Genomic DNA, 57,671 nt, shown 5'->3' on the forward strand with positions numbered 1-57,671 from the left:
GGGGGGAAAGAGGGGCCTGAAAGAAGCGACACCCCCAACACCCCCCCCCCCCCCCCTCCCCCCCCCCGCCCCCCCCCCCCCCCCCCCCCCCCCTCCGGGGTGGTGTGGTCCTCGCGTGACGGGCTGAACTGGACGGCGCGCAAGCGGGTGATCCCCGAGGGCGCCCGCTCGGCGAACCTGCGCAGGGTGGTCCTGCACGACCAGCGCATCGTGGCGGTGGGCGGAGCGACCAACGACAAGGGGGTGGAGCAGCCGTTCGCGGCCGTCTCCACCGACGACGGCGTCACCTGGCGCTACTCGTGGCTGCCGGCCGGCGCGCCGGCGAGCGTGCTGGACCTGGCCGACTCCAAGGACGGCCTGGTGGCCGTCGGCTCTTACGGGCCGCCCGCCACCGGGGACAGCACGGTCTGGACGTCACCGGACGGCGGCGACTGGCAGCGGCACACGCTGACCGGTGACGGCATGACCGGTGACGGCGCTCAGTGGCTCGGCGCCATCGCCGTCATCGGCGACCGCGTCGTCGCCGTCGGCCGCTCGACCACCTACACCTCCGACCACCTGACCCTATGGCGCACCTCCTTCAGTCGCTGACCCCCACCCCGCCTCAGAGTTCATTGCAAGGACGGAAGGCATCTGGCGGAGGTGAGTGGTCGCTGGGCCGGCTGCCGGACGTGCGGGGACGGTTCGGCCGGGCGGGCTGGGCGGGGGGCTGGGGTTCGGGTTCGGGTGGGAGTACTCGCCAGGTGATCAGGACGTCCAGCAGGCCTGGGGTGAGGGAGAGCGCCGTCGTGCCGTCTGGGGTGAACCAGCCGACGGCGGAGGCGTCGTCGCCTGCTCGGGGGGTGCCCTGGCGGGCGGTCGCGAAGTAGTCGTGGATCTCGTACACCACCCCGTCCGGGCCGGGACGCTCGACGGTGCCCGCCAGGGCGCCGACGGACACCACCAGGCCCGTCTCTTCGAGCAGTTCGCGCCGCAGCGCGCGGGCGTCGGACTCGCCGGGCTCCACCCTGCCGCCGGGCAGGGACCACAGCCCTTCGCCGGGCGGCCGCCCGCGGCGGACGAGCAGCAGCCGGCCTTCGCCGTCGATCACGACCCCGCCTACGCACCTCACGCGCATGTGCCAAGATTACGCCGGGATAACGGGATGGCCCTTGACTTCTCCGCGCCGACGGAAGCACCGTGGGTAATTGTGAGAGCCCCGCCCACCTGCCCTCGGTGTTTCGGCGCGCTACGCCCGCCAAGCGCGTGGTCGAGCGCCTGGCGTTGCGGCGTGCACGGCGCCGTCCTGCCCTTCTACACCAGACGCCCCTCCAGTGAGGCGCTGCAGGTGATCAGCAGAGATTCGCGGGTGCCGTTCTGGCTGCCGTGGCCGCTGCCGCCGGGATGGCTGGTCACCGGCTTCGGTGACGCGGGGGACGAGCGCACGGGCACCCGCGCGGGGGTGGTGGCCTGCTCGGGACCCTCGGTCACCCACGGGCCCGCCGACCTGCTGATCGTCGCCGAGGAGCCTGGCATGGGCCTCGGCGCGGCGTTCGCCGGCCTCGACGGTCCCGATCCGGGGCCGGGGTTCGACGCCGGGCCGCCGAACGCCAAGGTCGAGGCGCTCGGGCATCCCACGGCGCTGTGGTGGGTCGAGGGCCTGCCCGATCGCGCCGTCTATGTCGGCGAGGCGATGGGCGACTGGCTGTGGGTCATCGCCTGGCCTGCCGAGGCGGGATGCCTGGTCGCGCTCACCCAGCTCTCGCTCCGCGACCTGCGCGAACACGACCAGCAGCTCGACCTGCCCTACGGGGCCTTCTCACCTCGCCTCGGCGAGGAGCCGTGACGCGCCGGCCGTGGTGACGGCGGCCGATCGCGGCGGCGGACCGCGAAGCGGACCGGCGGGCGAGTCCCATTCTCCGGCAATGCGTTCCCGTTAGTATCGAGACGGGCACGAGTGTTCGGTAAGGTCGTGGCCGTGACAGCGCGTATCGAGCGAGTGGTGACCGAAGGCGTCGTGACGATCGACGGCGCCGAGCACAAGGTCGAGAACAACACCTGGATCATCGGCGATGACGAGGAGGTCATCGTCATCGACCCCGCGCGCGACGCGGAGACGATCCTTTCGAGTGTGGGCGACCGCGAGATCCTCGCCGTCGTGTGCACCCACGGCCTGCCCGAGCACGTGGCCGGGGCCATCGAGGTGGCGGCGCGCGACGAGGCGGTCGTCGCGCTCAACCGCAAAGACCGCCAGCTCTGGCGTGAGACGTGGCCGGAGACCTACCCCGACATCGACATGGAGGACGAAGGCATCTTCGGCGTCGCCGATGTCGAGCTGGAGGTCATGACCACGCCCGGCGTCACGCAGGGCGGCGTCTCGCTGTACGTGGAGGCGCTCGAGGCGGTCTTCACCGGCAAGACCCTGCTGGCCGACGGGCCGGGCAAGCTCGAAGGCGAGTATCCCGCCCTGGCCGACCAGCTCACGGCGATCGGCGAGCGGCTGTTCACGCTGCCGCCCGAGACCCGGGTGCTGCCCGCCCACGGTGAGGAGACCACCATCGGCGAGCAGGAGCCGCACTTCGACGACTGGCTCGCCGGGTCGCTCACCCGCGGCGCCGACGACGATGACGAGGTCGTCGAGGGGCCGCTGGCCGACGGCACGCGCGTTTCGGGGATCAAGCTCAGTTTCGACGAGTGACGTGCTGCAACTCGGCCTTGAAGGCATGCCCCGGCGGCTGTACTCCTGCACGCCGTCGCGGCTGAACACCTGGCTCGACTGCCGGCGTCGCTACCGCTTCACCTACCTCGACCGTCCGGCGCCGCAGAAGGGCCCGCCGTGGGCGCACAACAGCGTCGGCGCCTCGGTCCACAACGCGCTGGCCGGGTGGTGGCGCGAGCCGTACGAGCGCAGAACCCCCGCCATGGCGGGGATCCTGCTCACCAAGGGCTGGATCACCGAGGGCTTCCGCGACCAGGAGCAGTCCACGCTGTGGCGCGACCGCGCGAGGGCCATGGTGTCCGGCTACACCAGCACGCTCGACCCGTCCGACGACCCGGTCGGCGTCGAGCGCACGGTCGCGACCCGCACGGCGGTGATCGCGGTGTCCGGGCGCGTCGACCGCATCGACCGGCGCGGCGACGAGCTGGTCATCGTCGACTACAAGACCGGCCGGCGCCCGCTGACCGAGGACGACGCCCGATCTTCGCTCGCGCTGGCGATCTACGCCGTGGCGTCCTCGCGCGTGCTGCACCGCTCGTGTCACAAGGTCGAGTTGCATCACGTGCCGACGGGCGAGATCGTCGCCTGGGAGCACACGGACGAGTCGCTCGGCCGTCACCTGCGCCGGGCCGAGGAGATCGCCGTAGAGGCCTCCGAGGCCGACGAGCGCTACCGGGAGTGGAAGGCCGCCGCAGCCACGACCCGACGGCCCTCCGCTGACGCGGGCGGCGCGCCGGTCGCCGTGCCGCCGGAGGTCGACGCGAGCTTCCCTCCGCGTCCGGGGCCGGTCTGCTCGTGGTGCGACTACCGGCGCCATTGCCCCGAGGGCCAGGCCGCGGGCTCCCCGCGCCAGCCGTGGGACGCCTTAGCCGACCCAGTCTGACCGCGTCCGACCCTGTCCGGCCCCGTCTGACACCTTCGCGGCCCGCGCTCTGACCTGCCCTGGCCCCCGCCTGACGGTGGCGGGGGGTCAGGAGGCGTGCGGGAGGTGTTGCTCCGCCTGGTTCCAGAAACGGGTGAGGGCGTGCGCGGTGGTCTCGGGGGCCTCGACGGCGGGCGAGTGCAGGGCGCCGGGGACCACGACGCACTCGGCGTCGAGCCGCTTGGCCATCTGGGCCTGGCTCGACGGCGACCAGCCGTCGTCGTGCTCGCCGTACAGCACCAGGGTGGGCACGCCGACCTCGTGGAGGTCCTCCACCCGGTCGGCGGCGCCCAGCACCTGCTCGGCCATCGCGAGCAGCCCGGTCGGCGAGTTGGCGAACAGCCGCCTGCGCAGGAAGGCGAGGATGTCGTCGGGGACGCCCGCGACGATGGCCTCCGGTTCGAGCCGGTGCGTCCACAGGTATTCCAGGCCCACCTCGGGCAGTTCGCGCAGCAGGACGCGGCACGCCTGCTCGCGGGGGCCGGTGATGCCGGAGGGGCCCGAGCTCATCAGCGTGTAGGAGGCCAGCTTGGTGGCCCCGCCGATGACGGCTTCGCGGGTCACCAGGCCGCCGAACGAGTGGCCGACCAGGTGGATGGGCTCGCCGCCGCCGACGACCGCGGCCACGTGGTCGATGTCGTCGCCGAGGGCCTCACAGGTGTAGGCCGCCGGATCGTCCGGTCCTTCGGTCTCGTACTGCCCGCGCATGTCGATCGCCACGACGCGGCGCCCGGCCTGGGCGAGCGTCTGGAAGATCGCGATGAAGTCCTCCTTGCTGCCGGTGTATCCGGGCACCAGCAAGGCGGGCCAGCGTTCGGGAACGCCGCTGACGGGCAGCGCCTCCAGCGCCGCGAACGTGCCCACGGGCGTCTCGATCCGCTGTTCGCGGACACCGGGGGGCAGGGTCAGGAATCGCGGCGTGCTCACGTGGCACCACGATACTGACGGTCCAGCACCGCAACACCGTCAAACGCTGTACGCCGGTTCCTTGGTTGACTTTCCACTCTCTCACCCGATCGGATGGCGGTTCACCGCGATCTGAGCGCGCCCGTCGAACGGCGGGCCGCCGCATGGGCGGCCCGCCGTTTCGTCGCTCGGACCCCGGTCTTCACATGCCGCCTGGTCAGCCCCTCCGGGGTCGCTGGTTCGACGGCCGCCGGCGCTGTTGGCGCTGCTCGGAGGCCGCGGAGGGGGCCACGTCATCGTCCGTCGCCAGGTCGGGCGAACGGAAGATGATCGAGAACGGAGAGGGCGGGATGATCCGCTCCGGCTCGGGGCGCGCGACGGGCGCCTCGGGGACGGCGGGCGCGGGCGGCGCCGGCGCTTCGAACTCCTGGACGTCGATCAGCGCCTCCTGTGCGACGGGCGACGTGGCGCCGCCGTCTTGGACGGTGGGAGCGGCGACCTCCGCGAGGGCCTCCGACAGGGCCGCCTTGTTCGCACCCCTGCGGGCGCGGCGCGTCGCCGGGACCTCGATGGCCTCGTCGACGGCCGGCGCGGCCACGATGGGCGCGGCGACGGCCGGCGCGGCCTCGGCCAGGGACGGCGCGGCCTCGCCGGCGATCGCCCTGCGGGACCTCGCGGCCCCCCGGCGCCGGGACACGGGCTCGCCGGTGACCAGGCCCTCGGCCGCGGTCGCGACCGGCTCGGGCGAGACCACCGGCTCGGGCGGGACCACCGCGGCCGGCGCCACGAGCTCGGCCGGCTCGGGGGCGAGGATGTCGCCCTCGAAGCCGGCGTCGCCGGCGATCACCGACTGGGCCGTGTCGGCCGTGTCGGTCATGTCGGTCATGTCGGTCATGCCGACCGTGTTGGTCATGTCGGCCGTCTGGCCGGCACGGGTGCGGCGGCGCTGGCGGTTGCGGGCCGGCCGCTCGCGGCGCTCGTCACGCTCACGCCGTTCGTCACGCTCACGCCGTTCGTCGCGGTCGCGGCGCTCGTCGCGGCGCGAGCGATGACGCCCGGTCTCGCCGAGGTCCTCGATCTGCTCGGCCTCCAGCCCCGCCCGCGACCGCTGCGCGCGCGGCAGCACGCCCTTGGTGCCCTCGGGGATGTGCAGGTCGGCGTAGACGTGCGGAGAGGTGGAGTAGGTCTCCACCGGCTCGGCGAAGTCGAGGCCGAGGGCGTTGTTGATGACCTTCCAGCGGGTGAGCTCCTCCCACTCGACGAAGGTCACCGCCACGCCCGTGCGCCCCGCCCGGCCGGTGCGGCCGATGCGGTGCACGTAGGTCTTCTCGTCCTGCGGGCAGTCGTAGTTGACGACGTGGGTGACGTCGTCGATGTCGATGCCGCGCGCCGCCACGTCGGTGGCGACCAGCACGTCGATCTTGCCGTTGCGGAAGGCGCGCAGCGCCTGCTCGCGCTGGCCCTGCCCGAGGTCGCCGTGCACGGCCGCCGCGGCGAAGCCGCGCTCCTTGAGCTGCTCGGACACCATGTCGCAGGCGCGCTTGGTCTCGCAGAACACCATCGTCAGCCCGTGGCCCTCGCACTGCAGCATGCGGCCGACGATCTCGATCTTGTCCATGCGGTGCGTGCGCCAGACGAACTGGGTCGTCTTGGAGACGTCCTCGCTGTCGGCGTCGGCGTTCTCGGCGCGCACGTGGGTCGGGCGCGACAGGTAGCGGCGCGACAGCTGGACGATCTCGCCCGGCATGGTCGCCGAGAACAGCATGGTCTGCCGCTCGGCGGGGACCAGCTTGATGATGCGCTCGATGTCGGGCAGGAAGCCCAGGTCGAGCATGCGGTCGGCCTCGTCCAGGACCAGCATCGAGATCTGGGCGAGGTCGAGGTGCTTCTGCTTCACCAGGTCGAGGAGGCGGCCGGGCGTGCCGACGATGACGTCAACGCCCTGCTTGAGCGCCTCGATCTGCGGTTCGTACGCGCGCCCGCCGTAGACGGTCAGGATGCGCGAGCCCAGCTTGCCCGCGGCGACCACGAGGTCTTCTGTGACCTGCAGGGCCAGCTCGCGGGTCGGCACGACGACCAGGCCGCGGGGCTTCTTGCGGTTCTTGCGGGGCTTGCCGACGCGCTGGAGCATCGCCACGCCGAAGGCGTAGGTCTTGCCGGTGCCGGTGCGCGCCTGGCCGATGACGTCCTGCCCGCTGATCGCGAGTGGAAGCGCCATCTCCTGAATGGGGAACGGGGAGATGATGCCCTCTGTTTCGAGGGCATCGGCGATCTCCGGTATGACTCCAAGGTCTCGGAACGTGGTCAGCTCGGCCTGCCTAGGTCTCCTGCGAAGGCGGGCTTCCGGGACCGCTGGCAGAAGCAAACTCGTGCCGGGTCCGCGCGGAAAAGCCAACCCTCATCTCGTCTCGGCGACCGCCGCGGCGTCTGGCGCGTGGGGGCTATCAGGCGATGATCTCCCTGAAGACATTCTGCGGTCGCACTCTTACAGGGCAGTGTACTCGATACCACAAGAGTGAGCCGATTTCTTGGTGTTCGACATCGTCAACGGCTGTGTCGCCGGCGGTTTCCCCTGCCGTGTCGCGGGAACGGACCGCGCCGCGAGCCCGTCCCGCGGCCGCGTCGCCGAGCCGCGGGCCGGGGACGCCGGAGCGGTCGGCCGGGGTCCACCGGCCCGGGCGATCCTCGTACTCTGCATCCATGAGTGATTCCCCTGCCGGTGTGGTCGATCTGCTCGGCGTTCTCGCCTACGCCGAACTGACCGCGTTCCTCAGGCTCGCCGAGGACGCCGCCACTCTCGCCCCCACGCTGACCGACCGCGCCGAGCTCAGCGATCTCGCCGCCGCCGAGTACGCCAACTTCCGGCTCGTGCGCGACCGGCTGTCCTCCCTCGGCGTGAATCCGGAGGAGGCCATGGCGCCGTTCGTCGCCGCCCTGGACGACTGGCACGCGCAGACCCGGCCGGGCGACTGGCTGGAGGCGCTGGTCAAGGCCTACGTCGGCACGGGCATCGCCTCCGACTTCTACCGTGAGGCCGCCCGGCACGTGGACGAGGACACCCGTCAGATCGTCAACGAGGCGCTGGCGGAGGAGGTCCGCTCGCAGTTCGTGGTCGAGCGGGTTCGCGCGGCGCTGGAGGGCAATCCCAAGCTCGGCGGCAGGCTCGCGCTGTGGGCGCGGCGCATGGTCGGCGAGGCGCTCAGCCAGGGCCACCGGGTGGCCGCCGCGCGCCCCGACCTCGCCCTGCTGCTGGTCTCCGCCGCCTCGGCGGAGGCGAACGGCGGCGCGTCCGCCGGCGGCGGCGATGCCGAGGCGGCCGCCGCCGGCGGGGCGAGGACCGAAACGGACGCCGACCTGGTGGAGATCGGGCGGCTGTTCGCCCGCCTCACCGAGGAGCACGGCAGGCGCATGGCGGCTCTCGGCCTGGTCCCCGGGCCCTGAACGCCGGGTTTCGGACTTCTGGCGGAACAGGTGCGGTGATCGAGGGGCGCGAAGTGCCCGCGCGGTTGTAGCGTGCGAACATGAGGGCCTCGCGCCGCTACGGCAGTTTCCTGATGAGATGTGGACCGAACCGCTGGACATCCCGGCCGGTGTTGCGAAGGGGGAGCGCCGGTTGCCCGGCGGTCAGCCACAAGGGGGACGATGTGCGGCCCGCACGCCGCCCCTGTGGCTGCTCGCTCCAGTCGCGAGAAGAGTGCGCGGGCCTGTAGGGCCCGCGACGGGGGTCTGCGAACAGGCCCCCGTCTCGCCACCCGCGCGCTTTGGGGAGCGCACTCCCCAAAGCGGCGGGGTCAGAGCGTGCCGCCGAAGCCGACAGGACGCGACTCGTCGCCGCCGATCTCGATGAAACCGAGCGCGGAGACCGGGACGATGATCCGCCGGCCCTTCACGTCGGTGATCGAGAAGACCCCGCGATCGGCGGCCAGGGAGTTGCGCAGCTCCTGTTCCACCTCTTCGGCGGACAGCTCGGTCTCGACGATGATCTCTCGGTGTACGGAGCGGATGCCGATCTTGATTTCCATCGGGCTCTCTCTCGGTGTCGGCGAAGCGGTGCTGATGCCATCGTCGCGCCTCGGCGGGCGGAACACCGGCGTCGATCGCGTCAAGCGAACAGCCGGCGGACGTCGATCGCTCGGGGCGAACAAAGCGAACCGAGCGAACAAAGCGAACTGAGCGAGCCGGGCGAACAGCGAGACGAGGGCTCAGGTGGTGCGGGGGAACCCGCCGATGCCGCGCCAGGCCAGGCGGGCCATCAGCTGCGTCGCGACGTCCTTGGGGATGGAGCCGTGGCTGGCCAGCCAGTAGCGCGCGCTCACCTCGGCCATGCCGACCAGGCCGACGCCGAGCAGGTGCGCCTCGTCGCTGGAGCAGCCGGTGTCCTCCTGGATGACCTGGCTGATCATCTCGGCGCTCTCGCGCAGAGAGCGCTCCATGCGCTGGCGCACCGGCGCGACGTTGCGCAGGTCGGACTCGAAGACCAGGCGGAAGGCCTCGCCCTGGCTGGAGACGAAGTCGAAGAACGCGCCGATGGCGGCGTGGACGCGCTGCTTGTTGTCGGTCGTGGAGGCGAGCGCCTCGCGGCAGCGGTTGGCCATGTCGTCGACGTGCAGGTCGAGTAGCGCCAGATAGAGCTCAAGCTTGCCCGGGAAGTGCTGGTAGAGCACCGGCTTGCTGACCCCGGCCCGTTCGGCGATGTCGTCCATCGCGGCCGCGTGGTAGCCGTTCTCCACGAAGACCTCTTGCGCCGCGTTGAGCAACTGTCGGCGCCGGGCCAGCCGGGGCAGGCGGGTGCCCCGGGGCTTGGCGTCCGGGGTAGCGGTCACGGGTCACTCCTTGAGGGCGGTTCACCCGCCGCGCGACGGCTGGTCGCGCGCCGGTCGGTGCTGGTCGTCGATCCGGTGCGAGGTTGACATCCTACGCGCGGCCGATCGGGATCAGCGATAGTCGTCGTCGTCCAGCTCGACGACGCGCTCCTGGTCGGCGGCGTCGGCCGGGTCGGCGTCGTAAGGGATCTCGAGCGGCCATTCGCGGCGCTCGCCGCGGGTCGTCAGGTGCTGTTCGATGGCGTCGGCCTCCGGGACCTCGGTCTGCAGCTCGTCAGCGACGTCGTCAAGGGGCTCCAGCGCGTCCAGCGGGACCTCGCGGCCGCTCAGGTCCATCTCCGACATCTTCCGTCCCTCCGTAGGCGGTGAGCGCTCCGGTGTGCGCTCCATACCCCGATGCGTCCAGACTACGGCCCCTCCCCGGCCTGGCTCCGCTCCGGCGGCGCCATGAGGTCGCCGAGTCGCGCGACGCGGTCGAGGACGTCGCCGGCGGTGAAGACCAGGTCGCCGGGACGGGCGCAGTCCTCGACCTCCTGCCAGCCGAGCGGGGTGGAGGCGGTGGGGGTGGGGTTGGCGCGCAGCGAGTAGGGGGTGACGGTGGTCTTGGCCGGGTTGTTCTGCGACCAGTCGATGAAGACCTTGCCGGGGCGGAGCTTCCTGGCCATCTGGCTGACGATCTCCTCCGGGCGTTCCTTCTCCAGCCGCTGGGCGAGGGCCTTGGCGTACTCGGAAGGGTTCTCCTCGCGTCCCTCCCATGGCACGTAGACCTGCATGCCCTTGTTCCCGCTGGTCTTGGGCCGGCCGGTGAGGCCGTCCTCCTCCAGGGCCTCGCGCAGCCGCAGCGCCACCCGGCAGCACTCGACGATCGTCGCCGGCGCGCCGGGGTCGAGGTCGAAGACCATGATGTCCGGCGGCAGCGCGCGGCCGTCCTCGTCCACCCGCCACATGGGGGTGTGGAACTCCAGCGCGGCCAGGCCGGCGAAGTACACGAGCGTGGGCAGGTCGTCGACGATGGCGTACTCGATGGTGTCGCGGTCCTTGGTGCTGCCCGGAGCGGGCAGCCGGGCCGTGCGCACCCACGCGGGGGTGTGCGCGGGGCGGTTCTTCTCGAAGAAGAACTGCCCGTCCACGCCGCCGGGGTAGCGCTTGACGGTCAGCGGGCGCCCCTTGAGATGGGCGAGCATGGCGGGCGCGACGCGGCTGTAGTAGTCGATCACCTCCGCCTTGGTGAACCCCGCCTCCGGGTACAGCACCTTGCTCAGGTTCGTGAGCGTCAGCTCCCGGTGATCGACCCTGACCCGGACCTTCTCCGCCACACCCACCACTTCCCTGAGGTTTCTTTTCCCGTGCTGACGTCGGACGCCGTTCCGGCAGATGGTGGCTTGACCGGATACGGCATTCCACACTGGGTATCTGCCCATTTAGATACTGCATTGCGCCCTTGCCGCTAGCGAACCTCAGTTCGATAGTGGCGCTGAGGTGAGGAGAGGTCATGCGTAGCATCTGGAAGGGTGCCATCTCGTTCGGTCTCGTCACGATCCCCGTGAAGCTCTATTCGGCCACCGAGCAGAAGGATGTGTCGTTCCACCAGGTGCACCGCGAGGACGCCGGGCGCATCAGGTACAAGCGGGTGTGCACGGTCGACGGCGAGGAGGTGCCGTACTCCGAGATCGCCAAGGGGTACGAACTGCCCGGCGGCGAGATGGTGGTGCTCACCGACGACGACTTCGCCGACCTGCCGCTCAGCACCTCGCGCCGCATCGACGTGCTGCAGTTCACCCCGTCCGACCAGCTTGATCCGATCTTGTTCAACAAGTCGTACTACCTGGAGCCGGAGGCCGCGGGGGTGAAGCCGTACGTCCTGCTCCGGGACGCCCTGGAGCGCACGGGGCAGGTGGCGATCGTGAAGGTCGCGCTGCGCCAGCGCGAGTCGCTGGCCGCCCTGCGCATCCGCGAGGGGGTGTTCGTCCTGGAGACCATGCTCTGGCCGGACGAGGTCCGCGAGCCCGCCTTCGACTTCGTGGACGAGGACGTCGAGGTCCGCCCGCAGGAGCTGCAGATGGCCGAGTCGCTGATCGAGACCATGGCGGGGGAGTTCGATCCGGGCGAGTACACCGACGCCTACCGCGAGGCGCTCCAGCAGGTGATCGAGGCCAAGGTGGCGGGCAAGGAGCTCGTGCGGCCCGAGGCGGCCGAGCAGGCCGGGCCGGCGGTCGACCTGATGGCGGCGCTGCGCGCCAGCGTGGACGCGGCCAAGCGCGAGCGCGAGGGGGCGGGGGAGAAGGCTCCGGCGGACAAGAGGAAGGCGGCCGCGAAGCCGGCCAGGGCGTCCGCCGGCCAGCCGGCGGAGAAAACGGAAAAGGCGGAGAAGGAGGCGAAGAAGCAGGCGCCGAAGCGCCGCGCCCGCAAGTCCGCTTGAACGGCCGGGCCGCGCCGGACGAGCACGGCCCACCGGTTTTGCGGTTATAGGTGGTAATTCGCCGGGATAAACGGCCGGTGCGGGCTTTCGCAGCGGGAAAGACCGGTGACCGGCACGAGGAGGCCCCGGAGCGTTGCGCTCCGGGGCCTCCTGTCAGGTGCTAAGCGGCCGGTCGTGCCTCCGGGCGGGGGCGCCGCCCGGAAGGCCGCCTAGGATCATCGATCAACGGTCGCCGTGGTCGTGCTTGCCGTGGTGCTTCTTGCCGTGCCAGTGGTGCTCGGGCTTCCAGTGCCTGCGGTCGTCACGGAACCAGTTGTGGTGCCCGCCGCCGTGGCTGTTGTGGCCGATGATGGCGCGGAAGAAGCGCGCCTCGACGACCTTGAAGAAGCAGTTGCGGTGGCCGCCCCCGTGGCTGTTGTGGTGACGACGGTGCTTGCTGAAGCCCTTGTGGCCCCAGCCGTCGCCGTCGTCGTCGTAGTCGCCGTAGCCGCCGTAGCCGCCGTGGTGGCCGCCGTGGTGGCCACCGCCGTAGCCGCCATGGTGGCACTGGCCGCCGCCGTAGCCGCCGCCACCGAAGCCGCCACCGAAGCCGCCGCCGAAGCCGCCGAAGCCGTCGCCGAAGCCACCGAAGTCGGTGGTGACGGCGGCGGAGGCGTTGGCGCTCGTGGCCGTGGTGGCGCTGAGGCCGACGAGGCCACCGGTCAGTGCAGCGGTGACGGTCAGCGCAGCGGCGTATTTCTTGACGTCGGGCATTACGTTTTCCCCCTTGACGCATCGGGTTGCCCAGCGGATGCATTTACTGGATTAGGAAGTAAATGCCGGGTGACTCGTTATGAGTGCTCCCAGATGTCTTATTTTCCTGGGCACCCATACGACAAACGGTGATCACTGCCTTTTGGCAGCTACTTAACCTGCCCTTATATCTTTCAGATCAATATTTCCCGATTTGTCCGATATTTCCCGTGATGCTGCGCCCTCCTCCGACCCCTCATGGCCCCCCAGCCCGGCCGCGTGAGCGTCCCGGGGCGTCCTGAGCCGGGTTATCGTCGAACCGAGGGTGAACGCGAGGGGAAGAGGGCGAGGGGGAGAGACGGTGGACGATCCGATACCGCACTGGCCAGGGGAGCTGCTGGAGGTGGGCGACCTGGCCGTTCACGTGCGCTCCACTCCCGAGGGGCCGCGCGAGAAGGCCGTGTTCGTGCACGGCCTGGCGGGTTCGGCCACCAACTGGACCGACCTGATGGGCGAGCTGAGGCACGAGGTGCGGGGATACGCCCTCGACCTGCCCGGGTCGGGCTACTCGCCCGAGCCTCCCGGCGGCGACTACTCCATCGCGGCGTACGCCGCGGCGGTCACCGCGCTGGCCGAGCGGCTCGGCGGCCCGGTCCACCTGCTCGGCAACTCCATGGGCGGCGCGGTCTCCGTACGGGTCGCGGCCACCCGCCCTGATCTGGTGCGCACGCTCACCCTCATCTCCCCCGCACTGCCCGACCTGCTTCCCCGCTACGGTCCCGCCCGCGTCGCGATGTCGGCCGCCCCCCGCCTCGGCGAGTGGGCGATGACCCGGCTGCGCTACCTGCCGCCCGAGCGGCGCATCCGCGCGACCATGGCGATGTGCTACGCCGACGCCGGCCGGGTGCACCCCGACCGGCTTGAGGACGCCGTGGCCGAGCTGCGCCGCCGCGACGAGCTCTCCTACGCCGCCCCGGCGCTGGTGGGCTCGGCGCGCGCCCTGGTCGGCGAGTACTTCCGCCGGGGCGAGGAGAACCTCTGGCGGCTCGCCGAGCAGATCAGCGCCCCCACGCTGGTCGTCCACGGCAGGCATGACCGCCTGGTGCACCCGCGCATGGCAGCGCGCGCCGGCCGCGCGTTCTCAGACGTGCGCCTGGTGCTGCTGCCGCACGCGGCGCACGTGGCACAGATGGAGTACCCCGCGCTCGTGGCCCGCCACGTGCGCCTCCTGGTCCAGGACGGCGCACGGCCGGGGGTCGGCGGAGCGAAATACCCGAAAAACGCCCAGAACCTAGAGGATACGGCGACCGTCGGATAAGACTGCCGATTCGGGAATGCGGGGGCGACCGGGTTAGGTTGAGACAGACGGCGGGGCGCGTAGCCTGGACGGGCGAGCCGCCAATTTAGTGAATCCCCTGAAACGGGAGCGTAGAACTGTGTCGTTGCCACCGCTGGTAGAGCCGGCCGACGAGCTGACCGTTGACGAGGTGCGCCGCTACTCTCGCCACCTGATCATCCCCGATGTCGGGATGGCCGGGCAGAAGCGGCTGAAGAACGCCAAGGTGCTCTGTGTGGGCGCCGGCGGCCTCGGTTCCCCGGCCCTTATGTACCTCGCCGCCGCCGGCGTCGGCACGCTCGGCGTCGTCGACTTCGATGTCGTCGATGAGTCCAACCTTCAGCGTCAGATCATCCACGGTCAGTCGGACGTGGGACGGCTGAAGGCCGAGAGCGCCGCGGCGAGCGTGCGCGAGATCAACCCGCTCGTCAACGTCGTCATCCACAACGTCGCCCTCACGACCGACAACGTGATGGACATCTTCGCCGCCTACGACCTCATCGTGGACGGCACCGACAACTTCGCCACCCGCTACATGGTCAACGACGCGGCCGTGTTGCTCGGCAAGCCCTACATCTGGGGCTCGATCTACCGCTTCGACGGGCAGGCGAGCGTGTTCTGGGCCGAGTACGGGCCCTGCTACCGCTGCCTGTACCCCGAGCCGCCGCCTCCAGGCATGGTGCCCTCGTGCGCCGAGGGCGGCGTCCTCGGCGTCCTGTGCGCGTCCATCGGCTCCATCCAGGTCAACGAGGCGATCAAGCTGCTGACCGGCATCGGCGACCCGCTGGTCGGGCGTCTGATGATCTACGACGCCCTGGAGATGAAGTACCGCGACGTCAAGGTCCGCAAGGACCCCGAGTGCCCGCTGTGCGGCAAGAACCCGACGATCACCGAGCTGATCGACTACGAGGCGTTCTGCGGCACGATCTCCGACGAGGCCCAGGAGGCCGCGACCGGCTCGACGATCACCGCGCGGGAGCTCAAGGACATGCAGGACCGCGGTGAGGACATCTTCCTCATCGACGTCCGCGAGCAGAACGAGTACGAGATCGTCAACATCCCGGGCGCCGTCCTCATCCCCAAGGGCGAGTTCCTGCGGGGCACGGCCCTTGAGATGCTGCCGCAGGACAAGAAGATCGTCCTGCACTGCAAGTCCGGCGCCCGCTCGGCCGAGGCGCTGGCGGTCGTGAAGAACGCCGGCTTCTCCGACGCCGTCCACGTGGGCGGCGGCGTGCTGAGCTGGGTCAAGACGGTCGACCCCTCGCTGCCGACCTACTGACCCGACGGCGCCCCTCACCGGGCCGCCCAGGCCACGGCGGCGACCAATGAGCCTCCCGCGGCCGGCGACGACCCACGACCCGTCCTCCCTCATGGAGGACGGGTCGTGTTCTTCGGCCTCGCTTCGTTCGGCGGGCTCGCGGCGTCTTTCCGGCCTCGCCGCGCTCGGAGCACCTTGGACGTGGTCAGTCGGAGGTGAGCGAGAGGCCTGAACGGGCGACGATCTCCCGCAGGGCGGCCACGTGCGCCTCGTAGGCCCGGCGGCCGGCCGGGGACAGTTTGAGCCAGGTGCGTGGACGCTTGCCGACGTGGCCCTTGCGGATCACCACGTACCCCGCCGCCTCCAGCGCGGCGGCGTGCTTGGACATCACCGAGTCGCTGACCTCGACCTCGTCGCGGACGAAGGCGAACTCGGCCTCCTCCACCGCCGCGAGCAGCGACGTGATGCGCAGCCGGGCCGGTGCGTGGATCACCGGGTCGAGCTCGGCCATCAGCCTGCCTCGATCTTGGCCGCCATGCGCCAGGTGATCCACCGGCTGATGAGCGGGCCGGTGACCGCCATGTACGCCGTCATGGCGAGCCCGCCGTAGGTGCGCGCGTAGGGCACCCCGGCCGCGGCCAGCGGCAGGCCGATCCCTAGGGACAGGCCGATCGCCACCCACAACCACGCTATGTAGGAGATCAGCAACCTCCAGGTGAACAGGCTGCGGTGGGGGCGCTGCCTGCGGACGAACACCGCTGCGCCCACCAGGCCGCACATCACGAGCGTGAGCAGGATGAGGCTCACCACCGTCACCGGGCCGAAGGTGCCCGACTCGGTGCAGAACTGCACCGCGGTGATGTAGAGGCCGAGGCCGGTCGTGTACCAGGCGGGGAACCAGGGTCGGCCCCTGATGGCCCGGACCTGGGAGGCGCGGATCTCGCGGAGCGCGCGGGCGGCGTCCTCGGGGGTGATGTGCGCGGCGTCCTGGGGGGTGTCCATGGCATCTCCTCGCTTTCCATTCAGGAAAGTACTTTCTGCTTTCCACTCCGTCAAGTACTTTCCAATGGGGTCTATGGGGATGGAACAGGAGATGCCGCCCTGCGGGGGCGTTAAGGTCGGGCAGGTGAGTGTCGTACGTGCCTTGCCGTCCTTATTTGTGGCGTCAGCGCTCACCCTGGTCTGCGCGGTCGCCGCCGGCGTGTCCGCCGGAGCCGCCGTGACCGAGCTGACCCGCGGCCCGGACGCCGCCGAGGTCCGGCAGGCGTCGGCCGAGGAGACCGCCCGCCGCTGGCAGGCCTGGCCCGCGGGCAGGATCTTCCCGTCGACGCTGCCGTACGTCCCCGAGCAGGGCGGCAAAGAGTACGCCCGCAGGGTCGGCATCTCCTCCCGCACCGACTGCTCCGCCGCGGTGGACGCCGCGCTGCGGATGGCGCTGAAGAACGCCGGCTGCCGGGCCGTGCTCCGGGCGACCTACCTGGACGCCCTCCAAGGCGTGGTCGTGACCGTTGGCGTCGCGGCCTTCCCCGACCAGGCGTCCGCGCGCAAGGCGCGCGCCGCGTTCCCGCGGGGAGGCGTGCCCTCGCCGGGGCTGCGCGCGCTGGCCTTCCCCCAGACCGTCGCCGACCGGTTCACCGCCGCCGCCCGCCAGTCGTCCGCGCTGGCGCAGGCCGGCCCGTACCTGGTGGTCACCACGGCGGGCCAGGTCGACGGCAGGCCGGCCCGGTCGGTGGGCCGCCAGCGCTCCACGATCTTCTCCTTCACCTCCGACCTGGCCGAGGGGGTCCTGACCGCGCTGGCCACCCCCGCGCGGCCCGACTGCGCGGGAAAGGACTGGCAGTGCTGAGGGCCGCCGCCGCGTCCCTCGCGTTCCTGCTGTTCATCGCCGTCCTCACGGCCGGGCTGGTGGTCGCGCCCTGGCTCCTGGCGCCGCCCGCCGCCTCGGCCGACCAGGTGCGCGGCAGCCAGCGCCAGGTGCTGCGCACCCTCGACGTGGCCGACGCCTGGCGGGTCACGCGCGGCGCGGGCGTCCTGGTCGCGGTCCTTGACTCGGGGGTCGACCCCCGCCACCACGACCTGGCCGGCTCGGTGGTCACCGGCCCCGACCTCACCGCGGGCGCCAACCCGCGCGGCACCGCCCCCCGCCGCCTGCACGGCACGTACATGGCCTCGCTGATCGCCGGGCACGGGCACGGGCCCGGCCGCTCCGACGGGGTGATCGGCGTCGCGCCCGCCGCCCGGGTGCTGTCGGTGCGGGTCATCCTGGAGGACGACGAGCCCGGTTTCGAGACCTTCAACTCCCAGGCGCGGTACGAGAGCGTCGTCGCGCGCGGCATCCGGTACGCCGTCGACAAGGGCGCCCGGGTCATCAACATGTCGATCTCCAAGGACCGGCCGACCCGGCAGGAGCGGGCCGCCATCAGGTACGCCGTCGCCAAGGGCGTGGTGCTGGTGGCGGCGGCCGGCAACGACGGGGCCGGCCGCCGTGACGGGCCGTACTCCTACCCGGCGTCCCTGCCGGGGGTGATCTCGGTCGGGGCGGCCGACCACGGGCTGCACAAGGCGTCGTTCTCCAACCGCAACTCCCTGGTGCTGCTGGCCGCGCCCGGCGTGAACGTCTTCGGCGCGGGGCCGGGCGACCAATACTGGGTCGGGCGGGGCACCTCCCAGGCGACGGCCCTGGTCTCCGGCGTCGCCGCGCTGATCAAGGCCAGATATCCGCGGATGTCCCCCGCGCTGGTCGCCCAGGCGCTCACCACCGGCGTCACGCGCAGGCCCGCCCGCGGGTACGACCCGGGCGTGGGGTTCGGCGTGGTGAACGCGGCCCGCGCGCTCGCCGAGGCGGCCAGGCTGGCGCGCCACCGCCACACCGCCACCGGGCCCGGCGTCCAGGACGCCGACCTGCCCGTGTCCTCCGCGCCCGGCGGCGAACGCGCGCCGCTGCCCCCGGTGCGTGTGGTGCGGCGCGACACGGGAATGATCACCCTGTACGGCGGGGTCGCTCTGGCGGCCACCGCCGGGGCGGGGGTCGGCCTGGCGGCGATGATCCTGCTCCTGCGGCGCCGCCGGCGCGGCGGGCACGGCAGGCGGGTGAGGCGGACACCGGGCAACGTGAGGGAGGCGAGAGGGGCGGTGGCGGCGGGCGCCGACGTAGCATCGAAGTATGTCGCCTGAGGAGCCACGGGCGCGGCCGGTGACGCCCTGGCCCGCGCGTGCCACCGGCGCGCGCGGCGCTTCCCGGCTCCCGGGGGCCGGCGGCTCCCGCGCGGGCTCCCGGCGGTGGACGGCCGGCGCCGGTCCGGCCGGCGGGGCAGCGCGGCCGTGGAGCGGCGCCCGGGCGCGCGCCGCGAGCCTCCAGGCGGCCAGAGACCGCGCGGAGCTCGAACGCGGCATCCGCTTCCGCTCCCTGTTTCTGCTGATCATGGGGACGATCCTGGCGATCGCGGCGATCAACGTGCTGCTCGGCTCGGTGGGGCTGCTGCAGGAGACCCGCTCCCGGCCGCTCACGGTGGCCGAGCGCGCCCGCTACGCCGAGCAGGACATCGCGCGGCGCTGGCAGGCGTGGCGGGCCGACGCCGTCTTCCCCGCCCAGGTGGAGTACCTCGGCCTCGCCCGGGTACGGCAGCTCGCAAGACGCGTCGGCATCGCCCCGGAGGCCCCGTGCGCCTCCGTGGTCGACCCGCCCGTCGCCTCGGTGCTGCGCGCGCACGGCTGCCGCACCATGCTGCGGGCGACCTACGTCGACCAGACCTCGACCTTCGTGGTGACCGTGGGGGTGGCCGTGCTGGCCGATGAGGAGGCCAGGGTGGACGCCACGGCCGACCTGCCCGTGGACGACCGCGTCGGCGTGCGTCCGGTGGCCTTCTCCGGCACGGTCACGGACGGCTTCGGGGCCGCGCAGCGCCAGCGCAGCGCCTGGACCGGAGCCGGGCCCTACATCGTCTTCTCCACCGCCGGGTACGTCGACGGCCGCACCCGCGACGCCGTGCCGCCGCAGGAGATCACCCACAGCGAGCTGTGGCCGACGGCCCAGTCGGTCGCCGGGCACATCGCCCGCGGCCTCGCCGCTCCGCCCGACATCCCCCGGTGCACCCAGGGGAACGTGTGTTGAGGGCGGCCGGCGCGCTCGGCGCGGCGCTCGCGCTGGCCGGGCTGCTCGCCGGGCCGGCGGGCGCGAACGCCGCGCCGCAGGACGTGCGCGACAGGCAGCAATGGGTCCTGGACGCGATCAACGCCGAGCGGGCGTGGAAGACCACCCGCGGCGGCGGGGTGACCGTCGCGGTGATCGACAGCGTCGTCGACGCCACGACACCGGTGCTGAAGGACAAGGTCACCGTCGCGCCCGACATGCGTTCGAGCCTGTTCGACGACGAGACCGCCGTCGCCACCGGCCCGCACGGCACGGCGATGGCCTCGCTCATCGCGGGGTCGGGGCGCGACGGCGGCCTCATCGGCGTGGCGCCCGACGCGCGCATCCTGTCGGTGCCGGTGATCGACGAGAGCGAACCCGAGCAGAACCTCGTCGAGCCCGACGACGGGCTCGGGCTGCCGTCCGAGAGCCCGCTCTCGCGGGCGCTGCGGTACGCGACCGACCACGGGGCCCAGGTCGTCAGCATGTCGCTCGGCGAGTACGCCACCCAGCGGGCCGACCGCCAGGCCGTCGCGTACGCGCTGGCGCGCGGGGTGGTCCTGGTGGCGGCCGTGGGCAACGACGGCGACTCGCGGGCGGCGCAGAAGCTCGGCACCTCGTTCTGGAGCTTCCCCGCGGGCTACGCCGGGGTCATCGGCGTCGGCGCGGTCGACCGGCGCGGCAGGCCGGCCGGCTTCAGCAGCGACAACCTCTCGGTGCTGGTCGGCGCGCCGGGCGTCGGCGTGCCGGCGGCGGTCCCCGGCGGGGGTTATGTGGAGGTGGAGGGCAGCAGCGCCTCGACGGCGCTGGTCTCCGGGGTCGTCGCGCTGATAAGGGCGCGATATCCGAGCCTGCCCCCCGAATTGGTCTCCCGCGCCATCTCCTCCACCACCAAGGGAAAGCCGCGGGCCGGATATGACGACAAAGTGGGTTTCGGTGTCGTCGACGCGGCGGCCGCGCTCACCCGCGCCGGTGAACTCGCCGGCTATCGCGGCTCGCTCGCCGTCCGCGACGATCTGCATTTCGGCAATGGCACGACCGCGCCCGCGCCCACTCCGCCGGGCGCCGATCCCCTGCGGCTGTGGGTCTACGGCATCGGCGTCCTTCTCGGATTGGCAGGCTTCGGCGCCGCCGTCGTCGTGCTGACCAGACGGGCGGAACGGCAATGATCACATGTGGGCCGCGATCAGGGCGCTATTTGGCGGCCGTTCGGCGGCATTTCGGATGCGGTCTGACCGTTGTCGCCCTTTTCCGTTCCGGATAACGGTAAAGATTCGCTAAGGTTCCCTTCTCGTGGGATACGAGTTGCGCGTACAACGCGAATCGCCGCTCGCCTACGCCGAGATCACCGAGGTGACGGCGTCGGCGGACGCCGGCCTGGAACTGCGCGGAACGCAGGAGTCCGGCCAGATCTTCGCCCGTCACGGCGAGGCCGAGCACACCGTCGCTCTCTGGCAGGGCCGCCTGTTCGGCGAGCCGACCTCCGACTGGCAGGTCGCCCATCTCGCGCGCCTCGCCCAGATGCTCGGCGGCAGCCTGGTCGGCGAGGACGGCGAGGCGTACGGCATCCGCGACGGCATCGTCGAGCAGGTGAACGGGGAGGCGACCTACGAGTTCGGCAAGCTCGAAGAGCTCCTGCTCCTCGGCCCCGCGCAGTGGAGCACGTGACCGGCGATCCGACGCCCTTCGCCGAGCGGGTGCTCGACCTGGTCGAGCGCATCCCGCCGGGCAGGGTCATGTCCTACGGCGACGTCGCCGAATACCTCGCCGAGGGCGGGCCGCGACAGGTCGGCCGCGTGATGGCCACCTGGGGCGGCGGTGTGCCGTGGTGGCGGGTGGTCCGCGCCGACGGCAGGCCGGTGCAGGGGCACGAGAGCAGGTGCCTCGCACGCTGGCGCGACGAGGGCACCCCGATGCGCGGGGAAAGAGCTGATATGCGCCACGCCCGGTGGCAGGGAGATCATCAGTGATTTCCCAGTAACTCGCATTACCATTCCAGGAACGCCCCATGCGGTGAGACTGGAAAGGCGGTGCCTCCCCGATGGCCACCGGTGCCACGCCCGCGCGCAGCGGTGACATCGTCGCCGACCGGCTGCGGGCCGCCCAGGACCTCCATGACAGGGGAGATCCGCTCGACGCCGTGATCGCGGCCGTCCAGTCCGCGGGTCTCACCCGCGCCCAGCGCCGCAGGCTGCACTACGAGGCGCTCAACGGGCCGCTCGGCCTGCGTCTTGAGACGGCCGCCCGCCGGGACGCCACCCGCCTGCGCCAGGCCGTCGACCTGCTCCGCGACTACCTGTCGGGCGTCGACGCCTCCGTCAAGCGCCGTCTGCCGGTGGCGCGCCGGCTCGCCTACCACCTCATCGAGCACCGCGACCCGCGGGCCCTGGCCGAGGGGGACGAGCTCGCCGGCCTGGTCGCGGCCACCGCCGAGCCGTCCAAGCGGGTGCGCCGGGGCCTCGCCTGGTACGCCGATCTCCCGGTCAGCGCGCCGCGGTCGCTGTTCCGGCTGCGCAGGTCCGACCTCGTCCCGGTGACCGAGGTCGCCGACGTCTCCTGGCACGACGGGCGGCTGCGCGTCACCGGCCACGCCTACCTGGTCGGGCTGTCGGTGCGCAGCAAGCGCTTCAACCGGGCGACCGTGGTGCTGCGCGGCCCCCGCTGGGTGCCGCCGATCTCGGCCCGCACCCGCCGCGTCTACCGGCCGCAGGCCACCCAGGAGGCCGCCGAGCCCGGGTGCAACTACGACTGGGCCGGGTTCGCCGCCGAGATCAGGCCCTGGTCGCTGCGCTGGCGCGCGGCCATCCGCGCCGCCGTCCACGGCGCGCAGCGCATGCTCCGCGGCCGGCCGGCGGTCCCCGACACCACCACCTGGCGCGCCGACATCGTCATCTGGAGCCGGGGCGCGCGGGCCATCGGCGCGCTGCGCGGCCCGGTCATGGGCCGCACCGAGCGGCCCGCCGGCCTGTGCGTGCGCCCCGGCTGGTGGGTGCGCCCGGCGTGGACCTCCGACCGTGGGCTCCAGGTCGTGCTGCAGCCCACCCGGGCCCGGCTGACCGGGGTCACCCACGACGGCGACCAGATCGAGCTGACCGGCTTCCTGCCGGGCACCAAGGTCACCAAGGGACGGGCCAGGCTCGGCGGCCACCGCATGGCCGCCGACTTCACCCCGGCCGAGGGCGGCACGCGCTTCTCGGTCACCCTCGCCGTCCCCGCCCTGATGAAGGAGCAGGACGCCCGCAGGCTCTGGGTCGAGCCGAGGGGAGACCCCGCCGCGCCGGTCATGATGGACGACGACGCCGAGACCCGCATCGGCGTCGGCCGCCGCGAGATCACCGTGCTGCGCGACCGCCGCGACCGCGCCGTGGTCTCGGCGCACCGCGTCTGGCCGGTCATCACCTCGGCCGAGTGGGGCGACGACGGCGTGCTCACTCTGGCGGGCGCCTACCCCGACGCAGAGCCCGGCCAGCGCGACCTGGTGCTGCGCCAGCGCGTGGGCCCGACGTACCGCGTGCCGCTGGTCCGCTCGGGGGCCGAGTTCTCGGTGCGGCTCCCGCCGGGCGCCATGCCGCGGTTCGGCGGCGCGGTGGCGCTGGCGTCGGGCACCTGGAGCCTGTCGGTCGCCGGAGGCAAGGGCACCACCGCGCCGCTGCGTGTCGACCACCGCCTGCTCGACACGCTGGACGAGGGCGTCCACATCGTGGCAGGCCGCGAGTACCGCCTGGTGGCGACGCGTTTCGACGTGCCCGTCCTGGTGGCGGCCGAGCGCCGTCCCGACGACGAGAAGGGCGCCGGAGGGCTGTGGGGGCTGCGCCGGGTGCATTACCCCGCCGAGCGGCGCGGCGAGCTGCGCGACGCGACGGTGTACCTGTCGTTCGACGGCCGGTCCTACTCCGACAACGCGCGGGCGGTGTACGAGGAGCGGCTGCGCCGCGGCGACGACCGCGAGCACATCTGGGTGGTGAAGGACGGCGCGTTCGTCCCGCCCGACTCGGCCGCGCTCGGTCTCGGCCCCGGCATCGCGCCGACCGTGGTGCGCGAGGGCAGCCGCGAGCACTACTCCGCGATGGCCAGGTCGCGCCACATCGTCACCAACACGATGCTGCCCCAGTGGTTCCGCGCCCGCGAGGACCAGATCTGCGTGCAGACCTGGCACGGCACCCCGGTCAAGCGGGTCGGCGGCGACCAGCGGCACATGTCCCGCGAGCCCAGGCCGGCCGCCTGGTACCGCCAGGCCGCCGAGGTCGCCAACTGGGACCTGCTCGTCACGCAGAGCCAGTGGGCCTCCGAGGTGCTGAGCCGCGCGTTCGGGTACGGCGGTGAGATCCTCCCGTCCGGCCTGCCGCGCAACGACGTGCTCACCTCGCCCGACCGCGCCGAGCTGTCCGCGGCCGTGCGGCGCAGCCTGGGCATCCCGGCGGGCAAGCGGGTGGTGCTGTACGCGCCGACCTGGCGCGACCACGACCGCAGGAACGCCTCGGTGCGGCTCGACCTGGCCGAGGCCAGGCGGGTCCTCGGCCGCGACCACGTGCTGCTGGTGCGCGGCCACATGATGCAGGCGCCGCCGGTGGCCGCCGGGCTGATGGTCCCCGGGCCGGCGTCGCTCGTCCGGCCGGGGCCGATGACCCGGGAGTACCCCTTCGCCCTCGACGTCACGACTTATCCCGACATGGCAGACCTGTTGCTGATCGCGGACGTGCTGATCACCGACTACTCCTCGACCATGTTCGACTTCGCCGCCACCCGCCGCCCGATGATCTTCTTCGGGTACGACCTGGAGCGTTACCGCAACACCCGCGGTCTCTACCTGGACCTGCGCACCCAGGCGCCCGGACCCCTGCTGGCCGAGAGCGGCGACGTCATCGAGGCCGTGCGCCTGATCGACGCCCTCTCCGGCGACTACTCCGACCGCTACGAGGAGTTCGTCCGCACCTACGCCCCCCGCGACGACGGCAAGGCCACCGCCCGCCTCGTCGACCACGCCTTCACCCCTGCCCACCACCACGACAGGCTCCGCTGACGTCGCGGCGCCGGTCGAGACGACGGCGCGGCGACAGTTCGACCCCGTCGGGCGGGCGTTCGTCAGGCGGGGGGCGTGACCTCGGTTCTGGAGCGGACGCCGAGTTTGCGCAGCACGGTCGCGACGTGGCTCTCGACCGTGCGCCTGGACAGGAACAGCACGTCCGCGATCTCCCGGTTGGTGCGGCCCAGCGCGACGAGCCGGGCGACCTCCCGCTCGCGCTGCGACAACGCGCCCGCCCCGTTCCTGTGCGGCCGGCCGCCGCGCGAGCGCGGATGATGCACCTCCACGCCGATGTCGCGCAGCACGCGCCGGCACCGGGCGGCGTCGTGGGTGGCGCCCAGTTCGCCGAACCGCTCGGCCAGCTCGGCGAAGGCCGCGGCGGCGCCGCCGTCCCCGAGCGCGAGCCTGGCCCGCGCCTCGCCCTCGCCCGCCCGCGCCGCCGCGTACGGCTGCGGCATGGCCGTGTACGCCTGGCGGGCCGCCGCGTAGTACCCCGCCGCGTCGGCGTGCCGGCGTTCCCCGGCGGCGAGAGCGCCGCGGGCCGCGTGGAGCGCGGCGTCGGCGGCGGGCGCGATGCGGCCGGCGATGCCGCGGGCGTACTCGGCCACCAGCCCGGCGGCGCAGCCCACCCGCCCGCCCCAGGTCATCGCGGTCACGGCGGAGGGCACCAGGTAGGCGCCCCACACCCACACCCCCTTGCGGCGCAGCAGGTGCGTCGCCTGCTCGGCCTCGGCGACGGCGCGGTCCAGCGCCCCGCGCGCCAGGTGCAGCTCGATCATCCCGCCGGCCGCGGCGAGCACGATGGGGATGTACCGGGCCTCCGGCGCGTCGAGTCCTGCGCTGTGGAAGTGCCTGATGGCCTCGTCCCACTCGCCGGTGGCCAGGGCGAGCCATCCCAGCACCAGCCACAGGTCCACCACGATCAGCGGCGTCTCGGTGGCGAGCTCGCCGAGGGCGGCCGCCCGGTCGCGCAGCCCGTCCCAGCGGCCGGTCAGCCACTCTCTGCGGATGGTCGACACGTCGAGGAGGTAGGCGGGGTACTTCGCGCCGGTCTCGGCCGCCAGCCGCCGCCCCTCGCGGCCGAACCTCTCGGCGGCGGCGTAGTGGCCGAGGGTGGTCGCCGAGTCGTGCAGGTTGCAGTACGCCCGCGCGGCCTCGCGCCGGACGGCCGTGGAGGGGTCGCCGGAGGGCAGGGTCGCGGCGACGGCGAACGCGCGAGGAGAACCGATGATCATCTCCAGCGACGCCCGGTTGGCCAGGACGGCGGCGGACAGCTCGGGGTCGTCGGCGGTCGCGACGAGCGCCTCGGCGCGCTCCATCCACTCCTGGTGCTTGGCCAGCGGCTCGACGCCCCACCCGGGCATCGCCAGGCTGGCCCAGCCGCGGGCGGCCAGCGTCGGCCGGTGGCTCAGCTCGGCGCAGGCCGCCATGATCTCGGGCCGGCCGGCGGCGGTGTCGCCCGCCTGGTTGGACAGCACGACGCCCAGGCTCAGCCGGGCCTCGGCGCGCACGTCGCGGGACAGGAAGTCGTCGCGCAGCACGTGGCGCAGCAGCCGCACGACCCGCTGGTGCGACAGGCCGGTGGCCGCGAAGCGGCCCAGCATCAGCGCGAGCGGGCCCCGTTCGGGCGGGGGCAGCCCCGGGTCGTCCAGCATGCCCTCGATGACCTCGACCGCCACCGCGGTGTCGCCGAGCGCGGCGGCCTGCTGGGCGGCGGCGGTCCCGTGGCGCAGCCACGCCTCGGTGTCGCCGGCCTGCCTGGCGTGGAAGGCGAGCTGCACCATGGGCGGAGCGTCCATGGCCAGCAGCGCCGCCATCGCGCGCTCGTGCCCGGACCTGCGGTCGGGGCCGGGGATGGCGTCGTACACCGCCTGCTGGGCCAGCGCGTGGCGGAAGCCGTACCGGCCGCCCGCGTGCTCGTGCAGGACGCCGGCCCTGAGCGCCTCGCCCAGCCCGGCCGAGGTGCCGCCGACCGCCGTGATCAGCTGCTCGCCCGCGGGCAGCCGCAGCAGCGCCGCCGCCTGCACCGCGCCCACGGCCGCCGCCGACAGCCCCGCCATGCGCTCGGCCATGGCCTCGCGCAACAGCAGCGGCACCCCGACGCGGTCGAGCGCGTCGGGGTCCAGCGCGCCCGGTAAGGACCGGACGACCTCCTCCACGACGAACGGGATGCCCGCCGTCCGCTCGTGCAGCCGCGCGACGAACCGCGAGGACAGGTCGGACCGGTCGAGCAGCGCGCCGGCCAGACTGGCCACGTCGCGGACGTCCAGCGGGGCGAGCGGCACGACGACGCTGGTGGTGTCGGGCTGATGGCGGTAGGCGCGGCCGAGCGGGGAGCGGCCCGCGCCCTGGTCCTCGCGCCGGTAGGTGGCCACGAGCGCGAGCCCCGCGGGCGGCTGGTCGGCCAGGAAACGCAGCAGGTCACGGGTGCCGTCGTCGGCCCAGTGCAGGTCTTCGATGACGAGGACGGCCGGCGCGACGGCCGCCAGCAGGGCGCGGATCGCCCGGAACACCCGGTGCCGCTCGGCGCGGGGATCCTCAAGCGGGGGCGGGGACGGCGGCAGCGCGCCGGACAGCTCGGGAAGGTAGCCGCGCAGCGCCCCGGTCACCGGGTTGAGCGCGCCGGGCTCGGGGAGCCGGCCGGCGATGTCGCGCAACGCCTCGAACACCGGCCCGTACGGGAACGGCTCGCGGATCTGGTGGCAGTAGCCGAGCAGGACGGCGCGGTCGCCGGACGCCAGGCGGGCCAGGGCGGCGCGCACCAGGCGCGTCTTGCCGATGCCCGCCTCGCCCTCCACGAGCACCACGGCCGGTGGACGGGTCATCGCGTCGATCAAAGCCCGCAACTCGGAGGCGCGACCTACCAGTGCGGGCGAGGGCACGCCGCTCATCCACTGCTCCAAGGTACGGGTTTCATGACCCCCCGGGTCAGTTATCCACGTACCTTCGGTCAAGGTCAACCCTTGGGCGTAACAGGCTTGTTGCGGATGCGGTCAACCACCCCACAGGGGGTCATGCGTCATCCCCGCCACCCGTCCGCCGGGGCATACGGGAAGCCCCCGGGACCAGGTGCGGTCCCGGGGGCGGTCGTGCGGTGTGCTCGGACGGCGTGCTCAGACGGTGATGCTCCAGGAGTCCAGGTAGCCGGTGTCGATGCTGTAGTTGTCAGTGACCTCGAGAGTCCACTGGCCCGCCGCCTGCTGGCTCACGGACGCCGAGTAGGTCCGCGTGCCGTAGGACGTGCAGCTCCATCCGCCGCTGGAGTCGAGCAGGTACCAGGTGCCGCTCGGGCCGCGCAGCCAGATCTCCAGGTCCTCGGCGCAGGTGTGGGAGATGGTCACGCTGAGCTTGACGGGCGAGACGGCGCTCCCGGTCGCGGTGGAGGTGATCGAGCTGGTGATCGTCGACAGGTCGTTGATGGGGTAGTCGGTGCCGTTGGTGAACGTGCGCGAGCCCGAGGTGCCCTGCACGGTCAGCGAGTACGTCACGCTGTGGGTGGCGCCCGACCCGGTGCCGGTGACCGTCACGCTGTAGGTGCCGGCCGGTGTCGAGCCGGTGGTGGAGATGGTCAGCATCGAGGAGCCGCCCGAGGTGACCGACGCCGGGCTGAAGCTCGCGCTCGCCCCGGACGGCAGCCCGGAGGCCGTCAGCGCGACGGTCTGCGCGCTGCCCGCGGTGGTCTGCGTGGCGACGGTCGAGGTGGCCGACGCCCCCGGCGTCACCGAGCCCGCGGTCGGGCTCAGGGACAGCGAGAAGTCGTTGCTGGAGGTCGGGGTGCAGGTCGGCTCGCCGGACTGCACCGGCACGCTGACCGCGTTCCACGCCGCCTTGGTGGCCGCGCACTCGGCGCTGGTGGCGCCGTAGAGCTCGACGGCCGCCGCGAGCGAGGCCGACCGGACGTTGACGTACCGCCAGCTCGACGTCTTGCGCTGCAGGGCGCCCATGTAGATCTTGCCGGCCTTCTGGATGCCGATGCCGGTCACCGAGGAGGGGCCGCCCGAGCAGATCGGGCTGTTCGGCTTGCCGCCGCCCGGCGAGGAGCCCTCGGCCAGCAGGTAGAACCAGTGGTTCAGCGGGCCGGCCGCCCGGTGCACCTCCGTGCTCGGAATCGAGGAGGAGTAACAGTTGGGGTCGCCGACGAGAGAGGGGTTGTACATGTACCTGATCGGGCCCTGGCCGACCAGGTTGACCTCCTCGCCGACCTCGTAGTCCGGCGGGTCGTTGGGGTTGTTGGTGTAGGCCTCGGTGAGCGAGCCGAAGACGTCGCCGGTGGCCTCGTTGATGCCGCCGTTCTCGTTGCCGGAGCCGGCGCCGCCGGGTGTCGTCTGGAAGATGGCGTGGCCGAACTCGTGCGACACCACGTCGATCGGCGTGGCCTGCCGGGCGCCGTCCTGCGAGTGGCCGAAGTTGGTGACGCTGCCGTTCCAGTAGGCGTTGACGTCGTTCAGGCCCACCCGGATCGGGTAGCCGCCGCCGTTGCCGTTGATGCCGCTGCGGCCCAGCCAGTCGCGCAGCATGTCCCACTCGCGCTGGACGCCGTACAGGGCGTCCACGCAGGCGGTCTCGAGGTTCGTCCCCGAGCCGTTGCCCCAGGCGTCGTCGGTGCCGGTGTACGTCGAGCCGTTCTGGCCGCCGCAGCGCAGGCCGCTGCGGGTGGAGTCGGCCATCGAGTACGAGCTGCCCGAGCCGCTCGTGTTGATGGTGACCTGGCCGTAGTAGTAGCCGTTGCCGGTGCCCGCGCGCACGTCGTCGTAGGCGTCGGCGATCTCGCCGGTGGCGGCGTCGACGAAGACGTGCTGGATGCTCGGCTTGCCGGCGGCGATGCCGGAGACCGTCGCCTCCCACGCCAGGCGCGGCTTGTGGCCCCAGGCGAGCACGACCAGGCGCGGGGCGGCGCTGTCGTCCACCCGGTCCAGCTTGGTCTTGGCCGTCTCTGTCGCGCTCTCCGCGGTCACGGTGGGGGTCGTCTTCAGCCCGGCGGGCAGGGCGCCGGAGGCCGCCGCGGTGTCGCGTACCCGTCCGGCGGAGTCGGCGATCACGACCGCGTCGCCGCCGACGACGGGGAGTCCCTTGTAGGAGCGCGCGTAGCTGACCGAGTACAGCCCGCCGGCGCCGGGGGCCGTCGCCGTGCGCTTGTAGACCTCGTTCAGGCTCACGCGAAGGTCGTCCAGGCCGCTGGCGACGGCCTGGTCGGCGGCGGCCACGGCGCGTTGCGATGGGTCGGAGGCGGCCGCGCCGCGCTCTGACGCGACGGCGGCGGACCGGAGTTCGTTCTTGCTCCCGGGCGGAGGCTTGGCGCCCGCGGGGGTGGCGGGGGCCACCACGGCCGCGATGGCCACGCAGGCCGTGGCGGCCAGTAGTGCTCTGCGCCTCATGCGCGTTTTCCTTTCTCTGCCTCCCACCTCCGCGGTTCCGCCGATCGGGCGGGGACGCGGCGGCCGCGCCGCAGGGGAGCGCCCGGCGGCGTGACAGGTGGGATTGGGGGGTGATGAGAGAAATGAATGGCGAACCCGGCGGACGGAGCGTTGTGAAGCGGGGGGTCTGGCCGCGCCGTCCGCCGGAGGACATCTCCCACGGCGGGAGGGACGGCTAAGGCGGGAGGGGCGGGGATGTCACGTCGCGGCGCTCCTGTTCTCGCGTACCGGACCGGGAGCGAACCGGTCTGGGCGAGACGCTAAGTGGGCATGCCGAAGTTGAACATCCGTAGGTACATCCGTACATGTACGGAAAAATGAGGTGAACTCGCTATAGGGGGGCGGGCGTCGCCAACCGCGCTAACCGCGCCCGTGCGGGGCGGTCCAGTCGGTGAGAGGACCGGCCGGGACGATGCGCGACGGGTTGAGCTGCGGGTGGGTCTGGTAGTAGTGCCGCTTGATGTGGTCGAAGTCGGTCGTCCCGCCGAAGGCCGGGCGCTGGTAGAGATCGCGGGCGTAGGCCCACAGGTTCGGGTAGTCGACCAGGCGGCGCAGATTGGCCTTGAAGTGCGTGACGTACACCGCGTCGAAGCGCGCCAGCGTCACCCACAGCCGCACGTCGGCCTCGGTGAGCCGGTCGCCGAACAGGTAGCGGCCCGTGCCGAGGCGTTCCTCCAGCTCGTCCAGGGTCGCGAACAGCGCGCGCACCGCCTCGTCGTAGGCCTCCTGGCTCGTGGCGAACCCGCAGCGGTACACCCCGTTGTTGACGGTGGCGTAGACGCGGTCGTTCAGCTCGTCGATCTGCGGACGCAGGTCGACGGGGTAGAGGTCGACGCCGGGAGTGGCCCACCGGTCGAACTGCGTGCCGAGGTCGATGGAGATGTCGGGGAAGTTGTTGCTCACGATGCGCCCGCTCCGGCGGTCCCACAGCACGGGCACCGACACGTGCCCGTCGTACCCCGGGTCGCTCGCCTCGTAGGCCTCGCGCAGCAGGGTGAACCCGTTGACCGGGTCGGAGGTGTGGCCGCGCCCCTCGCGGAACGCCCAGCCGCGCCCGTCGCGGATCGGGTCGACGACCGACATCGACACGACGTCCTCCAGCCCTTTCAGCGCCCGCACGATGACGGACCGGTGCGCCCACGGGCAGGCCAGCGACACGTACAGGTGGTAGCGGCCCGGCTCGGCCGGGTGGTCGCCGCCGTCGGCGGTCACGCGGCCCCTGAAGCTGTAGGGCGGGCGGGTGAACGCGCCGGAGGGCTTGTTGGAGTTCTTGAGGCCGTAGTCCCCGTGGACGGTGAAGTCCACCGGGCTCGCGACCGCGGCTGTGCCTGTCACGGATGTGATCCTTCCTGGCCGGTGTCGGTCCTCCCGATCAGGACTACACCATCGCCGCTCGCCGCGCGTGGGGGGCTCCCCTGCGGGCGGCGCCCCGGGCGCAGGCCGGACAGCAGGCCGGCGATGACCAGCGCCGCGCCCAGGATGTCCGGCACGCTCGGCCGGCCGGTGCCGAGGATCACGCTGGAGACGATGGCGCCGATCGGCAGGAAACCGGAGAACAACCCGGCCCGGTCGGCCCCGAGACGGGGCAGCGCGTCGTACCAGCAGAAGAACGCGAACGCGGTCACCACCACCGCCAGGTAGACGAGCGCCGCAGCCTCGCCCGCCGTGGGCGCCCGCAGCGCCGCCCGGCCGTCCGCCGCCACTCCGGCGACCAGCAGCAGCGGCACCGCGGCGATCGTCGCGTACGCCGAGACGCGCACCGCGCCGAGACGCGCGAGCAGGGGGACGGCGAGCAGCGAGAACCCCACCTCGCACGCCAGCGCGCCGAGCGCCAGCAGCAGCCCGAGGAGGGTGCCCCGGCCGAGCCCGGTCGCCACCCCGGCGCCCGCCGCCACGAGCACGGCGGCCACCACGATGTGCGGCGTGGGCCGCCTGCGCTCCATCAGCGGCCCGGCCAGGGCCAGGATGATAGGCACGGTGGCGATGACCGTCCCCACGGTCGCGGGATCGGCGTGCCGGGTGGACTCGATGACGAAGACGTTGAACGCGGCCAGTCCGACGACGGCCAGCAGCACGATCAGCGCGGTCTCCTTGCGGGTCGGCCGCAGGTGGGGCAGGCCGCGCGCCCTCATGACGGCGAGCAGCACCAGCCCGCCGAGGGCGTAGCGCAGCGCCTGCCCGCCGTAGACGGGGTAGTGGTGCAGCGCCGGGGACACCGCCGTCAGCGTCCCGACGCAGAACATGGCCGTCGCGGCGCCCACCGCCCCCCGCGTCCCCCCTCGCGTCCGCCCTCGCCGTCCGGCCGCCGCCCGCGCGTTCTGCTTCCCCGCTCCCATGGCCACAGCGCTCTCCTCTACGTGATCCGTGATCGAGCCCGACGTTCGCGACCGTCCTTTGGTCCGTCAGCCTGGCAAGGGCCGAGTACGGTTAACAGGTCCAAACAGGTCCGAACCAGCAGGGCCAACGAACGCGCGTACGAGAGCCGGCCCTCTTAACCGGTTCTCCCGGCTTTCGGCGTGTCGCTTTTTCGGCGGAGAGAATGCCTCGATATCGTGACCTGTCGCCCACATCGGTGATCGGATCGGGCACCGTACCGGTCGAGTCGGCACGATCTACACCTGTGGTCTGGTGGAATAGCGTGCTGTGAGTGGTCAGGCCTACCGTCTGGTGCGGCGGGGAAGCGCGGGGCAGGCGATGCCTCCTGCTCTCGATGAGCACCAGCGGGCGGTCGTCCGCCACGAGGGCGGGCCGCTGCTCGTGCTCGCGGGCCCCGGCACCGGCAAGACCACCACGATCGTCGAGAGCGTCGTCGACCGCGTCGAGCGGCGCGGCGTCGACCCCGAGCGGGTGCTCGTCCTCACCTTCAGCCGCAAGGCCGCCGAAGAGCTGCGTGAGCGTATCACCGCGCGCATGCGCCGCACCACGAGAACCCCGCTCGCGCTCACGTTCCACAGTTACGCCTACGCGCTGTTGCGCCGTGAGGCGGTGCTCGCGGGCGACCCGCCGCCCCGCCTGCTCACCGGCCCCGAGCAACTGCTGGAGATCCGCCGGCTGCTCCACGGCGAGCTGGAGGATGGCGCCGGCCAGTGGCCGTCCGGCATGCGCGAGGCGCTCAAGACCCGCGGGTTCGCCGAAGAGCTGCGCGATTTCCTGGCCCGCGCGGCCGAACGCGGGCTCGACGGCGACGACCTGGTCGTCCTCGGCCGCGAGCACGGCAGGGCCGACTGGGTGGCGGCCGGCCGGTTCGCCTACCGGTACGCCGACCGCTTCGACCTCGACCCGACCCCCCCCCTCGACTACGCCGAGCTGATCCGCGCCGCCGCGGGCCTGCTCAACGACGTCGAGGTGCGGCGGCGCGAGCGCGCCGCCTACGACGTCGTCTTCGTGGACGAATACCAGGACACCGACCCGGCGCAGGAGTTCCTGCTCCGGCGGCTGGCCGGCGACGGCCGCGACCTGATCGCCGTCGGCGACCCCGACCAGTCCATCTACGGCTTCCGCGGCGCGGACGTGCGCGGCATCCTCGACTTCCCCGAGCGGTTCCGCACGGCCGACGGCCGCCAGGCGCCGGTCATCGCCCTGCGCGTGTGCCGCAGGAGCGGGCCCGAACTGCTGGCCGCCTCCCGCCGCGTCGCCGCTCGCCTGCCGGCTCCGCCCCCCGTCCGGCACCGCCCCGCCGAGCACCCCGGCCCGTCCGCCCCGCAGAACGCCGACGGGCACCGGGAGCTGACCTCGCCGCAGGACGCCGACCCGGGCGAGGTCCGGGTCCTTCTGGCCGACAGCGAGAGCCAGGAGGCCGCGGTGGTGGCCGACACCCTGCGCCGGGCCCACCTGCTCGAAGGGGTGCCGTGGAGCCGCATGGCCGTCCTGGTGCGCTCGGCGAGCCGCCAGGTCCCGATGCTGCGCCGCGCCCTGCTCACCGCCGGAGTGCCCGTCATGGTGGCCGGCGATGAGACGCCCCTGGTCCAGCGGCCGGGCGTGCGGCCGCTGATGACCTTGCTGCGCGTGGCGCTCCACCCGTCGGCGCTGGACGTGGCCACGGTCGAAGAGCTGCTCACCGGCCCGCTGGGCGGCACCGACGCGATCGGCGTGCGCCGCCTGCGCCGCGCCCTGAGGGCCGCGGAGCTGGCGGCGGCGGCGACGGACGACGCCACGCTGCCCCTGCCGCCGCGCTCGTCGGACGAGCTGCTGGTCGCGGCCGTACGCGACGTCCGTGAGCTGGTCCCGGTCGAGGAGCACGTCGCCGCGTGCGCACGGCGCGTCGCCAAGCTCATCGCGGTCGCGCGCGAGGCGGTCCACCGCGGCGACACCGCCGAGGAGGCGCTGTGGGCGATCTGGCAGGCGTCCGGGCTCGGTGACGCCTGGACCGAGGCCAGCCTGGCCGGCGGAGCGCGGGGAGCCCAGGCCGACCGCGACCTCGACGCGGTGGTGGCGCTGTTCGACCACGCCGCGCGGTTTGTCGACCGCCTCCCGCACGCCGGGCCCGAGGTCTTCCTCGACGACCTGTCCTCCCAGGAGATCCCCGGCGACACGCTCGCCGAGCACGCCCCCGACGGCGAGACCGTCCGCATCCTGACCGCCCACCGCTCCAAGGGCCTCGAATGGGACGTCGTGGTGGTCGCCGGCGTGCAGGAAGGCGTCTGGCCCGACCTGCGCCTGCGCGGGTCGCTCCTCGGCGTGCAGCAGATGGTCGAGATGGCCGGGGGCTCCGCGCTCGACGGCGCCGACGCGGGCGGCGCCGCCCTGGCCTCCAAGCTGCTCGCCGAGGAGCGGCGGCTGTTCTACGTGGCCGCCACCCGTGCCCGCCGCCGGCTGGTCGTCACCGCCGTCGGCGGGGAGGACACCGACGAGCGGCCTTCGCGGTTCCTCGCCGAGCTGCTGCCCGGGGCCGTCGAGAAGGCCGCCGTCGACGACCGCGCCCGCTGGCTCAGCATGTCCGCCCTGGTCGCCGACCTGCGGGCCGCCGTGTGCGATTCCACCAGGCCCGAGCCGATGCGCCGGGCGGCCGCCGGGCACCTCGCCCGCCTGGCCCGCGCGGGCGTCCCCGGTGCCCACCCTGACGAGTGGTACGCGCTCACGCCGCTGTCCGACGACCGTCCGCTGAGCTGGCCAGAGAACGTCGTGCGGGTCTCGCCGTCCGCGGTGGAGAACTTCACCAAGTGCGGGCTGCGCTGGCTGCTGGAGACGGCCGTCGGCGCCTCGGGCACCGACATGTCCCGCAGCCTCGGCAGCGTCATCCACGCCATCGCCGTCCTGGCCGTCGCCGGGCAGGAGGGCGACACCCTCGGCAAGCGGCTCGACGAGGTCTGGGACGGGCTCGACTTCGGCGGCGTGTGGTTCAACCGCAAGCAGCGCCAGGTCGCCGAGCAGATGGTCGCCCGGTTCCTCGCCTGGCACGAGCAGAACCCCCGCGAGCTCGTCGCCGTCGAGGAGGCCTTCACCGCCGAGCTGTCCGACGGCGTGCACATCCGCGGCCGGGTCGACCGCGTCGAACGCGACGGCGAGGGCCGGGCCGTGATCATCGACATCAAGACCGGCACCACCAAGCCGTCCGACCAGGAGCTCGACCGCCACCCGCAGCTCGGCGTCTACCAGCTCGCCACGCTGCTGGGCGCGTTCCAGCGTCACGGCATGACCGAGCCGGGCGGCGCCGCGCTCGTCCAGGTGGGCAAGGCCGCGGGCAAGGAGGCCAAGGAGCAGCGCCAGGGCGCGCTCGGCGACGACCCCGACCCCGGCTGGGCCAGGACGCTGGTCACCACCGTCGCCACCGGCATGGCGTCCGGGGTGTTCACCGCCAAGGTCAACGACGGCTGCCGCACCTGCGCCGCCAAGGCCAGCTGCCCCGTCAACGACGGCGGAGGCCAGGTTTGCTGACCCCGCATCCGCCCGCGGCGGCCGCGGCGGTGGACGACACCAGGCCCGCGCTGATCAGCCCCGCCGAGCTGGCGGAGAAGCTCGGCATCCCGCCACCCACGCCCGAGCAGGCCTCGGTCATCGAAGCGCCGCTGGAGCCGACCGTCGTCGTCGCCGGCGCGGGGTCGGGCAAGAGCGAGACCATGGCCGGACGGGTGGTCTGGCTGGTCGCCAATGGGCTGGTGCACCCCGAACGCGTCCTCGGCCTCACCTTCACCCGCAAGGCCGCCGCCGAGCTGGCCGCCCGCGTGCGCAAGCGGCTCACCCGCCTCGCCGAGGTCGGCCTGGCCCCGGCCGAGCTGCTGGAGGCCGAGCCCACCGTGTCGACCTACCACGCCTACGCCGCCCGGCTGGTCACCGACCACGCGCTTCGCGAGGCGATGGAGCCGACCATGCGCCTGGTCAGCCCCGCCATCTCCTGGCAGATGGCGGCCCGCGTGGTGGGACGGTACGACGGCCCGATGGACCGCGTCGACCTCGCCCCGCCCTCCGTCACGGCCGCGGTGCTCGAACTCGCCGGCGAGCTGTCCGAGCACCTGCGCACCCCCGGCGACGTCCGCGAGATCGGCCACTGGCTGGACGAGCGCTACGCCCGGCTCGCCGGCCGTCCCACGCTGCCCCAGCGCAGGCCGGTCCGCACGCAGGACGTCCGCGAGCAGTTCCTGCCCCTGGTAGAGGCGTACGAGCGGGAGAAGCGCCGGCGCGAGGTGATCGACTACGGCGACCAGATGGCGCTCGCCGCCCGCATCGCCGACCGGCACGCCGAGGTCGGCATGATCGAGCGGGGCAGGTTCTCCGTCGTCCTGCTCGACGAATACCAGGACACCAGTCACGCGCAGCTCGTCCTGCTGCGGGCGCTGTTCGGCGGCGGCCACCCGGTGACCGCCGTGGGCGACCCCTGCCAGTCGATCTACGGCTGGCGCGGCGCCTCGTCCGGCAACCTCAAGCGCTTCGTCCACGACTTCCCCACCGCCGACGGCCGGGCCGCGCCGGTGCGCAGGCTCTCGGTGAGCTTCCGCAACGGCGAGCGGGTGCTGGACGTCGCCGCGCGCGTGCAGGCGCCCCTGCGCGCGGAGGCGCGCGAGGTGCCCGTGCTCGTCCCCGGCGGCAACCGCGTCGCGCGCGGGCGGGTCGTCTGCGCCTTCCACGAGACGGCCGACGACGAGGCCGCGTGGATCGCCGACGGCGTGGCCCGCATGCTCGGCGGAGAGACCGCGCCCGACGGCCTGCCGTGGGGCGAGGGCGAGCGGGACAAACTCCGCGACAAGCTCAAGCCCGGCGGCGCGTGGGGCGGCGCGATGGCGTTGCAGCCGCAGGACGTGGCCGTCCTGGCCCGCAAACGGGCCCAGTTCCCGGCGCTGCGCCGCGCCCTGGAGGAGCGTGACATCCCGGTCGAGGTCGTCGGCCTCGGCGGCCTGCTCACCGTCCCCGAGGTGGCCGACCTCGTGGCGACGCTCCGCGTCCTGTACGAGCCGACGGCCGGCGACGCGCTCGTCCGCCTCCTCGCCGGGCCGCGCTGGCGCATCGGCCCGGCCGACCTGAAGGTCCTCGGCGACCTGGCCAGAGAGATGACCACGGCGACCCGCGGCGGCCCCGCGCCCGAGGACCCCCTCGAACAGGTCGTCACCGACATGCGCGAAGAGCGCGGCAGCCTGGTCGACGCCCTCGACGAGCTGGCCGACCGCTCCGAGTGGCTGGAGAACTTCTCCCCCCTCGCCCGCGCGCGGCTGCCGCTGCTGGCGCACGAGCTGCGTGTCCTGCGCGCGCACGCCGGGCAGCCGCTGCCCGACCTGATCGCCGAGATCGAGCGGCGGGTCGGCCTGGACGTCGAGGTGGCGGCCCGCGGCGGAGGGCCGCTGGCCGCCCGCGCCGACCTAGACGCCTTCCTCGACGCGGCGTCCCGGTTCGCCGGCGACGCAGAGGACCCCACGCTGGGAGCCTTCCTCGCCTACCTCAAGGCGGCCGAGTCGGAGGAGTTCGGCCTGGAGGCCGGGCGCATCGGCGAGACCAACAGCGTGAAGCTCATGACCGTCCACGCCTCGAAAGGGCTCGAGTGGCCGGTCGTCATCGTGCCGGGGCTCTCGCAGCTCACCACCCAGCGCGGCGGCCTGGCCAAGGGCAGCGTCTTCCCCGCGACGCCCGCGACCAACTCCCGATGGACCGAGAACCCCCGCAAGCTGCCCTATCCGCTGCGGGGCGACCAGGCCGACCTGCCCGTCCTCGAAGGGCTGGAGAAGGACGACCTGGCCGGATTCGACGAGCGCTGCCGCGAACGCGACCTGATGGAGGAGCGGCGGCTCGCCTACGTCGCCGTCACACGGGCCCACTACCTGCTGATCGCCTCCGGGTACCGCTGGGGGACGGCCGCCAGGCCGCTCGAACCCTCCGACTTCCTGCGGGAGATCCGCGACTCCTGCGGCCAGGTGGCGTACTGGGCGCCCGACATCGAGGAGGACGCAGCCAACCCCCTGCTGGCCGAGCCGGCCTCGGCCGCCTGGCCGGCCACCCCGCAGGGCGAGCGCTACGAGGCCATCCGCACCGGCGCCGACATGGTCCTCACCGCCCTGGCCTCGGCGTCCGCCTCGCATCGGCCCTCCTCCGAGCACGACGAGATGTCCGCCAGGTCCGACGAGACCTCCGCCGTGCCCGGCGGCCCGCCCGCCGCCGAACTCCCCTCTGCCGCCGTCACGGAGGACCCCCTGTGGGCCGGCACATCCACTGAGGACTCCCTGTGGGGCGACACGCCTGCGGAGGTCTCCATCTGGGACGATCCGCCGTCGGACGACGACCTCCCTGAGGACTTCCCATGGGAGGACCTGCCCTGGGACGACGACGACCCTCCGCAGGACGACGCTCTCCGGGCGCACGACGCTCTCCCCGAGCGCGACGCCGTCCCGGAGGGGCGTCCTCCGGAGGACGCCCCTCCGGCGGAGACCTCTTCGCGGGACGTCGTCACGGCGCGGACTCCTCCGCAGGACGTCCTTCTGGCCGGCCTGCCGCTGAAAGAGTGGGAGCGAGAGCGCGTCCGGGCCTGGGCGCGCGACACCGAGCTGTTGCTCCGCGAGCGCGAGCAGAGCAGGCGGCGCGGCGGGGCGGTCGTCGAGCTGCCGGCCCACCTGACGGTGTCCTCGCTGGTCACGCTGGCGGCCGACCCCGCGTCGCTGGCCCGCCAGATCCGCCGCCCGCTGCCGCACAGGCCCGCGCCGCTGGCGCGCAGGGGCACCGCCTTCCACCGCTGGCTTGAGGGCAGGTGGGGCCAGCAGCGGCTGATCGACGACTTCGAGCTGCCCGGCGCGTCCGACGACCTGTCCGGCGTCGACGTCCAGCTCGCCGAGCTGCAGTCCCGGTTCGAGGAGAGCCCGTGGGCGGCCCTGGAGCCGGTCGACCTGGAGGTGCCGTTCGAGACGATGATCGCCGACCGGCTGGTGCGCGGCCGGATGGACGCCGTCTTCGCCGACGGCGACGGGTACGTGGTCGTCGACTGGAAGACCGGCGAACGCCCGCGCGGCGGCGCCGCCAGAGCCGCCTCGGTGCAGCTCGCCGCCTACCGCCTGGCGTGGGCCCGCCTGGCCGGTGTCCCGCTGGACAAGGTGGGCGCCGCCTTCCACTACGTCCGCGCCAACGAGACCGTCCGCCCCGTCGACCTCCTCGACGCCGCCGGCCTGGTCCGCCTCATCGAATCCGTCCCCAAAGACGGCTGACCGCCCGCACCGTCCCACCCCCGGCCCCCCTGCCCTCCCGGTACCTCCCCGCCACAGAACAGGCGCGATCGCGGAAGAGCGGCACGTGCAAACGCGGAAGACCGGCACGTGCAAACGCGGAAGACCGGCACGTGCAAACGCGGAAGACCGGCACGTGCAAACGCGGAAGAAATCCGTCTGCAGCGGCGGAAGCAAGTGACATCATCCCAGCATGAGGCCGTGTTCCTGATCCACCGGATCCCGGCCTGGGGGACGACGTTGGGCGCCCGGGTCTCCCGTCATCCCAAGGTGCACATGGTCGACTCCGGGATGCTGGCCTGGTTGCTCGGCCTCAACCCGGACAAGGTCGCGCTCTCGCTCTTTGGGCGTGAGGCGGTCACAGCGGGGGCGGGTGTTCCCGGAGGGGGAGGCGCAGGACGAAGCGGGCGCCGTGGGGGGAGTCTTCTACGCGCAGTGAGCCGTGGTGGGCTTCGGTCATCTCCCGGGATATGGCGAGGCCCAGGCCGCTGCCCGCCGGATCGAGGCGGCGGCCCTGCTCCAGGCGGGTGAACCTGTTGAAGACGCGTTCGCGGTCCTTGGGCGCGATGCCGTCGCCGTCGTCGGTCACGGCGAGGACCGCCCTGCCGGCGGAGGCGTGGACCGAGAGGGCGGCCTCGGTGTGCGCGTGCCGCTGGGCGTTGGCCACGAGGTTCTCCACCACGCGCATGAGCTGGACGCGCGACCCGGCGACCCACACCTCGTCATCGGCGCGGACGTGCACCGGGACCTTCCACGTCCGTGCGTCGACGACCTCGTACGACAGGGCGGTGAGGTCCACCGATTCCGGCGGGGCGGGGTCGGCGGCGCGCAGGCGGGCGAGCACCAGCAGGTCGTCGATGATCGCCTCCAGCCGGTCGGTGGTCGACAGGGCCGCCCGCATGGCCTCCTGCGGGTCGACGTCCTCGGGATGGGCGAGCGCCTCTTCCAGACCCACCCGCAGGCCGGTTATGGGCGAGCGCAGCTCGTGGGAGGCGTCGGAGGCGAAGCGGCGCTGCTGCTTGACAGCGCTTTCCAGCCGGGCGAGCGTCTGGTTCGCGGTCTCGGCCAGCATGGTGATCTCGTCCCGGCCCGGGGGCAGCGGGACGCGCTGGCTCAGGTCGGTGCCGGTGATCTCGGACATCTGCTGGCAGATGGTCTGCACCGGATGCAGGGTGCGGCCGAGCATGGACCAGGTGATCCAGCCGATCAGCAGCAAGATCGGCAGGGTGGCGGCGGCGATGCCGAGGTCGAGCTCGCTGCCGGCGAGGATGGACGGCTCGGGGATGCCGGCGTAGACGACGGGCGAGTTGACGGCCGGGGTCACGCGGATCGCCATCAGCATGGCGCATCGACCGTCGCCGGAGCAGCTGGTACGGGTCTGGAAGCGGTCGTCGGGCGGAGGACGGAGCATGCTGAGCGGAGGCTCGCCGGCGACGGCCTTGCTCGCGTCCACGACGTGGCCGGTCGCGTCGACGACCTGGACGAGGTCGACCTTGCCCTGCGTGGGGATGACATGCGGCACGGTGCCGTTGCGCACCGCCGCGCTCCACTGGCTGGCGACGCGTTTGGTCGCCTCGAAGGTGTCCACCTCGATCTTGTAGCGGATCGCCGCGTCGACGCTGGCCCCCACCGTGGCGAGGAACACGGTCGAGAGCGCCACGGCCATGAGGGTGCATCTCGCCCTGATCGAGTGGGGACGCTGGAGACGTCGCCCTCTCATGAGTCTTCCTGTCGCGGTCACCACAGGCGGCGCCGGCGCGTGGACGGGGCTCGCGAGCCGGCGATCGACGGGGACGGCATTGTGAACACTCCGATCACGGGGATGTGGGGAACGGGGGCTATGAAGGCCGAGGCGGGCACGCCGGGGGCTCGTCGGACGAGCGACGGAGCCGGCGACGTCCCGCGGCCACGCTCTCAGGCGACCTGTGGTCATCGGCCGCTTCGGCGGCCTCCGGTCGTCTTTGGAATGTTTCAAGCTTGTGACCTGCTGAAACAGTAACACTAACACCAGAGTTGAGTTACTCAAGGGAAAGAGTTGTTCAAGCCTTGCTCTCCGGTCCCGTGCCATGGGATCGTCGGCCGGATGGGCGCAAGCCCGCCTGTGACGCCCGGACGGCGTGCGCGGGCGCTTGGTCGCATCCGACCGCGCGACCAGACGCGACCGGACGGCGCCAGGGGGCCAGGGCGTCAGGGCGAGGCTGGTGAGACGGTCCGGGGGTCGTCCTCCGTCGCCGAGTCGACGCGCAGTTCGTCCTCGGCCAGCAGGGTGAGCCAGCGGAGGATCTCGGAGATCTGGCCCATGGGGAACTGGAATTCCGGGGCGTCGCAGGCCGGGCTGACCAGGAAGGCCGTGCCCCAGAGCCGCGTGCGGACCGTGACCTTGGCCCGCTCCTTCCCGTCCGGCCCGTACACGATCAGCTCGGACGGCCGGTAGGCGCGCTGCGGCGGAATGGTCTCGGTGCCGATGGCGAGCCGCATCCTCATGAAGATCCGGCAGTTGACGCCGTCCGCGAGCAGGTGGCGGCGCAGGAAGGCGAGCAGTTCGGCGTCCTCGGACGCGCGCTTCTCGGACGTGGTGTCGTCGGCGCTCATCGATATCGGCCCATTTTCGGTCGGTGAGAGGAGGCCGGCCCAGCGTCCTGGCCGGTCCGGGCGAGTTCGACGCGGGTGACGCCGGAGGCGCGCATCGCGCGGACGGCCCGCTGCCGGGCCACCTCGAACCCGCCGGAGCGGAGCCCGGTCTCCCGGCCCGGATCCGTTTTCCGGGGCGCATTCCGGCACCGCATTTGATGCCGCATATCGGAGTTATGTGTTTTCTCGGACATGGCACGCACCATCCTTACGAGGAATTCCCTTCTGACCCTTTCCCGCCCTCCTCCCGTCCCCTACCCTTCCTCAGGGAATGTTCGCAACAAACGTTGGACGCGTCGCGGTGGAGTTCGGCCGGCTCATATAGAGCGAGGACATGCCCGCTCGCGTGCGCAAATGGTCAGAGCCGTCCCCTGGCGCCTTGTTTCGGCGTGGCAATTCGGAAAAGCCGGGACGTTGCGCATATCGGCCGAGAACGGTTACCAGAACGCAACGGCCGCACGACGGTCATGGCGAGGATGGGCGAGAACGGAAAGCGCCGCCGCTGATCCGACCACGCGTGCGGAGGCGAGGCGCTGTGGCCACGGCCTGGCGGCGTCCTCCGGGGCGGCGCGGAGCTACGTCCGGGGAGCGCCGTACCAGCGCCACGTGGTGAGGCGCGGGCGCCCGGGAAGCTCACCGCGCCCGGTGGCCCACAGCAGGGTGGGCCACGGGTCGGTGGTGGCCGGCGCGTCCGGGAACAGCCGGGCGAGCACGCGCGCGCACAGATCGGCCGGAGGGTCGAAGGCCAGCCCGAGCCCGTTCGCCACGTCGTTCGTGTGGACCAGGGCCTCCACGACGCCCATCGCGGCGAACCCCTCCGCGTCGGAGGCCCCGTACACGTGGTAGGCGCGCACGTGCGGAGGCGTCGTCCGCACCATGGCGACGAGCAGCCCGCCGCACGCCTCCAGCACATGCGACAGCCCCTGCGGCCCGGCCGAACGGTCGGCGCGGAACGCGCTCTCGGGGCCGCCCGGCCGCAGGCTCCGCCACACGATCGGCGGCTTGTGGTCGGGGGAGGGCGTCCGGGGGCCCAGCCTGAGGGCGTAGGAGAAGAAGTCGTCGCTGAGATGCTGCATCGTCTCCCAGCAGTCCCATTCCAGCGCGCCCGCTCGGCGGTCCCAGGCGTCGGCCGGCACGTCCCGCAGGGTGTCCAGGACGAGTCGCAGGGCACGGTCGAGATCGTCCGCCGTGACGGCCGGCGGGGCGGGGGAGGAAGACGCGGATGAGCCCGCTTCAGCTGATCGCGACATGCCATTGACCGTACCCCGCCCGCCGGACGGATCCGCCGCCGTCGTGCCCCATCGACCGGACGGGTCCACCGCCCGTACCCGTCCGCCGGATGGGTCCACCGCCCGTACCCGTCCGCCGGATGGGTCCACCGGTCGTGGTGACCGCGCGTTCTCGCCGTGAACGTCAGGTCAGGTAGTGGAAGCCGGGCTTGGGGTGCATGAGGAAGTCATGGTGGGAGATCGTCCAGGCGTAGGCGCCGGCCATGCCGAAGGCCACGATGTCCCCCACATTTGCCGACATGGGGACCTTGCGGGCGAAGACGTCCTTCGGGGTGCAGAGCTGGCCGACCACGGTGACCGGCTCGCCGGACGGACCCGTGCCGGGGCGGCCGGTGGGCAGCACGGCGAACGGCTGGTCGTGGCCCTTGGCCACGGGAGTGCGCAGATGGTGGGTGCCGCCGGTGACCACGGCGAACACCTCGCCGTGGACGCGCTTCACGTCGATCACGCGGGTGAGGTACCAGCCGCAGTAGGCGGTCAGCGCCCGGCCCGGTTCCACGCGCAGCGTCTCGCCGGGGTCGCGCAGGGCGGCGAGGCCCTGCCCGTAGGCGTCCCAGTCGAACAGCTCGTGCGGGTCGTCGTACGACACGGCCATGCCGCCGCCGACGTTGACCTCCAGGGCCGGCAGGTCCTGGCCGAAGGCCGGGTCGCGGCAGAACGCCAGCACGGCCTTGGCCAGGTCGAGCAGCTCGGGAGCGCGCAGGCCGCTGGCCAGGTGGGCGTGGAAGCCGCGCAGGCGCACCCTGTTCTGCCCGCGCACCAGATCGAGGCATTCGCGCACGCCGGCGGGGTCCATGCCGAACGGCGTCGCCCCGCCGCCCATGGCCAGCGACGCGCCTTCGACCGGGACGGCGAGGTTCACCCGCAGCAGCGCGTCGACCGGGCCGGCGGCCTCGATGAGCCTGCGCATCTCGCCCGGGCTCTCGACGTGGACGCGGTGGACGTCCAGGGACAGCTCGGCGTCCGTCTTGCCCGGGCCGCCGAACGCGAGCCTGGCCTCCGGCAGCACCGACCGCACGTGCGCCACCTCGCCGCCGGAGGACACCTCGAAGCCGTCGGCGTACGGGGCCAGGGTGTGCAGCAGGGCGGGGTCGGGGTTGGCCTTGACCGCGTAGTACAGCTCGACGTCGCGCAGGGCCCGCCGGACGGCGGCGGCGTGCCGGTCGAGCGACGCCAGGTCGTACACGTACGCGGGGAGGGCGTCGGCGAGGCGTTCGGCGCGCTCGCGCACCCGGTCGGGGATCTTCACCCGGGCACCCCCGCGAACGGGTTGGCCACCGGGACGTACCCGGCGTCGCGGTCGGCGGAGCGGGCCCACCGGGTCGCCAGGTTGGCCTTCGCAGGCAGCGGGGCTCCGGCCAGCAGGTCGGACAGGGGCAGCGGCCTGCGGCGGCCGGCGTAGCGGGCGACGCGCGCCCTGGCGTCCGCCCACAGCTCGCCGAGGAGCTCGTCCCGGGCGTGCGGTGCCGCCGACCCTGCGACCGTGGCGGCGATCTCGGGGAGATGGTTCACCATGATGCAGTAGACCACGCGGTTCCAGCCGCGCGCGGCGTCATAGGTGGCCGCCATGGTGACCGGATCCGGAAGGCCGGACAGATCGTGGCGACCGGCGACCAGCTTCGTGCCCTCCATATCGCGAAATATGGCCTCAACTGGCATGCCTTGGGGGTCGATGCCGATCAAGACGTTCTGCAGATGGGGCTCCAGGACCACGCCGTGCCGGAAGTAGGCGTCGAACACCGGGAGCGCCACACGCTCCACGTACGCGCCCCACCACCGCACGGGATCCCGCCGCAGTGCGGCCACCGCCGCCGCGCCGCCAGGGGCCGCGCTCGTGTCCGCGTCCGCGCCCGGAACCGTGCCCGGGGCCGTGCCCGCGACCGCGCCCGGGGCCGTGCCCGGTGCGCCGGCCGGGGCTGCCAGGGCTCCGGCCAGGACGGGGGTCACGCCTGGCCCGGTGACCTCCCACGGGCTCGACCGGACGATGACCCCGAGCCCTTCGAGCAGGCGCGTGCCGAGCGCCGCCGACCGGTACCCGGGCTCGGGCAGCCGGCGGGTCCCGGGGAAGCGCCGCGACAGGTCGGCGAACACCGGCTCCAGTCTGCCGCTCAGCTCGGCGGCCGAGGCCAGCTCGTACCAGGCGTTCTTGCGCACGCAGTTGGTGATCCGCACGTCCAGGCTGAACTTCAGGCACTTGCCGATCGCCGGCTCGTACACCGTGCGCACCGAGGAGGTCGGGACGGCCGGGTTCGTGCCGTGCCCGAGGTCGACGAGCCGCCCGTCCGAGAGCGGGGCGGCCAACTCGGCGGCGAGCAGTTCGAGCTGCCACGGGTGCGCGGGAAGCAGGGTGTAGCCGGCAGGGGCCTGGCCCAGCCCGTCGAGGTCCTTCGCCTCGCCCCCGGCCGCGAGCACGTCGTCCCGTACGCCGAGCAGCCGCAGCGGGAACGCGGCGTGCGCCTCAGGCGCGTACCTGGCCCAGTTCGCCCCGTCCCTGGCCTTGGGGGAGGGGTGGAACGGGTGCCCGAACACCAGCGCCTGCTCCGACGCCAGCCACGGGTCGTCGGGGGCGGCCGCGCCCTCTCGTTCGCGCAGTATGACGGCGATCGCCGCCCGGCTGGCGGCGACCTGGCCGGCGAACTCCTCGTTGTGCCCGGGGCCGCCCACTCCGGACCCGCCGACTCCGAACCCGCCCACTCTGGACCCGCCCAGTTCGGATTCGCCCAGTTCGGACTCGACCAGGCGGACGAGGCGGTCCACCGACAGAGGACGCCACGCGCCGTGCGCCAGCCGCTCTGCGTGCCCGTCGAAGCGCAGCGCGAGCCCGCCGGAGGCCGGTACCCGGATGAGGGTGCCGGCCAGGCGCAGCAGCAGGTACGGCGCGGCGGGCCAGACCTGTCCGCGCGGCCCGGCGACCTCCCGCGCGCAGCACCGCAGCAGCGCGGCCAGCGTCGCCGCCTCCGCGACGCCGCCCCACGCCTTCTCCGCGACGCCGCCCCACGCCTTCTCCGCGACGCCGTCCCGCGCTGCGTCCGGGTCCTGCGCCCCGTCGGCTCCGGGGACGAGGGCCGCCGGGGGGACGGACGCGGAGACGCCGGGGGGTGAGCCGGAGGCGGAAGGGCCGCACACGCCGTTCAATGGTTCGCCTCTCTGCGGGGGTGGTGGCGCAGGTAGTTCGGCCCGCTCGCGCCGTAGTGCTTGTTGATGTCGGCCGAGACGATGCGCGAGCGGGCGGCCAGGGTCCCGGCGCTGACCATGGACTTGCCGACCAGGCGGGCCGCGTCCAGCGTGCGGGCGCGCAGCAGCCGTGCCAGCGGATGGCCGCCGTGCTCGGCCAGCGCGCTCTCCAGGGCCGGGACGACCAGCTCGCCGTGGCCGGCGCCGAACGCGACCGCGGCGGCGGCCAGGTGCAGGGTGATCGTGACGAACACGTCCGCGAGGGCGTGCGGGTCGCCGTTGAGCATGCGCGGGTCGGCGAAGCCCGGGACGTCCAGCCCCGCCGCGACGAGCCGTTCGGGGGAGGCGAGCAGCCCGTCGTCGTCCTTGACCAGCAGCCGCATCACCGCGCCGGCCCCGGCGTCCTCGTCGAAGACCAGGGAGAGGTTCTGCTGGTGGGCCTCCAGGGCGATGCCGTAGATGACGAACAGCCGGACGTTCCACGTGAACAGCAGGCGCAGGTAGTCGGCGAGCAGCGCGGACACCTCGCCACCCCGGTACCGGGCGGCCAGATGGTCGATCACCCGCCCGCCGCCGGGGAACGGCGCCGCCAGGGCGGCCACCGGGACGATCTCGCCGGGGGGCATGCGGCGGAGCATCCAGCCGAGGTGGTCGTGGCCCGCGTGCGCGTAGGTCTGCTCGTCGGCGACGAGCACATCGAGATCCGGTTCGCGGCGCAGCACGTCGCGCAGCAGCAGTTCGGCGCGCGCGCCGTCCTCAAGCGTGCCGGGCTTGATGGACCGCCGGTTGCGGGCTCCGAGCGTGCTCGTGGTCAGCGGCAGCTTGAGGTGCGTGCGCGGCTCCACCTCGACGGTGCGCATCGACAGGGTGGGACGCACCACCAGGTGAGGCTCGTCGAGGAGCGAGACGCCGGGTATCGCCCGTACGGCGGGCAGGGTGAGCGGGTGTACCGGGAACAGCGCGTGCGGGCCGTCCCCCGCCGGCCACCAGCCGGGCAGGCCGCCCGGGACCGCCGCCCCGCCGCCCGGGCCGGTCACCCGGTCGATCGGCACGGCCGCCCAGCGCAGGGGGAAGGACGGCGCGAACTCGGGCGCGTAGGCGGTGAGCTCCTCGTCCGTGAGGCCGAGGCGGGCGCGTGACGTCGGGTAGACCGGGTGGTCGACGAACGCGGCGAGCGTCTCGTAGGCGACCGACCGCCCCAAGGGAGCCGGCCCGGCCGTGGTGACGCCGGGCGGCCGGGCGGCCGGCCAGGCATGGAAGGCGGGGCGCAGCCGGGCCAGGACGCCGGCGCGGCGGGGCTCGTGCAGCTCGTACGCGCGCAACGCCGCGCGGCACTCCTCGGTGAAGGCCGCCACGCCGTCGCCGTCCCCGGGGTCGGCGGTCCGGGCGAGCACGTCGAAGACCTCGGCCAGCGTCAGCGACTCCTGCGCGGCGACCATGAAGTCCTGGTACAGGTGGCCGGGCGTGAGACGCACCCGCCGTCCCGACGGGAGCACGAGCTGCACGCCGTCCTTGGTGCGGGTCAGGCGGGCGGCCAGGCCGCCGTAGTCCTCGCGGATCAGCGCGTCCAGCACCCGGGCGGCCAGGTACGGCTCACGCGGTAGCGGTCCGCCGCCCGCCGGCATGCCGGACGGGTACGCGGGGGTCCGGAGGGCGCTGGAGGTGCCGCCGCGCTCGGCGGTGGCGGGCGTCACTCGACCACCCAGGGCGCGCGGGTGCGGAAGGCGTCGATGGCCCGGTCGACGGCGTCGCGCCCGGGACCGACCGCCCGGACGACGCCCAGGTAGTCGCGGTTGGTGCGGGTCAGCTCCACGACGTCTCCGAGGGAGCGCAGCGGCCGGTGGCGCAGGCGCACGCCGCCGATCGTCTCGGCCACATCGCCCGGGGCGGCCTTCACGACCCCGCTCCGGTCCGCGACCAGGCTCACCGCCGCGCCGTGGCCGGAGACGGGCGGAGGGGCCTCGGCGCGCTCGCCGAGGTGCACCCGCAGGACCTGCTCGAACAGCGGCACTCCGAGCAGCTCGGCGAGCAGGAAGTCGCAGGTGTCGCCGATGAGCCGGTAGTTCACCTCGACGATGCGCGGGCCGCGCGCCGTGCGGACGTACTCGGTGTGGCAGGCGCCGAAGCCGGCGCCGATCGCGGCGAGCGCGCGCAGCACGTGCTCCGCCGTCGCCGGGGGGTCCCAGTCGAGGCGTTCTTCCACGAAGTGGGGGAGGGGGCCGAGGGTCGTGCGGAACCCGCCGAGCACGTGCAGGGCGTGGCCGTCGCCGAGGGTCTCAAGGGTGTGCAGCGGCCCCTCCAGGTACTCCTCGACGACCAGCGTGGCGCCGGGCCGCCGCGCGCGGATCCCGGCGACGGCCGCGGCCAGTTCGCCCGCGTCCGCGGCCAGGACGACGTCCTCGCTGGCGACGCCCTCGCGCGGTTTGACGACGACCGGGTACTCCGGCACGTCGGGCGGCGGTTCGCCGGGCGCGAGCCGCGCGGACCATACCCGCTCCACCCCGGCGTCGGCGAGCCGCCGCCTGGTCAGCGCCTTGTTCTTGGCGGTGAGGCACGCGCGCCAGTCCTTGCCCGGCAGCCCGAAGTAGGAGGCGGCCAGGGCGGTCTCCGGCTGGATGTGGTCGGAGTCGGAGAAGATCGCGCCGGGCGGATGGTGACGGGCGATCGTGTCGATGATCGAGCGCGCGTCCCGGACGTCCGTCCGCAGTGTCTCCACCGCGGCGTAGCGCTCCGGTTGGTCGGTGAGCAGCGTCACCTCACAGCCGAGTGAGCGGGCGGCTGGGAGGAAGCCATCGGTGACCGAGTCGGTCGGATTGAGCGCGGTGACGTACAGCCGCACGCAGGGCACCCCCGGAATCAGGTAAGGCTAACCTAACCAAGCTGACCGGCTGAATCCTAGCCCCACCACGATCTCATCGCTGCCGGACATGGTAATCACGCCGTATGTCCGTGTTGTGGCCACGCGTTGGGCATTTAGGTCGGCCATCTCCGGCGGCATAGGATGACAATCTGCCGGGAGGGAGAATCGCGTGGGGGAGATCTCGCAAGGCCAGCAGCTGCTCGGCCCGCTGCTTCTGGCGCGAGGGGGCGTTGACCGGTCCGCTTTGCACCGCAACGATGAGGCCTGGCTGAAATCCGCCTGGTCCGACCCCGCCACCCGCGTCCTGCTCATCAGCAACGGCAACACGCTGGTCCGCCGCGACAATGGCACGGCCGGCCTGGTGTTCATGTCTCCGCAGCAGGCGCCGCCCGGCGAACGTTACCTGCTCGGCGTCGACCCCGCAGGCGTCGCCTACTTCGCCGTCGCGGTCGAAGGCGAGCTGCCCCTGCCCCCGGCGGCGCCGCTGCCCGAGGGCACCGAGGTCGCCGAGGCCATCCAGGACGTCCCCGACTGGGCCGACGTCGCCACAGAGGGGCTGCGCAAGGCGGGGGCCGCGCTCGGCGACCGCGACGCCGGCCTGCTGGTCAACGCCGTGGCGCTCGAAGCGTGGCACGCCACCCACGAGCACTGCCCGAGATGCGGCGGCCGCACGAACATCATCGCCGGCGGGCACATGCGGGTCTGCCCGAACGACGGCAGCCAGCACTTCCCCCGGGTCGACCCCGCGGTCATCATGCTGGTCCACGACGACGACCGCTGCCTGCTGGCGCGCGGGCCGCAGTGGCCCGAGGGGCGGTTCTCGGTCCTGGCGGGCTTCGTCGAGCCCGGCGAGTCGCTCGAACAGGCCGTCGCGCGCGAGGTCTTCGAGGAGGTCGGCATCACCGTCGCCGAGCCCCGCTACCTCGGCAGCCAGCCGTGGCCGTTCCCGCGCAGCCTCATGCTGGGGTTCTTCGCGAAGGCCACGACCACCGAGATCACCCGCGACCCCGACGAGATCGCCGAGGCGCTCTGGCTCACCCGGGCCGAGCTCGGCGCCGCCGTCGAGAACGGCGACATCCGGCTGCCGCCCGGCGTCTCCATCGCCCGCCGGCTCATCGAGACCTGGTACGGCTCCTACCTTCCCGGCGACTGGTGAACCACGGCCGGCCGCGCGAGGCCGCCTGACGGCGAAGACCGGGAAAGCGCCGGCGGAAGAACGCCTGAGGCAGAGCGCCGGCGGGGGCGGGAGAACGCCTGAGGGGCAGCGCAGGCGGGGCGGGAGAGCGCCGGCGGAGAGCGCCTGCGGGAGAGCGCCGGCGAGCGGGGGCCCGTTCGCCGGCGATGGGACGAGTGCGCCGCGTCAGGCCTAGGCCTGCGCGAGCAGCCCCTTCAGCCTGATGACCGAGGGGTTGGTCAGGGTGGTGCCGTCTTCCAGGACCACCGTCGGGACGACCTGGTTGCCGCCGTTGACGCTCATCACGAACTCGGCCGCTTCCGGGTTGGCCTCGATGTCGATCTCCTGGAAGGAGATGCCTTCCCGCTTGAGCTGGCCCTTGAGTCTCTTACACGGACCGCACCAACTGGTGGTGTACACCTTGAGCGCCATAGCCTCATTCATCCCTTCGTCGTCGGCATCTGCTGGCAACACCGCCGCTCTCGCCGGTGTTCCCGCCGTCCCGCCGCCGCCGGCGCGCGCAGCGTCAGTGCGTGCTGACCTTGCGCAGGGACGGAAGGTGACCGGAGGTCGTCCCCTTGGGAGTGGCCGTCGACCGGGGCGCGGCCGGCGCGGCGAGCTTGCCGGCGACCCACTCGCGGATGCCCTCGGCGACGCCGGGCTCGCGGTAGAGCGGCGCGCTGTGGAAGTACCCCGGCACGACGCGGATGTTCATCGCCACGCCGACCTGGTTGAGCTGTTCCTTCAGCAGCTCGCTCTGGTAGGGCGGCACGAACTCGTCGGAGGAGTGCACGGTGAGCACCGGGGCGTCGTGCCGGCTGGCGTGCCAGGGCACCTCCATGCTGGACCAGACCTTCGCGCAGGCGCCGGTGGGACGGCAGCCGCCGGCCAGCGCGATGGCGGCCTGGCGGAGCTTGCGCTGGTCGAAGTCGGCGCCCTCGTCGCCGTCGGAGTATGCCGTGAGCGGTGAGATCACCGGAGAGACGCCGACGACGCCGCGCAGCCCCGGCAGGCCGTCCTTGTAGGTGCCGACCGCGGTGGCGATGTGGCCGCCCGCCGAGAACCCGATGATGGCGTAACGGTCGGGGTCGAAGGAGAAGAAGTCGGCGTGCCTGCGGGCGGTGGCGATGGCGGCCAGCGTGTCGGTGCGCTGCGCCGGCCAGGAGGCCTCCTGCGACAGCCGGTAGTTGATGTTGAAGACGGTGTAGCCCATCGCGGCGTACGCCCGGTTGACCTCGGTCATGTACTTCTTGTCGCCGCTGTTCCACCAGCCGCCGTGGATGATGAAGACCCCTGGCCTGCGCCCGGCGTGCGGCTCCCACCACACGTCCATGCGCTGGTGGGCCGACTGGCGGCCGTAGGAGTAGGTGCGCACGATGGTCGAGGCCAGCGCGTCCTCGTTCGGGATCGGGGCCGTGCTCGGCGTCGGAGTCGGCGTCGGCGTGGTGGTGGCACCGGCGGGCTGGACGGCCGCCGGTGTGAGGAGGACGGTGGCCAGAGCGAGCGACCCCACCGTTACCGCGCTTCTCACTGGACTCTTCCTTCCCCGGAAACCATGGCTCCTCATTGTGGAGCAAATCGACGTGCTTGTGCACGCACGATCGTCTCAGCGATGCACAGCCGAGAGCGTAAAGGGCGTACATGGGAGGGCTCACAGGTTGTGCACATGCCGAGCGACGCGCGCGGCCGGCTGCTGGAAGGATGATGCCAGCACACCGTCCGCATCGCACGTTAGGAGGCCCAGTTGGAGCGCGAAGACGCCCTCGCCGGGCTCGACCCGGAGCAGCGCGAGGTGGCCGAGGCGGTGCGGGGGCCGGTGTGCGTGCTCGCCGGCGCCGGCACCGGCAAGACCAGGGCGATCACCCACCGCATCGCCCATGCCGTCCGCACCGGCGTCGTCGACGCGCAAAGCGTGCTCGCGGTGACCTTCACCACACGCGCCGCGGGCGAGCTCAAGCAGCGCCTGCGCTCCCTCGGCGCCCACGGCGTCCAGGCACGCACCTTCCACGCCGCCGCGCTGCGCCAGCTCACCTATTTCTGGCCCCGCGTGATCGGCGGCGACCCGCCGAGGGTCGTCGAGTCCAAGCTGCCGCTGCTGGTCGAGGCGTGCCGCGTGGTGCGGCGCGCGCCCGACCGGGCCGAGCTGCGCGACGTCGCCGCCGAGGTCGAGTGGGCCAAGGTCACCCAGGTGGCCCCAGAGGAATACGCGGCGCTCGCCGCCAAGGCGGGACGCACGCCGCCGATCCCCGCGCAGGAGGTCGCCCACCTCTTTGATGCGTACGAGACGCTCAGGCGCCAGCGCCACCTGGTCGACTTCGAGACGATCCTCGAACTCACCGCCGCGGTGATGACCGAGCACGCCGAGGTCGCCGCCGAGATCCGCCGCCAGTACCGCTATTTCGTGGTGGACGAGTACCAGGACGTCAACCCCCTGCAGAAGCTCCTGCTCGACACCTGGCTGGGCGGCCGCGACGACATCTGCGTGGTCGGCGACCCCAACCAGACCATCTACTCCTTCAGCGGCGCCACCCCGCGCTATCTGACCAATTTCGCCGTCGAGCACCCCTCGGCCGCGGTGATCAAACTGGTGCGCGACTACCGCTCCACGCCGCAGGTCGTCGGCCTGGCCAACAGCGTGCTGGCCAAGGCCCGCACGCCCCACCGGCTCGAGTTGGTCGCGCAGCGGCCCGACGGGCCCAAGCCGGTGTTCGCCGAGTGCGACGACGAGCCCGCCGAGGCCGCGCTCGTCGCCGCGCGCGTCAAAGAGCTGGTCGCCCAGGGCGTGCCCACGCGCGAGATCGCCGTGCTGTTCCGGGTCAACGCCCAGTCCGAGCTGTACGAGCAGGCGTTCACCGAGGCGGGCGTGCCCTATCTCCTGCGCGGCGCCGAGCGGTTCTTCGAGCGGCCCGAGGTCCGGCAGGCCGTCGTGCTGCTGCGGGGCGCGGCCCGCTCGGCCAACGACGAGCAGCCGCTCGCGCAGGCCGTCCACGACATCCTCGGCGGCATCGGCCTCACGGCCGAGCCGCCGGGGGGCGGCTCGGCGCGCGAGCGGTGGGAGTCGCTGAACGCGCTGGCCGAGCTGGCCGAGGACATGGCGTCCGAGGGCGGCGATCTTCCGCGTTTCGTCGCCGAGCTGGAGCGCCGCGCCACCGAGCAGCACGCCCCGCCGATCGACGGGGTGACGCTCGCCTCCCTGCATGCCGCCAAAGGCCTCGAATGGGACGCCGTCTTCCTCATCGGCCTCACCGACGGCATGCTGCCGATCATCTACGCCGAGAGCGCCGAGCAGATCGAGGAGGAACGGCGGCTTCTCTACGTCGGCATCACCCGCGCCCGCGCTCATCTGCACCTGTCCTGGGCGCTGGCCCGGTCCGCGGGCGGCCGCAAGGCCCGGCGCCCGTCCCGGTTCCTCGACGGGCTCACCGGCGCCCCCGCGGCCGCCGCCACCGGCTCCGGCCGGTCCGCCCCCCGCGACCGCCGCGCCGCGCAGGCCCGCGTCGCCGCGCCGATCTCCTGCCGCGTGTGCGGCAAGACCCTCACCGCGGCCGCCGAGCAGAAGCTCGGCCGCTGCGCCACCTGCCCGGCCGACTACGACCAGGAACTCCTTGAGCGCCTTAAGCTCTGGCGTACGAAGGCGGCGAAAGAGGCGAAGGTGCCGACTTACGTCGTATTCACGGACGTTACGCTCCAGGCACTGGCCGAGCGGGTCCCCGCCACCGAGGAGGACCTTCTCGCGATCGCCGGCATCGGGCGCGTCAAACTTGAGCGCTACGGCCAGGCGGTCCTGGACATCTGCCGCGGAGGGGAAGTGACGTGAACGAGGCGCTCAAGGAGGTCCTCGACCTGCTCGATCTGGAGCAGATCGAGCAGGACATCTTCCGGGGCAGGAGCCCGGGAGAGCGCATCCAGCGGGTCTTCGGCGGGCAGGTGGCGGCACAGGCGCTGGTCGCGGCGGGCCGCACGGTGCCGGCCGACCGCACCGTGCACTCCCTGCACGCGTACTTCATCCGCCCGGGCGACCCGGCGGTCCCGATCGTCTACAACGTCGAGCGCGTGCGCGACGGCCGCTCGTTCACGACCAGGCGGGTCGTCGCCATCCAGCACGGCAAGGCCATCTTCACCATGTCCGCGTCCTTCCACGTCCTTGAGGACGGCGTCGGCCACCAGGCGGCGTCCATGCCGCAGGTGCCCGGCCCCGAGACGCTGCCGCTCTTCCAAGATCGCATGCGTGACCTCGTCGGCGACCAGGAGCCGTGGCGCGAGTGGCTGGCCAAGCCCCGCCCGGTCGACGCCCGTTACGTCACGCCGCTCACCTGGGAGGCCTACCGCGATCCTTCCCTGCGCGGCTCCGAGACGCAGGTGTGGTTCCGGTACGACGCCGACCTGCCCGACGACCCGTTGCTGCACGTCGTGCTGGCGGCCTACGCCTCCGACTACACGCTGGTCGACACGGTGCTGCTGACGCACGGCCTGGCGTGGGGCGCCTCCAACCTCACCGGCGCCTCGCTCGACCACGCCATGTGGTTCCACCGGCCGCTCAAGGTCGACGACTGGGTGCTCTACGCCCAGGAGTCGCCGTGGTCGGGCAACGCGCGCGGTCTCGCCCAGGGGCAGATGTTCACCGCCTCCGGCGACCTCGCGGTCTCGGTCGTGCAAGAGTGCATGATCCGTGTCGTAAATCCGTGAAATAGCAGGTAGAAAATGTGTTGCCGGGTCCCCCGGTCCACGTTTAGAGTCATGCACAAGCCGGTCGGACGACCTCGTCCGACCCCGCAATCGCCAGGGAGGTGACCACCGTGAAGCAGATTCTCGTTTCGACATGCGCCACGCCGTGGCTCGCTTCCCAGCATGGCAGCGGCATGCGCATCGCCGCCCCGTTCATGGGCGCCGCCCGCGTCGCCGCTCCGATCGCCGCTCCGATCGCCATGGCCGCACTCGGCCTCGCGGCCGATGGCCCGGCGAAACTCCGACAGGAGAAGTCCGCCCGCATCCGCCTGGCTGCGGCCGCCTTCACCTACGACACCACCGGAATGGTCACCGACCACCCGGCGGCCTTCGGCCGTCCGGTCGGCGACGAGCAGACCACGAGCACCGCCAATGGTGGGGTGCAGGGTCCGCCACCCTGGAGGCAACCGGTCATAACCTGACCGGTAGACAAAGCGCCTCCAGGCCGCGGATCCGTACCAGGATCCGCGGCCTTCTTGTTTTCCCCGGCCGCCGTATCCGACCACCTACGAGGTAAACGACCAGATCAACCAGCAAACAGAGAGGTGACGCAGATGGCGGTTTGGACGACCATGGACCTGGTCGACGAAGCCGATATCCCGTGTCGTACCGACCCCGACCTGTGGTTCGCCGAGTCCCCTGAAGACGTCGAATTCGCCAAGGCCCTCTGCGGAGGGTGCCCGATCCAGAAGGCCTGCCTCGCCCGCGCGCTGGAGCGCGAGGAGCCGTGGGGCGTCTGGGGCGGCGAGCTCGTCCTTCGCGGAGCCGTCGTTCCGAGGAAGAGGCCGCGGGGCCGTCCCCGCAAGACCCCGGTCGCAGCCTGATCCACCAGCACAGACATTCCACCTGCTACACGACCTGAAAGGGCCGCCACAATGAATTTCCTGCCTACCTGGAGCACCGAGATCCCGTATATCCGCCAGGAACTGGTCCGTGACCGAATACAGACCTTGCACGCGGAGGCGGAGCACCAACGCCTCGTCCTGCGTCTCAAGCGGATCCGACGGGCTCGCAAGCAGGCGGACCGCGCCTCCCTGCGGCTCAGGCACGCGCTGGCCCGCCTGGCCTAGCGTCCCGGCCCGCACATCGCTCCGAACGGCCGCCCGACTCCCGCCGGGCGGCCGCCGTCCACAGGGTGGGCACTCACCTCCCACCCCGCCCGGCCACCTGCCTCCCGCGGTGGCCGCGTCGCCCGCGACAGGGTGACCCAGGGGCGGACCGGCCCGCACGGCCGGTCCGCCCCTTTTCGTGGTGCGCGGGATGATCGGCGCACGTCGATCGGAGGGAACAGGCCATGGCCGACCCGAAACCCGCCGGCTCGGACGGCGCCGAGCCGGCGGACCTGCGGCGCAGGCTCGTCGAGCTGGTACGCGATCGCGGCGGGCCGCTCAGCGGTCAGGCGGGGGCGGGGTCGTCGTCGGCGAAGCCCGGGACCCAGCGCACCACCTCGTCGCGGAACCGGGCCGTGGTGCCGAGCTGGCACAGCACGCCGATGCCGGCCGCGTGGACCCTGTTGATCAGCACGTAGGACGGAGGCAGGTTGAGCTGGCGCACCACGTTGTTCGGCCGCAGGTCGGTGACGGTGGCGAACTGCCGCTGCAGCCACTCGCGGCTGAAGGTGAACTCCTCCACCTGCGTCGGCTCGACGTAAGGGGCGAGGAAGGCCCGCAGCGCCTCGGTGTCGACCTCGATGTGCGGGCGGATGAACCCCTCGTCCCGCAGCCCCTGGACGACGGTGCGCATGTCGCCCTTGTTGAAGATGCGGGTGAGCGTGCCGAAGACCTCCGGATATCCGTCGGGCATGCGGTTCACCGCGCCGAAGTCGAGCACGCCCAGCCGGCCGTCCGGCAGGACGCGGAAGTTGCCGGGGTGCGGGTCGGCGTGCAGCATGCCCGCGCGGGCGGGGGAGCTGAACAGGAACCGCACGAACAGCAGCCCGGCACGGTCGCGCTGCTCCTTGGTGCCGGAGGTGATGATCTGCGAGAGCGGGGTGCCGTCCATCCACTCGGTGACGATGATCTGCTCGTTGGCGGCGATGACGTCGGGCACGCGGAAGTCGGGGTCGTCGTGGTAGGCGGTGGCGAACGCGTGCTGGGCCTCGGCCTCACGCAGATAGTCGAGCTCCTCGGCCACCCGCGCTTTCAGCTCGCCCAGCACGGCCTTGATGTCGAGCCCCGGCAGCAGCACCCCGAAGAGCTTGCCGAGCCGGGCGAGCTGGTTGAAGTCGGACAGCAGGGCCTTCCCCGCCCCCGGATACTGGATCTTGACGGCGACCTCCCGGCCGTCCCGCCAGACCGCTTTGTGCACCTGCCCGATCGACGCCGCGGCCGTGGGCGCGTCCTCGAAGCTCAGGAAGTGCTCACGCCAGCCGTCGCCGAGCTGCTCGGCGAGCACGGCGTGCACCGTCGAGGCCGGCAGCGGCGGCGCGGCGTCCTGGAGCTTGGTGAGCGTCGCGCGGTAGGGCCCCGCGATCTCGGGCGGCAGCGCCGCCTCGAAGATCGACAGGGCCTGGCCGAGCTTCATGGC

The 57,671-nt window shown here is 72.8% G+C and carries 47 protein-coding genes and 1 pseudogene (1 of these 48 cut by a window edge); 24 read left to right on the top strand and 24 right to left on the bottom strand.

What is annotated here, in order from left to right; all coding sequences use genetic code 11:
- Positions 1–102: 102 nt before the first annotated feature.
- Positions 103–591: a hypothetical protein gene (locus ACZ6QO_RS33945; RefSeq protein ID WP_465856925.1), complete on the top strand. Its 489-nt coding sequence runs from the start codon at positions 103–105 to the stop codon at positions 589–591.
- Between the two features lie 13 nt (positions 592–604).
- On the opposite strand, the gene ACZ6QO_RS33950 is transcribed toward ACZ6QO_RS33945, so the two are convergent.
- Entirely contained in the window at positions 605–1,117 is a 513-nt protein-coding gene (locus tag ACZ6QO_RS33950; RefSeq protein ID WP_465856927.1) for an NUDIX hydrolase, read from the bottom strand.
- A 27-nt stretch (positions 1,118–1,144) separates the two neighbouring features.
- Between ACZ6QO_RS33950 and ACZ6QO_RS33955 the strand changes: the two genes are divergently transcribed.
- The 3 genes from ACZ6QO_RS33955 (at position 1,145) to ACZ6QO_RS33965 (ending at position 3,581) form a co-directional block, all read left to right on the top strand.
- Entirely contained in the window at positions 1,145–1,825 is a 681-nt protein-coding gene (locus ACZ6QO_RS33955) for a DUF6758 family protein (protein ID WP_465856930.1), read from the top strand.
- A gap of 132 nt (positions 1,826–1,957) precedes the next feature.
- Positions 1,958–2,677 (top strand): MBL fold metallo-hydrolase, encoded by a 720-nt coding sequence (locus tag ACZ6QO_RS33960; protein WP_465856932.1) that lies wholly within the window; start codon positions 1,958–1,960, stop codon positions 2,675–2,677.
- 1 nt (position 2,678) lies between these two features.
- A complete protein-coding gene (locus ACZ6QO_RS33965; RefSeq protein ID WP_465856934.1) occupies positions 2,679–3,581 on the top strand; it encodes a RecB family exonuclease in 903 nt (300 codons plus the stop codon).
- An 87-nt stretch (positions 3,582–3,668) separates the two neighbouring features.
- On the opposite strand, the gene ACZ6QO_RS33970 is transcribed toward ACZ6QO_RS33965, so the two are convergent.
- Positions 3,669–4,547: an alpha/beta fold hydrolase gene (locus tag ACZ6QO_RS33970; protein WP_465856936.1), complete on the bottom strand. Its 879-nt coding sequence runs from the start codon at positions 4,545–4,547 to the stop codon at positions 3,669–3,671.
- 196 nt (positions 4,548–4,743) lie between these two features.
- Positions 4,744–6,744 carry a DEAD/DEAH box helicase gene (locus ACZ6QO_RS33975; protein WP_465856938.1) on the bottom strand — a complete coding sequence of 667 codons (2,001 nt, stop codon included), beginning with the start codon at positions 6,742–6,744 and terminating at the stop codon, positions 4,744–4,746.
- Positions 6,745–7,226: 482 nt separating this feature from the next.
- Between ACZ6QO_RS33975 and ACZ6QO_RS33980 the strand changes: the two genes are divergently transcribed.
- Positions 7,227–7,967: a ferritin-like fold-containing protein gene (locus ACZ6QO_RS33980; protein WP_465856940.1), complete on the top strand. Its 741-nt coding sequence runs from the start codon at positions 7,227–7,229 to the stop codon at positions 7,965–7,967.
- Positions 7,968–8,317: 350 nt separating this feature from the next.
- Here ACZ6QO_RS33980 and ACZ6QO_RS33985 read toward each other — a convergent pair whose 3' ends face one another.
- The 4 genes from ACZ6QO_RS33985 to ligD form a co-directional block, all read right to left on the bottom strand.
- Complete coding sequence (locus ACZ6QO_RS33985; RefSeq protein ID WP_465856942.1) at positions 8,318–8,548, bottom strand: DUF3107 domain-containing protein; 231 nt, start codon at positions 8,546–8,548, stop codon at positions 8,318–8,320.
- A 180-nt stretch (positions 8,549–8,728) separates the two neighbouring features.
- A complete protein-coding gene (locus ACZ6QO_RS33990; RefSeq protein WP_465856944.1) occupies positions 8,729–9,349 on the bottom strand; it encodes a TetR/AcrR family transcriptional regulator in 621 nt (206 codons plus the stop codon).
- Positions 9,350–9,460: 111 nt separating this feature from the next.
- Positions 9,461–9,694 (bottom strand): hypothetical protein, encoded by a 234-nt coding sequence (locus tag ACZ6QO_RS33995; RefSeq protein ID WP_465856946.1) that lies wholly within the window; start codon positions 9,692–9,694, stop codon positions 9,461–9,463.
- A 62-nt stretch (positions 9,695–9,756) separates the two neighbouring features.
- Positions 9,757–10,665: a non-homologous end-joining DNA ligase gene (ligD, locus tag ACZ6QO_RS34000; protein ID WP_465856948.1), complete on the bottom strand. Its 909-nt coding sequence runs from the start codon at positions 10,663–10,665 to the stop codon at positions 9,757–9,759.
- Positions 10,666–10,841: 176 nt separating this feature from the next.
- Between ligD and ku the strand changes: the two genes are divergently transcribed.
- Complete coding sequence (ku, locus tag ACZ6QO_RS34005) at positions 10,842–11,768, top strand: non-homologous end joining protein Ku (RefSeq protein ID WP_465856950.1); 927 nt, start codon at positions 10,842–10,844, stop codon at positions 11,766–11,768.
- 222 nt (positions 11,769–11,990) lie between these two features.
- Here the strand turns inward: ku and ACZ6QO_RS34010 are convergent, their stop codons facing one another.
- Positions 11,991–12,521, bottom strand: coding sequence for a hypothetical protein (locus ACZ6QO_RS34010; protein WP_465856951.1), 531 nt, complete (start codon positions 12,519–12,521; stop codon positions 11,991–11,993).
- Positions 12,522–12,861: 340 nt separating this feature from the next.
- Between ACZ6QO_RS34010 and ACZ6QO_RS34015 the strand changes: the two genes are divergently transcribed.
- On the top strand, positions 12,862–13,818 hold the full coding sequence (locus ACZ6QO_RS34015; protein ID WP_465856953.1) for an alpha/beta fold hydrolase: 957 nt from the start codon (positions 12,862–12,864) through the stop codon (positions 13,816–13,818).
- A 118-nt stretch (positions 13,819–13,936) separates the two neighbouring features.
- Positions 13,937–15,115, top strand: coding sequence for an adenylyltransferase/sulfurtransferase MoeZ (gene moeZ / locus ACZ6QO_RS34020; RefSeq protein WP_465856955.1), 1,179 nt, complete (start codon positions 13,937–13,939; stop codon positions 15,113–15,115).
- A 184-nt stretch (positions 15,116–15,299) separates the two neighbouring features.
- Here the strand turns inward: moeZ and ACZ6QO_RS34025 are convergent, their stop codons facing one another.
- Together ACZ6QO_RS34025 and ACZ6QO_RS34030 are read right to left on the bottom strand one after the other, a co-directional pair.
- Entirely contained in the window at positions 15,300–15,605 is a 306-nt protein-coding gene (locus ACZ6QO_RS34025; protein WP_465856957.1) for a winged helix-turn-helix domain-containing protein, read from the bottom strand.
- Positions 15,605–16,096 carry a hypothetical protein gene (locus ACZ6QO_RS34030; RefSeq protein ID WP_465856959.1) on the bottom strand — a complete coding sequence of 164 codons (492 nt, stop codon included), beginning with the start codon at positions 16,094–16,096 and terminating at the stop codon, positions 15,605–15,607. The genes ACZ6QO_RS34025 and ACZ6QO_RS34030 overlap by 1 nt, the downstream gene beginning before the upstream one ends.
- Before the next feature lie 157 nt (positions 16,097–16,253).
- Between ACZ6QO_RS34030 and ACZ6QO_RS34035 the strand changes: the two genes are divergently transcribed.
- The 7 genes from ACZ6QO_RS34035 to ACZ6QO_RS34065 all read left to right on the top strand — a co-directional run bounded on the left by ACZ6QO_RS34035 (position 16,254) and on the right by ACZ6QO_RS34065 (position 24,243).
- Positions 16,254–16,940, top strand: coding sequence for a hypothetical protein (locus ACZ6QO_RS34035; RefSeq protein ID WP_465856961.1), 687 nt, complete (start codon positions 16,254–16,256; stop codon positions 16,938–16,940).
- The gene (locus ACZ6QO_RS34040) at positions 16,934–18,268 is read left to right on the top strand and encodes a S8 family serine peptidase (RefSeq protein ID WP_465856963.1); all 1,335 of its coding nucleotides are present in this window, start codon (positions 16,934–16,936) and stop codon (positions 18,266–18,268) included. Before ACZ6QO_RS34035 ends, ACZ6QO_RS34040 begins: the two co-directional genes overlap by 7 nt.
- The gene (locus tag ACZ6QO_RS34045) at positions 18,258–19,205 is read left to right on the top strand and encodes a hypothetical protein (protein WP_465856965.1); all 948 of its coding nucleotides are present in this window, start codon (positions 18,258–18,260) and stop codon (positions 19,203–19,205) included. Before ACZ6QO_RS34040 ends, ACZ6QO_RS34045 begins: the two co-directional genes overlap by 11 nt.
- Positions 19,199–20,392 carry a S8 family serine peptidase gene (locus ACZ6QO_RS34050; RefSeq protein WP_465856967.1) on the top strand — a complete coding sequence of 398 codons (1,194 nt, stop codon included), beginning with the start codon at positions 19,199–19,201 and terminating at the stop codon, positions 20,390–20,392. Before ACZ6QO_RS34045 ends, ACZ6QO_RS34050 begins: the two co-directional genes overlap by 7 nt.
- A 124-nt stretch (positions 20,393–20,516) precedes the next feature.
- A complete protein-coding gene (locus ACZ6QO_RS34055; protein WP_465856969.1) occupies positions 20,517–20,891 on the top strand; it encodes a hypothetical protein in 375 nt (124 codons plus the stop codon).
- Positions 20,879–21,193: an MGMT family protein gene (locus ACZ6QO_RS34060; protein ID WP_465856971.1), complete on the top strand. Its 315-nt coding sequence runs from the start codon at positions 20,879–20,881 to the stop codon at positions 21,191–21,193. The genes ACZ6QO_RS34055 and ACZ6QO_RS34060 overlap by 13 nt, the downstream gene beginning before the upstream one ends.
- 71 nt (positions 21,194–21,264) lie before the next feature.
- On the top strand, positions 21,265–24,243 hold the full coding sequence (locus tag ACZ6QO_RS34065; protein ID WP_465856973.1) for a CDP-glycerol glycerophosphotransferase family protein: 2,979 nt from the start codon (positions 21,265–21,267) through the stop codon (positions 24,241–24,243).
- A gap of 62 nt (positions 24,244–24,305) precedes the next feature.
- On the opposite strand, the gene ACZ6QO_RS34070 is transcribed toward ACZ6QO_RS34065, so the two are convergent.
- The 4 genes from ACZ6QO_RS34070 to ACZ6QO_RS34085 form a co-directional block, all read right to left on the bottom strand.
- The gene (locus tag ACZ6QO_RS34070) at positions 24,306–27,071 is read right to left on the bottom strand and encodes an ATP-binding protein (RefSeq protein WP_465856975.1); all 2,766 of its coding nucleotides are present in this window, start codon (positions 27,069–27,071) and stop codon (positions 24,306–24,308) included.
- A 288-nt stretch (positions 27,072–27,359) separates the two neighbouring features.
- On the bottom strand, positions 27,360–29,621 hold the full coding sequence (locus ACZ6QO_RS34075) for a M4 family metallopeptidase (protein WP_465856977.1): 2,262 nt from the start codon (positions 29,619–29,621) through the stop codon (positions 27,360–27,362).
- A 399-nt stretch (positions 29,622–30,020) separates the two neighbouring features.
- On the bottom strand, positions 30,021–30,995 hold the full coding sequence (locus tag ACZ6QO_RS34080; RefSeq protein WP_465856979.1) for a glutathione S-transferase family protein: 975 nt from the start codon (positions 30,993–30,995) through the stop codon (positions 30,021–30,023).
- A complete protein-coding gene (locus ACZ6QO_RS34085) occupies positions 30,992–31,996 on the bottom strand; it encodes a DMT family transporter (RefSeq protein ID WP_465857035.1) in 1,005 nt (334 codons plus the stop codon). The genes ACZ6QO_RS34080 and ACZ6QO_RS34085 overlap by 4 nt, the downstream gene beginning before the upstream one ends.
- 358 nt (positions 31,997–32,354) lie before the next feature.
- Here ACZ6QO_RS34085 and ACZ6QO_RS34090 point away from each other — a divergent pair, with 358 nt between their 5' ends.
- The 3 genes and pseudogenes from ACZ6QO_RS34090 to ACZ6QO_RS34100 form a co-directional block, all read left to right on the top strand.
- Complete coding sequence (locus tag ACZ6QO_RS34090; RefSeq protein ID WP_465857037.1) at positions 32,355–35,534, top strand: ATP-dependent helicase; 3,180 nt, start codon at positions 32,355–32,357, stop codon at positions 35,532–35,534.
- A 50-nt stretch (positions 35,535–35,584) separates the two neighbouring features.
- Positions 35,585–39,274 carry an ATP-dependent helicase gene (locus tag ACZ6QO_RS34095; protein WP_465857039.1) on the top strand — a complete coding sequence of 1,230 codons (3,690 nt, stop codon included), beginning with the start codon at positions 35,585–35,587 and terminating at the stop codon, positions 39,272–39,274.
- A 219-nt stretch (positions 39,275–39,493) separates the two neighbouring features.
- Positions 39,494–39,613 (top strand): annotated as a pseudogene (locus tag ACZ6QO_RS34100) (DUF4143 domain-containing protein); the annotation flags it as partial.
- A gap of 37 nt (positions 39,614–39,650) precedes the next feature.
- Here ACZ6QO_RS34100 and ACZ6QO_RS34105 read toward each other — a convergent pair.
- The 7 genes from ACZ6QO_RS34105 to ACZ6QO_RS34135 form a co-directional block, all read right to left on the bottom strand.
- Complete coding sequence (locus ACZ6QO_RS34105; RefSeq protein ID WP_465857041.1) at positions 39,651–40,958, bottom strand: sensor histidine kinase; 1,308 nt, start codon at positions 40,956–40,958, stop codon at positions 39,651–39,653.
- Between the two features lie 521 nt (positions 40,959–41,479).
- The gene (locus ACZ6QO_RS34110; protein ID WP_465856981.1) at positions 41,480–41,884 is read right to left on the bottom strand and encodes a hypothetical protein; all 405 of its coding nucleotides are present in this window, start codon (positions 41,882–41,884) and stop codon (positions 41,480–41,482) included.
- 614 nt (positions 41,885–42,498) lie between these two features.
- Entirely contained in the window at positions 42,499–43,173 is a 675-nt protein-coding gene (locus tag ACZ6QO_RS34115) for a hypothetical protein (protein WP_465856983.1), read from the bottom strand.
- 163 nt (positions 43,174–43,336) lie between these two features.
- Complete coding sequence (locus ACZ6QO_RS34120; RefSeq protein ID WP_465856985.1) at positions 43,337–44,461, bottom strand: alanine racemase; 1,125 nt, start codon at positions 44,459–44,461, stop codon at positions 43,337–43,339.
- The gene (locus ACZ6QO_RS34125) at positions 44,458–46,338 is read right to left on the bottom strand and encodes an IucA/IucC family protein (protein WP_465856987.1); all 1,881 of its coding nucleotides are present in this window, start codon (positions 46,336–46,338) and stop codon (positions 44,458–44,460) included. Before ACZ6QO_RS34125 ends, ACZ6QO_RS34120 begins: the two co-directional genes overlap by 4 nt.
- Before the next feature lie 5 nt (positions 46,339–46,343).
- Positions 46,344–48,080, bottom strand: a complete 1,737-nt coding sequence (locus ACZ6QO_RS34130) for an IucA/IucC family protein (protein WP_465856989.1) — start codon at positions 48,078–48,080, stop codon at positions 46,344–46,346.
- Positions 48,077–49,225, bottom strand: coding sequence for a siderophore biosynthesis protein (locus ACZ6QO_RS34135; protein ID WP_465856991.1), 1,149 nt, complete (start codon positions 49,223–49,225; stop codon positions 48,077–48,079). The genes ACZ6QO_RS34130 and ACZ6QO_RS34135 overlap by 4 nt, the downstream gene beginning before the upstream one ends.
- Positions 49,226–49,424: 199 nt before the next feature.
- On the opposite strand from ACZ6QO_RS34135, the gene nudC reads away from it, so the two are divergent.
- Entirely contained in the window at positions 49,425–50,402 is a 978-nt protein-coding gene (nudC, locus tag ACZ6QO_RS34140) for an NAD(+) diphosphatase (RefSeq protein ID WP_465857043.1), read from the top strand.
- A gap of 210 nt (positions 50,403–50,612) precedes the next feature.
- Here nudC and ACZ6QO_RS34145 read toward each other — a convergent pair whose 3' ends face one another.
- Together ACZ6QO_RS34145 and ACZ6QO_RS34150 are read right to left on the bottom strand one after the other, a co-directional pair.
- Entirely contained in the window at positions 50,613–50,852 is a 240-nt protein-coding gene (locus ACZ6QO_RS34145; RefSeq protein WP_465856993.1) for a mycoredoxin, read from the bottom strand.
- Positions 50,853–50,946: 94 nt separating this feature from the next.
- Positions 50,947–51,951, bottom strand: a complete 1,005-nt coding sequence (locus ACZ6QO_RS34150) for an alpha/beta hydrolase (RefSeq protein WP_465856995.1) — start codon at positions 51,949–51,951, stop codon at positions 50,947–50,949.
- Positions 51,952–52,164: 213 nt separating this feature from the next.
- Between ACZ6QO_RS34150 and ACZ6QO_RS34155 the strand changes: the two genes are divergently transcribed.
- The 5 genes from ACZ6QO_RS34155 to ACZ6QO_RS34175 all read left to right on the top strand — a co-directional run bounded on the left by ACZ6QO_RS34155 (position 52,165) and on the right by ACZ6QO_RS34175 (position 56,215).
- Positions 52,165–54,237 carry an ATP-dependent DNA helicase UvrD2 gene (locus ACZ6QO_RS34155; RefSeq protein WP_465856997.1) on the top strand — a complete coding sequence of 691 codons (2,073 nt, stop codon included), beginning with the start codon at positions 52,165–52,167 and terminating at the stop codon, positions 54,235–54,237.
- Positions 54,234–55,106: an acyl-CoA thioesterase gene (locus ACZ6QO_RS34160; protein WP_465856999.1), complete on the top strand. Its 873-nt coding sequence runs from the start codon at positions 54,234–54,236 to the stop codon at positions 55,104–55,106. Before ACZ6QO_RS34155 ends, ACZ6QO_RS34160 begins: the two co-directional genes overlap by 4 nt.
- A gap of 101 nt (positions 55,107–55,207) precedes the next feature.
- Entirely contained in the window at positions 55,208–55,567 is a 360-nt protein-coding gene (locus ACZ6QO_RS34165) for a hypothetical protein (RefSeq protein ID WP_465857001.1), read from the top strand.
- A gap of 132 nt (positions 55,568–55,699) precedes the next feature.
- A complete protein-coding gene (locus tag ACZ6QO_RS34170) occupies positions 55,700–55,969 on the top strand; it encodes a WhiB family transcriptional regulator (RefSeq protein WP_354840558.1) in 270 nt (89 codons plus the stop codon).
- Positions 55,970–56,020: 51 nt separating this feature from the next.
- Positions 56,021–56,215 carry a hypothetical protein gene (locus ACZ6QO_RS34175; RefSeq protein WP_465857003.1) on the top strand — a complete coding sequence of 65 codons (195 nt, stop codon included), beginning with the start codon at positions 56,021–56,023 and terminating at the stop codon, positions 56,213–56,215.
- 325 nt (positions 56,216–56,540) lie between these two features.
- Here ACZ6QO_RS34175 and ACZ6QO_RS34180 read toward each other — a convergent pair whose 3' ends face one another.
- Positions 56,541–57,671: the 3' portion of an ABC1 kinase family protein gene (locus tag ACZ6QO_RS34180; RefSeq protein WP_465857005.1), read on the bottom strand. Its footprint extends 192 nt past the window's final position; 1,131 of the gene's 1,323 nt are visible here — the last part of the coding sequence; its start codon lies off the right edge, out of view; the stop codon is at positions 56,541–56,543.

The organism is Sphaerisporangium sp. NPDC049457, assembly GCF_055586705.1.

What these genes read in the sequence shown, in the direction of transcription:
- ACZ6QO_RS33950 (WP_465856927.1), bottom strand. Translation starts at nt 1,117, where the DNA reads ATGCGCGTGAGGTGCGTAGGCGGGGTCGTGATCGACGGCGAAGGCCGG.
- ACZ6QO_RS33955 (WP_465856930.1), top strand. Translation starts at nt 1,145, where the DNA reads ATGGCCCTTGACTTCTCCGCGCCGACGGAAGCACCGTGGGTAATTGTG.
- ACZ6QO_RS33975 (WP_465856938.1), bottom strand. Translation starts at nt 6,744, where the DNA reads ATGGCGCTTCCACTCGCGATCAGCGGGCAGGACGTCATCGGCCAGGCG.
- ACZ6QO_RS33980 (WP_465856940.1), top strand. Translation starts at nt 7,227, where the DNA reads ATGAGTGATTCCCCTGCCGGTGTGGTCGATCTGCTCGGCGTTCTCGCC.
- ACZ6QO_RS33985 (WP_465856942.1), bottom strand. Translation starts at nt 8,548, where the DNA reads ATGGAAATCAAGATCGGCATCCGCTCCGTACACCGAGAGATCATCGTC.
- ACZ6QO_RS33995 (WP_465856946.1), bottom strand. Translation starts at nt 9,694, where the DNA reads ATGTCGGAGATGGACCTGAGCGGCCGCGAGGTCCCGCTGGACGCGCTG.
- ku (WP_465856950.1), top strand. Translation starts at nt 10,842, where the DNA reads ATGCGTAGCATCTGGAAGGGTGCCATCTCGTTCGGTCTCGTCACGATC.
- ACZ6QO_RS34010 (WP_465856951.1), bottom strand. Translation starts at nt 12,521, where the DNA reads ATGCCCGACGTCAAGAAATACGCCGCTGCGCTGACCGTCACCGCTGCA.
- ACZ6QO_RS34025 (WP_465856957.1), bottom strand. Translation starts at nt 15,605, where the DNA reads ATGGCCGAGCTCGACCCGGTGATCCACGCACCGGCCCGGCTGCGCATC.
- ACZ6QO_RS34030 (WP_465856959.1), bottom strand. Translation starts at nt 16,096, where the DNA reads ATGGACACCCCCCAGGACGCCGCGCACATCACCCCCGAGGACGCCGCC.
- ACZ6QO_RS34045 (WP_465856965.1), top strand. Translation starts at nt 18,258, where the DNA reads ATGTCGCCTGAGGAGCCACGGGCGCGGCCGGTGACGCCCTGGCCCGCG.
- ACZ6QO_RS34065 (WP_465856973.1), top strand. Translation starts at nt 21,265, where the DNA reads ATGGCCACCGGTGCCACGCCCGCGCGCAGCGGTGACATCGTCGCCGAC.
- ACZ6QO_RS34070 (WP_465856975.1), bottom strand. Translation starts at nt 27,071, where the DNA reads ATGACCCGTCCACCGGCCGTGGTGCTCGTGGAGGGCGAGGCGGGCATC.
- ACZ6QO_RS34075 (WP_465856977.1), bottom strand. Translation starts at nt 29,621, where the DNA reads ATGAGGCGCAGAGCACTACTGGCCGCCACGGCCTGCGTGGCCATCGCG.
- ACZ6QO_RS34085 (WP_465857035.1), bottom strand. Translation starts at nt 31,996, where the DNA reads ATGGGAGCGGGGAAGCAGAACGCGCGGGCGGCGGCCGGACGGCGAGGG.
- ACZ6QO_RS34090 (WP_465857037.1), top strand. Translation starts at nt 32,355, where the DNA reads ATGCCTCCTGCTCTCGATGAGCACCAGCGGGCGGTCGTCCGCCACGAG.
- ACZ6QO_RS34105 (WP_465857041.1), bottom strand. Translation starts at nt 40,958, where the DNA reads ATGGCCGTGGCGCTCTCGACCGTGTTCCTCGCCACGGTGGGGGCCAGC.
- ACZ6QO_RS34110 (WP_465856981.1), bottom strand. Translation starts at nt 41,884, where the DNA reads ATGAGCGCCGACGACACCACGTCCGAGAAGCGCGCGTCCGAGGACGCC.
- ACZ6QO_RS34115 (WP_465856983.1), bottom strand. Translation starts at nt 43,173, where the DNA reads ATGTCGCGATCAGCTGAAGCGGGCTCATCCGCGTCTTCCTCCCCCGCC.
- ACZ6QO_RS34145 (WP_465856993.1), bottom strand. Translation starts at nt 50,852, where the DNA reads ATGGCGCTCAAGGTGTACACCACCAGTTGGTGCGGTCCGTGTAAGAGA.
- ACZ6QO_RS34170 (WP_354840558.1), top strand. Translation starts at nt 55,700, where the DNA reads ATGGCGGTTTGGACGACCATGGACCTGGTCGACGAAGCCGATATCCCG.
- ACZ6QO_RS34175 (WP_465857003.1), top strand. Translation starts at nt 56,021, where the DNA reads ATGAATTTCCTGCCTACCTGGAGCACCGAGATCCCGTATATCCGCCAG.